This is a genomic window from Candidatus Poriferisocius sp. (assembly GCF_965202595.1).
GTDB lineage: Bacteria > Actinomycetota > Acidimicrobiia > Acidimicrobiales > Bin134 > Poriferisocius.
The window spans coordinates 2,879,972-2,936,783 of sequence record NZ_OZ241836.1; the positions used below are offsets into that span (position 1 = coordinate 2,879,972).

Here is a 56,812-nt window from a genome sequence, read left to right on the forward strand (position 1 = left end):
CCCGAAGAATGCGAACCGCCTGAGGGTGTTGAGTTACCCTACGGGTACGAACTACCCCAATACTTCGAACCGCCTGAGGGTTTTGAGGTGCCCGAGGAGTGCAAGTTGTCTGACGGGTACGATCTCGAGGGTGAACCGTCCAAGGGCTCCGAGGTGCCCGAGGAGTGCAATTTCTTCGAGACCTCCAATCCACTGGTCAAACAATTCCACGCGAACACAGAGTTCGAATCGCTGTACCAAAAGAAGCTGGCTGAGCTCAAGGCGGAACTCTTCGACAGCCAGGCTGCGGATAAGGTTCTGGCGGCGCGGGTCGCGGTGCTGGTTGAGCAGGCAACCGACCTGGTGGATGCCGACACCATCCGGCGAGAAGCTGACGTGATTGCCCAGTTGATGACCTCAAGTGACCAGTAGCTCTGAACTCAGCGTCCTCGTTGTCGACGACGAGGAGAACATTCGCTTCATCGTTAAGTCGGCGCTGGAGATGGCCGGGTTCGAAGTGGCGATCGCCGAAACCGGGGCGGAGGCCATCGAACTTGTGAACAGCTTTCAACCGCAGGTCATCGTCCTGGATGTCATGCTTCCCGACGTTGACGGCTTCACGCTTTTGCGGCGCATCCGGGACCGGGGGTCAAAAGCACCCGTGGTGTTCCTTACCGCACGCGACGGCACCGAGGACCGCGTTCGCGGCCTGACGACCGGAGGGGCGGACTACGTGGTGAAACCTTTTGCTGTTGCTGAACTCGTAGCGAGGGTCAATCTCCGCCTCGCTAGTAGCACCTCAAGCAACGGCGGGCGGGAACTGCGGTGCGCTGATCTCACCATGGACGACGACGCACGGCGAGTTACCCGGGCGGGCGAGATTGTCCATCTATCCCCTACTGAGTACAAGCTGCTCCATTACCTACTGGTGAACAGCGGCCGCGTGCTGTCCCGATACCAGATCCTGGACCATGTTTGGTCCTACCAATTCGATGGCAACTCCTCTGTCGTGGACACCTACATAAGCTATCTCCGGCGCAAGATTGACCATGTCGAGCCGCGCCTCATCCAGACGATCCGCGGCATCGGGTTCTCGCTGCGAGTTGAGGAGTGAGGCAGTTCAGGTGTGACCACCACCAGTAAGGACCCAGGCGGCACCGAGTTCTATCACCGGATAGAAGAGTGAGCCTCAGGAGTCGGCTGTTCGCGGCTATGGGGGTCTTGTTGGTGCTCATCGCTATCGGTGGTGTCATTGTCGTGCGAAGCCAGCGATCCTTCCTCATCGAACAGGTGGACAAGCAGCTTGCTGGGGCATTGCCATACACCGACCCGGGCTTTATTCCGGTTTTTGATGGTCCAGTCGAGGTGGTTTCGGCTCCACCTGATGATCCGATATCGACTCTGTTCGTCGGACTGGTTGTAGATGGAAAGTTGTCGCCGATCCTGCAAGGTCAACTCATCAACGACATTCCAAAAGTACCAACGGAGGTAGCCGAATTGGTCAGGTTGGAGAGCCGGGCTTTCACCGTCGATGGTATCGAGGGCCATGCTCGATTCCGGATCAGAGCCGCGTGGGCTGGTGAGACGGATGCCTTTCTGGTTGCGGCCCTTCCCCTAGACGAGGTCGAGAGTGCGATCCACCGGCTTCAGTTGGTGCTTCTCGTTGTAGGTGGTCTCGTTCTGGTGGTTGTAGCGGCCGCCGTTTGGTGGGTCGAGCGTCTGGGTGTCAACCCGATACGGAGCGTCACCCGGGTAGCCGAAGCCATTTCTGCCGGCGATCGCAGCCAACGAGTCGAGCAGACAGACGGTCGAACCGAGGCCGGAAAACTCGCCCACGCCTTCAACGTGATGCTCGACGACCGCGACAAGATCGAATCCCGCCGGCGCCAGTTCGTTGCCGATGCCTCCCATGAACTGCGAACACCTCTTACCTCGATTCAGGGTTATTTGGATCTCTACACCCATGGGCACTTCACCGACCCTGCACAAGTCGAAGACATGATGCGCCGGATGAGCCGCGAGGCAAACCGCATGAAGGGCCTTGTGGAAGATCTACTCCTGCTAGCCAACCTCGATCAGCAACGACCGCTGCGACAAGATCGTATTGACCTGAATCGTCTAATTATCGATGCTGCCCATGATGCCCGTGCCGTTCAACCGCAAAGATCGATCCTTCTCGAGACCCCGGACCCGACGGTAGAGGCAACGGGTGACGAGTTCCGGCTACAGCAGGTGGTTGCTGCTCTGGTGCACAATGCTTTGACCCATACAGACATCACCACCGAGGTCCGCCTCGAGGCCCGGGCAACTCCGACCGGTCCTGAAGTCATCGTTGCCGACGATGGTCCGGGCCTTGACTCGGCTCGAGCTGCCCATGTCTTTGACCGGTTCTTTCGTGATGACCAGTCTCGTTCGCGGGCGACTGGTGGTTCAGGTCTCGGCCTGGCGATTGCCCGCTCCATCGTCGAAGCTCATCAAGGCACAATCGAACTCCAAACTGCTCCAGGAAGCGGTTGTACCTTCACAATTCGCCTTCCTGCCAAGCGAGAAGATGGCACCAGTTGAGGGCCGGTTGAGTAAGAAGGAGGGATCACCCGTGAACAGAGATTGTCCCTGCGTTACCGGGACTGGATGGAAAAGGCGTTGTGGCTTCGCCCTCATCGGCGTGGTCATCGCGATGGTTGCCGCAGCGTGCTCGTCAAGTCCTGATGAGCAGGCGGTTGGGTCGCGACGAGTTGTGGACCCGACGGTCGAGAGGCCCGCTCCCTCTGGCACACCGCTGGTGCTTAAGAGCGTGATGATTGTGGACGGTACCGGGACCGAGAGTTATGGGCCGGCTGATCTGGTCATCGAAGATGGCATCATCACCCGGATCGTGACCGATGACGAGGACATCACGGCACCAGAGGATGCCCTGGTTATAGATCTCACTGGCCGCTATCTCATCCCAGGGTTGATCGATGGACATACACACTTGACACGGGGTCCAGATCACGAACCCGGTTGGTTCGAGCTCCAGGAGATGTTTCTCTTGGGCATCACATCGGTCCGAGACATGGCCGGCAACGGTAAGGCACTCAAGGTGCTCCAGGACAGGGCAGCATCAGCAGAAGAACCGGTACCAACCGTTTACTGGTCGGCACTTGTGGCGGGGCCGAGGTGGATGCGCAGCGATGGGCGAGCCCAAGAAACGGCCGGTGAAGACACCCCCGGTGAGGTTGGGTGGCTTCAACCGGTGGATGCCGGCACTGATATCGAGGCACTGGTTGCCCGAGCCAAGGAATCGGGTGCCCACGGCATCAAGCTCTATGACGACATTGATGGAGAACTTGCCGGCAAAGTGATCGCAGAGGCGCAAAAGCAAGGGATTCTCACCTGGGCGCACCCGGCGACGTTTCCTGGCGCACCCAAGGATTACGTCAACGCCGGTGTGCAGTCGGTGTCCCATGCCGGCATGTTGTTCTGGCACGATGTCGATCCGATACCTGCTTACGACCCCGGCGATCATTCGCCACTTCCGCCGATCAGGCCTGGCGCTGACCCCTACAGCCCCACTCTCGACCAACTCTTCGAGAGCATGGCCCAAGCGGGTGTGATTATCGATGCCACCCTGGCTCTCCATACCAACCCCGATGCCAGCAATGATGCAGAGCGCCTTGATGTCACGCATGTCGGTGCTCTTGTCAGCCGCGCCCACGACCGGGGTGTGCGTATCAGCGTGGGAACCGATTGCGCCGCAACGATTGCTCAGGAGGCCGAGCTTCTCGTCAAGCACGCAGGGCTAACCCCGATTGAGGCGATCCAGTCCGCAACGCAGCACAATGCCATGATTCTGGGGATCGATAGCTTTGTCGGGACCATCGCCGTAGGCATGGCCGCTGATCTCGTTGTCCTGACCGGTGACCCGACGGCCGACATCACCGAACTCGAATCCGTGCAAGCCGTCATCAGGGCCGGCCGGCTCCATGAAGTATCCGGCCCGGACCAACCCGCGAGAGCCTATAGGGGCAACTACGGGTGTTCCTGAGCGCAAGCTCAGCCACTACGCCGACACACCCGCATGCAACCTCCGTAACTGTTACAAGGCGCTCAACCTCAGAGGCTTTACGATGAGCTTCCAAGTGGTACACCCGCATGCAACCTCCGTAACTGTTACAAGGGGAATTGTTCGAAAACCACCTTGGTTGCTCCTCTGGGGCCGGCTTCGGCGGCGTGGGTGATGGCTTCCCGGTAGCGATTCAGGGGGTAGCGGGCTGACACCAATTGTTCGAGTCCGGCCGAGGCCACCAGGTCGAAGGCCAACTCGAAGCTGGTGGCAGTGCGACCGTCGGGCAGCGTTTCGGTGCCGTAGGTGTAGGCACCAACCAACTCGGTTTCGCGATGCCACAACCCGGTCAGGTCAACTCGGGAGGCTTCGGGCATGCCCAGCAGGACCACCCTTCCCCGGGGGCGGGTAATGGCCAGGGCATCGGCCACCGAAGAGGGGCTACCCACCGCGTCTATGGTTATGTCCACCCCGGCGGAGAGATGGTTACCCAGCATCCGGCAGCCGCAGAACCTTCTTACCGCCCGGCGCACCTCGCCGGGGTCGACCACCATGTCGGCCCCCAACTCGGTGGCCAGGTGCCGCTGGTGCGGGTACTTGGCGGTGACGATGATGGTTCCGGCCGAGGTCATCGCCCGCAGCGCCGCCACCGAGCACAGCCCCATCGTGCCCGCTCCCAGCACCACTACCGAGGCCCCCGGCTCCACCCGGGCCTTCAGAGCGGCGTGGATTCCACCGGCGGCCGGTTCCAACATGACCGCAGCTTCGTCGCTGAAGTCCTGCGGTACAGCATGAAGCTGGCTCTGGTGAGCAACCAGCTCCTCTCCCCATCCGCCGCCCGTGCTGGAGCAGAAACCGATCTGGATACCGTCCTCGATGGCTCCCCCCAGCAGGTAGCCATAATCATCGCCATCGCCGGGGGCAGCCCCGGCAAACGGCAGAGGTTCCCCCCGAGCTGCCGCTCCCAGAACCGGTTCCAGGGCCATGCGGTTACCGTCCTCGTCGATGCCTACCACCTCGTGGCCCGGAACGAACGGGAACGAGACCAGTGGCTCGAAATACCGGGAGGATCGACCCTCCACGGTGGCTAGATCCGACCCGCAGATCCCGGTCAATCGGGGTCGGATTATGCACCAGCCCGGACCTGGGACTTCGGGCGGATCGATATCGCGCAGTTGCAGGGGGCCCACCCCACCGCCGATACCCGGAACCACTCGGGAGGCCACCGCCGCGGCTGCATACCGGGCGAGTTTGCGCTCGAACACCAATGCCTGCATTACGAACCAGCAACCTAACCCTTATCAGAGGTAATTAACCGGATTGCGGGGGGAACCGCGATAGCGGATCTCGAAGTGGAGGTGGGGGCCGGTGGACCAGCCGGTGTTGCCGACGAAGCCGATTACCTCACCGATACCGACGCTCTGGCCCTCGGACACGTTGTAGTTGGAGAGATGAGCGTAAAGCGTGCTCCATCCGGTGCCGTGGTCGATTATTACCGTGTTGCCGTACCCGGTTCGTGATTTCACCTGAATCACGGTGCCGGAGGCGGCGGCCTGGACGGGATCACCGGTGTTGCCGCCGTAGTCCACTCCGGCATGGAATCTGGTCGTGCCGAAAATAGGGTGGACCCGGTTGCCGTACCCCGATCCGATCTTGCCCGGTACCGGCTGGAAGAACTGGGGGGGAGGGGGAATGTTTATGTCGTCGAACTGGCCAGTGCGTTCCTGCCCGGCCGATTGGGTCACACCTTGGCGGCGCTGGCGCTCCAGCTCGGCCAGCCGGGCCAGCTCGGCCTGGCGCTGGCGCTCCAGCTCGGCCAGCCGCCTCCTCTCTTTCTCCCGCTCTATTTCGCTCTCGATGTTCGAGATGTCCTGGTTCAATCCGGCGATCTGATTCTCAACCTCGGCGCTGGCCCGGGCCTCGGCCTCGATTTGTTCCTCCAGCTCCTTGCGTTTCCGGTCCCACTCGGTTTGCAGCTTCTCCTGTGCTTTCTTGAGCTCATCCAGGTCGGCCAGGGTCTGCTCGATTTCGGCTTGGGCCTGCTCGATTTCGGCTTGGGCCTGCTCGGCCTGCTGCACGGCAATTTGTTGATCGCCCTGGGCCCGCCGCATCTGGTCGATGAGCACCTGGGCATCGCCCCCGAGCTCCTCGATGTAGTACTGGCGGCGAGCGTTTCGGTTCGGGTCACCGTCCTCCAGGAGGAAGTTCTGCTCGTAGGCCAAATCCAGATAGATGTTGACCACTTGGTCTTTCAGGTGCTCCCGGATGGCGGCGATCTCTTCATCCAGCTCGATCACCCGCTGGCGGGTGGTGTTCACCCGCTCCTGAGCTGCGGTTCGGGAGAGTTCCACCGTGCTCAGGCGAGTTTGGGCCGCGGCGATCCAGTCGTTGACCTGGATCAGCGCGGTGTGTATCTCCTCGATCTGGGTGTTGGTAACGTTCAGCGCCTCGATGGCGAACAGGGCTTGCCGCTTCAGGGTTTGCTGCTCGTGCTGCCTGGCTTCGATCTCCCGTTTTTTGTCCTCGATCTGCTCTCGGCGCTCGTCGATGAACAAATCCTGAGCCGTGCTAGGGCTGTTCAACGCCAGTGGCAGCATGACGGCCGCGAGGCAGAGGATCCGCAAAAACTTGTGCATGAGGGGTAATAGATAGTGGCAGCGGTCATGCATCAGTTACAAATGTAACCAAATCGCAATATTGACCAACGCCCTATCGTAGTGAGTATTGTGGCTCATGTTGTTGATGTGGTCAATGAATTGATGGGTGAACGGTCATCGGCTGTGTCTGATACCGTCACCGGCTGTATTGGATGCTGGTGGTTTCCCAGGGTTCGGCTGTATTGGATGCTGGTGGTTTCCCAGGGTTCGGCTGTATTGGATGCTGGTGGTTTCCCAGGGTTCTCCCGTGCTGGGTACCCTGAGGCGGTGGTCGAGTTGTTGAACCGCCGGGAACGGGTCGTTCTGGCCGAGGATCTAGCCGGGGTTGCCGAGGGAACTCCCGGTGAGGTGATCCTTCATACCGGCATGCGCTGGGTACGCTACTGGGTGCGGTTCGACACCGGGGCGGAGCGAGGCTCCATCCACCGCGACAAGCTGGTGCGCGAGGACCAGTGGGAGAACTTCCTGGCCAACCGGGCCGAGGCTGCCGAGCAAACCGCCAGTCCCGAGGTTGCTGCGGGTACCGAACCCGAGGAGCTGCCGATCCAGGGCACCGACAATGGTGCGGGTGGTGATCCAGATCCAGTTGTGAACGGAGTTGCGGTACCGCCCCATCTGCTGGCCCGTAGTGCCTCGGCTCGTCAACGGCTGGGGGGTTGATCGGAAACCAGCCGGTTTCTGCTCGCCCTCTCCTCTATTCCAGGGCGGCGATGCCGGAGGTGGCCGCGGGTAGCAATGCCGGGGCCATGGGAAGAATCTGGTCGAGGTAGAAGCGGCTGGAGGTTTGCTTGGCGGTCCAGAACCCTGATCGGTGGGGTTCGGTTGGGCCGAGTCGATGGGCTGCTTCCCATGTCCGGGCCATGATCCAACCACCGATGGTGATCCCCATCATCTGAAGAAACGGGGTGGCCCCGGCCAGAGCGTCGTCGCCGGGGTGGTCGCCCAACCAGCGGGCGGCCTCGGCAACGGCGTCGGCGGCCCGGTCGAGATTCCTGTCGAGGCCGCCCATCTCGGCCAGCAACTCGGCCAGCACCACACCACCCCCCAGAGAGATCTTGCGGCCGACCAGGTCGATGGCCTGAATGCCGTTGGTGCCCTCGTAGATGGGGGCGATGCGGCTGTCGCGCCAGTGTTGGGCCGCACCGGTTTCCTCGATGAACCCCATGCCGCCGTGCACCTGGATGCCCAGCGATGCCACCTCGACCCCCTGGTCGGAGCACCAGGCTTTCGCCACCGGGGTGAGCAACTCGGACCGCTGCTGGGATTGCCGGCGGCATACCGGATCGGGGTGGTGGGCGGCCCGGTCGGCTGCGGCCGCGTTGAGATGGAGCAAGCCTCGCATGGCTTCGATGCGGGCTCGCATGTCCAGCAACATCCGGCGCACGTCGGGGTGCTGGTTGATGGGGGCCTGCATGCCGGATCCGGTGCCGGGGCGGCGACCCTGGCGCCGTTCGGCGGCAAAGGCGGATGCTTGCTGGTAGGCCCGCTCGGCAATGGCCAGGCCCTCGAGACCCACCAGAAGGCGAGCCTTGTTCATCATGGTGAACATGTGGTGCATACCCTGGTGTTCCTCGCCGACCAGTTCGCCGACCGCGCCGTCCAGTTCCATTACGCAAGTGGGGCTGGCATGGATGCCGACCTTGCGCTCGAGCCCGATGCACCGGATGGCGTTGCGCTCACCCAAAGCACCGTCCTTCGTTACCCGGTACTTGGGCACGATGAACAGGGAAATGCCCCGGGTGCCGTCCGGTGCGCCGGGAGTGCGGGCCAGCACGCAATGGACGATGTTCTCGGCCATGTCGTGCTCGCCCCAGGTGATGAAGATCTTCTGACCCCACAGGTGGTAGCTGCCGTCGGCCTGGGGTTCGGCCCGAGCGGTCAAAGCACCGACATCGGAGCCGGCCTGGGGTTCGGTCAGCAACATGGTGCCGGTCCACGTCCCGCTGATCAGCGGGGGCAGCCAGCGACGTTGCTGCTCGGGACGGCCATGAGCGCCTATCGCGCCGATGGCACTCTGGCTAAGCATCGGGCACAAAGACAGCGCCATGTTGGCTGAGGCGACCATCTCCTGAATGGCGATGTCAACGGTCAGGGGGAACCCGGCGCCACCGTATTCGGGGGGGGCCGACACCGCGATCCAGCCCCCGGCGATGAACTGCTGGTAGGCGGGACGGAAACCCTCGGGAACAACGACGTTACCGTTGCCGTCGAGCACGCTTCCGGTTCGGTCACCTGCTTGGTTGGTGGGGGCGATGACCTCGGAGGCGAGGCGGCCGGCCTCGGTCAGCAGATCCTCGGTCTGGTCCAGACCCGTATCGGACCAGTGGGGTATCTGGGCCAGATCGCCCAGTCCGGCGATGTGGTGTAGTGCGAAGAAGATGTCTTCCAACGGAGGGGTGTAATCACTCATGGCAGCCTCCCGGTGCGATGGATGGTCTTATACGGGTTTATCGGGGTGACTGCCGGGGTTCAGCGTGGTGGTCACCCCCGGTGGGGGCGATGCTGTCCGGGCCAACGCCGCCAGCACCTGATCGGCGGCCGTGGCGGGAGAGGTTTCCCCAAGGTCCACCTGCTCAAGGGTGGCCTCCCCCCACTCGCTTTTGAGGATCTGATCAACCCGGTCCCGCAGGCCGAGTTGGATCCGGCCGGCCAGTTCGTCCCGGTGGCGGCGGTGGCGGCACCGGTTCAGCTCGCCGGTTTCGTGGAGATGGGTGGTGTGGCGTTGGATCTCCGTCCAAAGGTTGTCAATGCCCTCCCCCTCGGTGGCCGTGGTCAACATGATGGGGGCCCGCCAGGCGTGCTCCCGGTGACCGAGGTCCAGCATCAGCTCCAGATCCCGGCGGGCGCCGCGGGCATCGGGCCGGTCGGCCTTGTTCACCACGAACACATCGGCCACCTCCAGGAGTCCGGCTTTGTTGGCCTGGACGGCATCGCCCCAACCGGGGGTGACCACCACCACGGTGGTATCGGCCGCGGCGGCAATGGCCACCTCAACCTGGCCGACCCCCACGGTCTCCACCAGGATCGGGTCATGGCCGGCGGCATCGAGCACTCGGATGGCATCGGGGACGGCCACCGCCAGCCCGCCGGCGTGGCCCCGGGTGGCCATCGATCGGATGAAGGTAGCGCTGCCGGCATGGTTGTCCATGCGGATGCGGTCGCCCAGGATGGCCCCACCGGTCAATGGTGAGCTGGGGTCGATGGCCAGGATGGCTGGGCGAGCCGCCCCGCAAATCGCCGCCAATCTTCCGGTTAGGGTGGATTTACCTGTCCCCGGAGCACCGGTGATTCCCACTATCCGGGCCTGCCCGGCGCGGCGACCGGCCCGCTCGGATACCGCGGCCCCGGTGTCACCCTGCCTCTCCACCATGGTGAGCAGCTTGCCCAGGGCTCGCCGGTCGCCATCGGTGGCTGCCTCGAACAGCTCGATGAGCAAGTCGTCGTTCACCGGGTGATGGGTTCATTGGTGACAGCCGCTCTCACGGTGGCCACCACTTCTTCTGCGGCTGCGCCAGGGCCCAGTACTGCGGCCACCCCGGCATCAATGAGGGTGGTGATATCGCCGCTGGGCACGATCCCGCCGATCACCACCGGGATGTCCAGGCCGGCCTCGGCAACCGCATTCACCATCCGGGGTGCCAGCGTGAGGTGGCCGGCGTTGTGCATGGACAGGCCGATGGCATCGGCATCCTCCTGCTCGCATGCGGCCACGATGCTATCGGTGGTTTGTCGCAGGCCCAGGTAGATCACCTCCATGCCGGCATCCCGTAGCGTGCGAGCCACCACCTTCAGCCCCCGGTCGTGACCATCGAACCCGAGCTTGGCCAATACGACCCGGATTGGGGTTTCCCGGTTCGGGGTGGGGGTGTCCTCGGTGGGGGTTTTCGGGGTGGGGGTTTGCGGTTGGTTGGTCGGGGGCTCGCTCATTGGCCTACACCACTGCGGTTTCGACGTAGGTGCCGAACACCGACTCCAGCGCGGCGACTATCTCACCCTCGGTGGCATAGGTCCGCACCGTGTCAATGATCGGGGGCATGAGGTTGACATCGGGCTGGCGAGCGGCCTCGATCAGGGCATCCAGGGAGGCTCTGACCGCATTGTTGTCGCGATCGCCTCGAACCCGATCCAACCGCTTGAGCTGCATCTCCTCGGTGTCATTGCCGATGGTCAGCAGGCGGGCTTGTTCATCGGCACCCTCGGTGAACTCGTTGACCCCCACGATGATGCGTCGCCCGGCATTGATCTCCCGCTCGAACCGGTATGCCGCGTCGGCGATCTCCCCCACGAAGTAACCGTCCTCTATGCCGGCGTAGACCCCCTCCAGCATGGAGCCGTTGCCGAGCCGGTGGATGTGGTCGAAGATCTCGTTGGCCCGGCGCTCGATCTCATCGGTCATCCACTCCACGAAGTGGGACCCGCCCAGGGGATCCACCACCGAGGCGGTCCCGGTCTCGTGAGCCAGGATCTGCTGGGTGCGAAGGGCGATGCGGGCGGCCTTCTCGGTGGGCAGGGCCAGGGCTTCGTCGTAGGAATCGGTGTGCAGGCTCTGGGTGCCGCCCAGAACGGCGGAAAGAGCTTGGACAGCCACCCGGGCAATGTTGTTCTCCGGTTGTTGGGCGGTCAGGGAGACACCGGCGGTCTGGGTATGGAACCGGCACATGAGTGATTTGGGATTGATGGCACCGTATCGCTCCTTCATCCAGGTGGCCCAGATGCGGCGGGCGGCCCGGAACTTGCCGATCTCCTCGAAGAAGTCGCTGTGGGCGTTGAAGAAGAACGAAAGGCGGGGAGCGAAGGCATCCACATCCAGGCCGGCGGCGATGGCGGCCTCCACGTAGGCGAACCCGTTGCCCAGGGTGAAGGCCAGCTCCTGGGCGGCAGTGGAACCAGCCTCGCGTATGTGGTAGCCGGAGATGGAAACCGGGTGCCAGCGGGGCATTTCCGCGGTGGTGAACCGGATGAGATCGGTAATCAGTCGCACCGATGGGCGAGGCGGAAAGATGTACTCCTTCTGGGCCTGGTACTCCTTCAGGATGTCGTTCTGGATGGTGCCACCGAGTTCGGCCCGGCTCACGCCGTTCTGCTCGGCCACTGCGATGTACATGGCCATGGCGATGACGGCCGGCCCGTTGATGGTCATCGAAGTGGTGACCTTGCCGAGATCTATGCCTGCGAACAGATCCTCCATGTCGGCCAGGGTGTCCACCGCCACCCCGGCTCGACCGACCTCACCCTCCGACCACTCGTGATCGGAGTCCCGGCCCATGAGGGTGGGCATGTCGAACGCGGTGGACAGCCCCGTCCCACCGGCGTTCAGCAGGGCATGGAACCGGGCGTTGGTGTCGGTGGCAGTGCCGAACCCGGCGAACATGCGCATGGTCCACAATTTGCCCTGGTAACCCGAGGGGTAGAGCCCCCTGGTATAAGGGTACTCGCCCGGCTGCAAACCATCGCCGAAGGCGGAATCGAGAGGGATTCCCGACATTGTCTCGACCATGGGCCAACTATATCAAGGAAGTCCGATAGTTGGAACTACAACTAAAGGGGTTGATGGTGCAAACGCCAGCAGTGCTCGGCCCGGATTTATCCGGGATATGGAGGTTGTGTCGGGGGTGCGGATTTATCCGGGATATGGAGGTTGTGTCGGGGGTGCGGTTAGCCTTTCGCTGATGAGCGGAGATGATGCTGCGATCAGGAACTTGGTAACCAGACTGGCTCAGTTGGCTGACGGGGGCGATCTGGATGAGTACGTGGACCTGTTCACGGCTGATGCCCGGTGGGAGATGCCGGGGGCAAATCTGGAGGGGCGGGAGAGCTTGCGCGCTGGTGCGGTTGAGCGTCGGGCGGCCGGGAATGTCGGCCCAGGGAGCAACACCCGCCACGTGATCACCACCCAGGTGGTGACGGTGGACGGTGATCGGGCCTTTTCCGATGCCTACTGGCAGTTCTGGGTGAATACGGCCTCCGAACCCTCGGTGGCACTCATGGGCATCTACCGGGATCGGTTGGTGCGTACCGACCGGGGCTGGAAGCTGGCTCAGCGCACCATCTCCTACGGTTAGCAGTTTTTGGACAGCGCTGGTGGGAATGGCTGGTGGTTCCCTCCGGGGTGGTTGCTGAGGGCCGGCCCGGTTGTTGGCCGGGGAAAAGACGGTGGAACAGGCGGAGGCCATTGCACGAGCTGGTGGTGCGCCCCGGCTGTTGGCCGGGGAAAAGGTTTAGCCTGTAGCCATGCTGGTTATTGATGGTGACGGCCACACGATGGAGCCCACCGACCTGTGGGTGGAGCGGATGGATGCTTCCAAATGGGGGGATTGGGTTCCCCAGGCCAGGGGGGAGTTGCTGTTCGGTGAGTTCTGGGTGGGAGGCGAGCTGCGCAGTGGTGGCAAGGAGGCGCTGGATCGGATTTGCGCCAACGCGGGGGTGACCGCCGAGGAGTATCGGGAAGGCTTGTCGATGCTCATGCTCAAGGGCGGTGCCGACCCCGATGCCCGGATCGTGGACATGGATCGGGTGGGAATCGACGCCGCGGTTCTGTACCCCACCAGAACCATGTTCTTCGGACCGGTGGATCCGATTCCGGCACTGGGCAATGCCGAGTTCGTGCGGGACTGCCAGCGGGCTTACAACCAGTGGGTCGCCGATTATTGCGCAACCCACCCCGACCGGCTGTTCGCAGTGGGAGCGGTGCCGCTTCAGGACATCGATCTGGCCGTGGCCGAGGTCGAGTGGATCGCCGGTATGGGGTTGGTGGGGGTGATGATCCGACCATCGGCCTACATCGACGAGCTGCCGCTCAGTCACGAGGTTTACGACCGGTTCTGGGCTGCGTGCCAGGATCATGATCTGGCGGTGGGATTTCACCCCGGCGTGCATGTGGATACCCCCGATGTAATCCGCAAGCTGGGGTTGTGCCGGTTCGACAAGAACTTGCAGATCACCAATGCCGATGTCGATCCGGTGTACGGCGGATCGGGCCTCGGTCAGGCCATCGGTAACACTGCCAACATGATGGTGACCATGGGTCGGATTCTCATGGGTGGGGTGGCGGAGCGGTTCCCTCGCCTGAGGTTCCTGTTCATGGAATCGGGCGGGGGCTGGTGCGCCACCCAGTTGGAGAGGATGGACGAGCAGGTGGAGTCTTTCGCTCTTGAGGGCCGGTGGCTGTCGATGCTGCCCAGCGAGTACTTTTCGCGCCAGTGCTACATCAGCTTCGAGCCGGGAGAGTGGAACCTGGCTGCCTCGGCCACCAAGCTCGGGGTTGATCGGGTGCTGTGGGCATCGGACTACCCCCATCCCGAGTACCACGACGGGGTGGTGGTGGAGTTACGGGAGTCGATAGCCCCGTTGAGCAAGGCCGAGCAGCAGATGATTGCCGGGACCAACGCCGTTGCGGCCTACCGGTTGACCCGGTGAAGGCGGCTATGAGCGGGTTGCTGGGTGGGGTTGGTGCTGAATGGGCGGTGAGCGGGTTGCTGGGTGGGGTTGGTGCTGAATGGGCGGTGAGCGGGTTGCTGGGTGGGGTTGGTGCTGAATGGGGATGGCTATGAGCGGGTCGCTGGCTGGTCGGGTGGCTGTGGTTACCGGTGCCGGCCGGGGTATCGGCCGGGCCATTGCTCTGGGGATGGCCAGTGCGGGGGCGACCGTGGTGGTGTCCTCCCGTACCCGGGAACAACTCGATCAGGTGGTGGCGGCAATAGCGGGGGCGGGGGGCGAGGCCATGGCGGTGGTGGCTGATGCCGCCGACGAGGACCAGGCCCGCCGGCCGGTGCGGGCGGCCGTGTCCGAGTGGGGTCGGGTAGATGTGCTGGTCAACAACGTGGGCGGTTCGACCGGGGGCAACCACGACCCGTTTTCCGGGGATGCCGAGGCGTTCATGGGTACCTTGAGGCTGAACCTGGTTTCGGCGTTCTGGACCAGCCAGGAGGCACTGCCCCCGATGCGGGACCAGGGCCATGGCCGGATCATCAACATTGGTTCGGGAGCGTCCAAGCGGGCCGCGGCCAGCGTGGCCTATACCGCGGCCAAGCACGGTCTCGTCGGCCTGACCAAGCAACTGGCGGTGGCGGCTGCTCCCCATGGCATCACCGTGAACTGCCTGTGCCCGGGCTGGACCAATACATCGCTGGTGGACTTCGAGCGATTGGCCGCAGCCAGGGGGATAAGCGCCGCCCAGGCTCGCGCCGAGGCCGAGGCCGATTGCGCCCAACGCCGGATACTGGAACCCGGTGAGTTGGCTCCGATGGCCGTGATGCTGGCATCGGAGGCCGGTAGGGGCATCACAGGCCAGGTAATCAGTGTGGACGGTGGCTACCGCCTGTGACTATGGAATGAGTATGGAGATAGCAACATTCCAGCAGCTCATGGACGACCTCTACGGAATCCAGGATCGGGAGCGGGGTATACCCGCCACGGTGGCATGGTTGTGCGAGGAGATGGGCGAGCTGGCTCAGGCGGTGCGCAAGGGTGATGACGCCGGGAGATTGCACGAACTCGGGGATGTGCTGGCCTGGCTGGCATCTTTGGCCAACCAGTTGGGGTTGAGCCTGGAGGAAGCAGCGCAGCGGTATCGCGACAACCCGCCCCGCTAGGGCGGCCTGTTGGGGCGGCCTGTTGGGGCGGCCACCAGAAGCAGTTGGACATTGACCGCTTCGCCCCGGAAGCAGCGATATTGTCGCTAGGAAGCGAGCAGCGTTTCGGCGATCTGGACCGCGTTGAGGGCGGCACCCTTGCGGAGGTTGTCGCCGGCCACGAACAGGGCCAAGCCATGGGGCACGGTGGGATCCACCCGAATCCGTCCTACTCGGGTGTGATCGTTGCCCGCAGCGGCCAGCGGGGTGGGGACCTCATCGATCACAACGCCGGGAGCAACCGACAGCAATTCCCGGGCCCGCTGGGGGCTGATGGCGCGGTCGAATTGGGCATTGATGGCCAGGCAGTGGCCGGTGAACACCGGTATCCGCACGCAGGTTGCGCTCACTGCCAGCTCGGGCAGCTCCAGGATCTTGCGGCTCTCCTCCACCAGCTTGCGCTCTTCGGAGGTCTCCCCAGAATTGTCGTCCATCCAGGAGCCGCACTCGGGGATCGCGTTGAAGGCGATGGGTGCCGCGAAAACGGATGCCGCGGGCATCGGGACGGCCCGACCGTCGTGGGTCAGGCCGGAGGCGATATCGGCCACCTTGCGGATTTGCCCGTCCAGCTCTTCGACACCGGCCAGACCGCCCCCGGAGACCGCCTGATACGACGAGATCACCAGGCGGTGCAACCCGGCCTCAACGGCCAGAGGCTTTAGGACCGGCATGGCCACCATGGTGGTGCAGTTGGGGTTGGCCACAATCCCCCTGGGAATGTGGCTGAGAGCGTGGGCGTTCACCTCGGGTACCACCAGGGGCACATTGGGGTCCATCCGCCATGCCGAGGAGTTGTCGATCACCGTGGCCCCGGCCTCGGCCACCCGTGGTGCCAACTGCCGGGAGGTGGCACCCCCGGCAGAGAACAGAGCTATGTCCACTCCGCGATAATCGGCAGTGGCGGCATCCTCCACCACCAGGTTGTGATTTCGCCATGACATGGTGCGACCCGCGGAGCGAGTCGAGGCCAGCACCCGCAGCTCGTCAACCGGGAAATCACGCTCATCCAGCAGCCGACGCATTACCCCACCCACCTGACCGGTGGCACCCACAACCGCAACTCTCACGCCACTCATACTACTTTTGACCACTCGGGAACTCGCAGTGGTTATTGGGCTAGGTCGAATGCCCGGTGCAGTTGTGTCGGGAACTCGCAGTGGTTATTGGGCTAGGTCGAATGCCTGGTGCAGTGCTTGTGTAGCGGTATCGGCGTGGTCTTGGCGGATCACGCAGCTTATTCGTATGGGGGAGGTGGAGATCATCTCGATGTTTATCCCGTGCTTGGACAGGGTTTCGAACATGGTGGCAGCCACTCCGGGATGGGACTTCATGCCCGCACCCACCAGACTGATCCGGGCGATGGCGCGGTCGGCGGTCACCCCGGTGGCACCGATATCTTCGGCCACTGTCCGGGTGATGCGCTCGGCCATATCAATATCCCCCTCGGGAACGGTGAACGAGATGTCGGTGATGCCCCGCTCGGAAGCGTTCTGCACGATCATGTCCACGTTCACACCGGCATCGGCCAGCTCCCGGAACAAGATGGCGGCCACCCCGGGGCGGTCGGCCACCCCGGCAATGGTGATCTTGGCCTCCGAGGTGTCGGGGGTCACAGATCGGATGATGGGTTGTTCCATGGAGGGCTCCTCCTTAGCCACCCAGGTTCCCTGCTCCCAGGTGAACGCGGATCGGATGTGCAGTTTGACCCCGTAATTCTGGGCCACCTCGACTGAGCGCATTGCCGGCTTGGGACAGCCCACAGCGGTCATCTCCAGCAACTCGTCGAAGGAGATGGTGAGCAGCTTGCGGGCATCGGTGCACACCCGAGGGTCGGTGGTGAACACCCCGGACACATCGGTGTACAGCTCGCAGGCATCGGCGTTCAGCGTGTGGGCCAGCGCCACCGCGGTGGTGTCGGAGCCGCCCCTACCCAGGAACGTGACATCATCGTCGGTGCTCACCCCCTGTGCCCCGGCCACCACTGGCACCCGGCCGGCATCCAGCGCGGCCCGAACCCGGTGAGGGACGATCTCCAGGATTTTGGCGTTGCTATGGTTGGTGTCGGTGATGAAACCGGCCTGGCTGCCGGTGAGGGAGTCGGCCGGCACTCCCAGATCATGGAGGGCCATGCACACCAGCGCGCAGGCCTTGCGCTCGCCGGCGGTGATGAGCATGTCCATTTCCCGGCCCGGCTGGGTCTGGGACACCGCGGTGGCCAGCGCCAGCAGCTCGTCGGTCTCCTTGCCCATGGCGCTGATCACCAGCACCACCTGATCGCCACGATCCCGGCATCGGCGCACGTGATCGGCCACCTCGCGGATGCGATCGGCGTTGCCCACCGATGTACCCCCGAACTTTTGTACCACTAGGGCCACGGGGGAAAAGCTACCGGCTCCTGGCGCCCGAAGCCGCGATTAAAGCCGGACCGGCGCTGGGGCCACGGGGAAAAGCTACCGGCTCCTGGTGCCCCCTTTGGTGCTTGTTTTTCAAGTTTGCGAGGCTGGTGGGCAATCCGGTGATTGTCGCTCTAGATTTCAAGCGATGGCTACCGACAAGAGGCAGCGTCAGCGAGAGCGTCGCGAACTGGCTAGGCAGCAGACCAGGGTCACCGAGACCCGAAGCCGGTTCCGCTCCGGAGCGTTGCGGTTGTTCCTGGTTGTGCTGGTGATCGCGGTGGCGACTCTCATTCTCTGGTTGATGTTCAAGGATGATGGGGGTGATGGCGATGGTGGCGATGAGGTCGTGGAAACCACTGATGGCGATGGCGATGAGGTCGTGGAAACCACTGATGGCGATGGCGATGGTGGCGATGAGGTCGTAATGTCCGGTGAAACCACCGACCCCACTTCAGAAACGAGCATTGATTTGAGCGCTTGCCCACCCGCCGACGGATCGGGACCGCAGGTCCTGGAGTTCGACAGTCCCCAGCCCATGTGCCTGGATGCATCCAAGCAGTACACCGCGGTGTTCGACACCACTGCGGGGGAGATGCGCGTTGATCTCGACATGGAGAAAACGCCGATCACGGCCAACAACTTTGCGGTACTGGCCCGGTATCACTACTACGACAACACGCTGCTGTTTCGTACCGACCCCGATATTGGCATTATCCAAGGGGGGTCGCCCCACACCAATGACTGGTCCGATCCAGGTCCCGGATACACCATTCCCGATGAGGGTTCTTCGGACTTCAAGTATGAGCCGGGCCAGATCGTGATGGCCCGCACCAGTGCCCCCAACAGCGCCAGTGCCCAGTTCTTCTTCGCTGTGAACGACAAGACTGCTGCGCTCAACAGCTCGGGCACCTACGTGGTGTTCGGTAAGATGGACGGGGAAAGTTTGAAAGTGGCCGAACAGATTCTGGCCAGTCACAAGGAAAGTTCCAACCCGAACCTCCCGGGTGGACCCAACCCTCAAGTAGTCGTCAAGTCGGTGATTGTCGAAGAGTCCGGTTGATCCGGCGGCCGGCGGGACTTCGTTTGCCGTGTCGTCAAGTCGGTGATTGTCGAAGAGTCCGGTTGATCCGGCGGCCGGCGGGACTTCGTTTGCCGTGTCGTCAAGTCGGTGATTGTCGAAGAGTCCGGTTGATCCGGCGGCCGGCGGGACTTCGTTTGCCGTGTCGTCAAGTCGGTGATTGTCGAAGAGTCCGGTTGATCCGGCGGCCGGCGGGACTTCGTTTGCCGTGTCGTCAAGTCGGTGATTGTCGAAGAGTCCGGTTGATCCGGCGGCCGGCGGGACTTCGTTTGCCGTGTCGTCAAGTCGGTGATTGTCGAAGAGTCGGGCTGATCCTTCCCCGGGGGGATTTTGGGTGGGGCAGAGTAGGGGAATGAGACTGGAGCCCGAGCCCAACCGGTGGGCGTTCCCGCCTGCGGACACGGCTGACGAGAACGGTTTGGTCGGTATAGGCGCTGATCTGGCCCCCGGCACCCTGCTGGCGGCCTACCGGACCGGCTTGTTCCCGATGACGCTGGGGGATACCAACAAGCTGGGGTGGTGGTCGCCCGACCCCCGGGGGGTGCTGCCCCTCGATGAGCTGCGGGTGACTCGCTCGCTACGGCGCTCGGTGCAGCGCTACCGGGTTACCGTCGACGTGGCGTTTGCCGATGTGATCGACGCTTGCCGGACAATCGACCGTCCCCACGGCTGGATCACACCGGATATAAGGGAGGCCTACGTCCGGTTGCACCGCCTGGGGTGGGCTCACAGCGTGGAGGCATGGACCCAGGATGGGGAGCTGGTGGGCGGGTTGTACGGGGTATCGATCGGGGGTCTGTTCGCCGGGGAATCCATGTTCCACATCGACCGGGATGCATCCAAGGTGGCCCTGGTCTCCCTGGTGGCCCGGTTGGCTCACGGCAACGTACCCAGATTGCTCGATGTGCAGTGGGCCACCGGGCATCTTCAGACCCTGGGAGTGGTGGAAATTTCTCGCAACGAGTACCTGAGCCGGTTGGAGCGGGCGCTGGAGCAGCCCTTTCCGCCCTGGCGTTGCTAACTCCGTCTCTGGAGTCGGACCGGGTCGCCCTGGCGGATGGGGCCGGGGTGGGCGACGCGGGCGTTAACGCCCCGCAGATTCAGCGCTCGGCCGGTGGGGGAGTTCACGAACCGGAGGGCATCATGGCCGAATCGGGCGGCAAATTTGCCACAGCCGGTGTGAGGCTCGGCGGTGATTTGGATGATGGCCTCACCCACCGCGAGACGGGTACCGGGAGGCAAGGTCTCGGTGCTGAGGTCGAGATCGATGTATAGCTGATCGCCGGCCAGAGCCCAGCGGTCGGTCGGTCCGGCCACCGCAGCCGCGGCCCGGGCACTCATTATGTTCAACTGCATGTCGGGATGAGGGCCACCATCGGGGGTTCTGGAGCTGCCCCGATCTCTCCAGTTGTCACCCTCCAGACCCTCCTGCAAGCTGAGGTGGCCGGTATCCAGGATCTCGCGCTCGTTCACATCGGGCCGGCGCACGATCAACTCCAGCGTGCCGTGGTCGCTGGGGGCCCGGCGGATGTGGTCCAGGGCAAGCTCCAACTCGTCGGGGGTGCGATGGCGAGCGGGATCGGCGGTCATCGTTGCCGGAGCGAACGCTGGTAGCGGGTCGAGGTCCACCAGCGCCCGCTGAAACGCCAGTGGGGAGCGGGGGAAGCAGGAAGCTCGCCGCCGGTGGGATGGGGTAAGAGGGCCTCATAGGCCGCCAGAATGGCAGCCACCTCGCCTTCTGTGGGTTGGGGGATGATGTTCATGGCCGGGCTTTTGTGGATGTTCACGGCCGGGCCTAGAGGGGGATTATTCCGTGTTTGCGGGGCAGCAATTCCTCTCGCTTGGAGCGGAGCATCTCGAATCCGGCTATCACCAGTCGCCGGGTGTCGGCTGGATCGATCACGTCGTCGATGTAGCCCCGCTCGGCGGCGATGTAGGGGTTGGCGTAGCGCTCGGTGTATTCATCCACCAGTTCGGCCCGGCGGGCCGCGGGATCAGCGGCCGACTGGAGCTCCCGCCGGTGGATGATTTCCACTGCTCCCTGCGGTCCCATGACCGCCAGTTCAGCTCCCGGCCATGCGAACGACAGATCGGATCCCACCGACTTGGAGTCCATAACCACGTAGGCTCCGCCATAGGCCTTCCGGGTAATGACCTGGATGCGGGGCACGGTGGCCTCACAGTAGGCGTACAGCAGCTTCGCCCCATGGCGGATGATGCCACCGTGCTCCTGGTCGACGCCGGGCAAAAAGCCGGGTACGTCCACCAGGGTCAAAAGCGGGATGTTGAAGGCATCGCAGGTTCGCACGAAGCGAGCCGCTTTGGACGATGATTCGATGTCCAGCACTCCGGCCAGCACCATGGGTTGGTTGCCCACCACCCCGACCGGGTAGCCGTTCAGCCGGGCGAAGCCGCATACGATGGACTGGGCCCAGTGGGCGTGGTATTCCATGAACTCCCCGTCGTCCACCACCTCCTGTACCACCTTGCGCATGTCGTACGGCAGGTTGGGGCTGTCGGGCAGGATGGTGCGCAGCTCGGTGGTGAGCCGCTCGGGATCGTCGGCAGTGTCAGTGCGGGGAGGTTCCTCCAGGTTGTTGGCCGGCAGGTGGCTGATGAGGAAGCGGACCTCATCCAGCACCTCCTCCTCCGTCTGTCCCACGAAGGTGGCCACCCCCGATTTGGTGGAATGGGAGCGGGCCCCACCCAGCTCCTCCAGGGTGACCTCCTCCCCGGTGACCGTCTTCACCACGTCGGGTCCGGTGATGAACATGTGTGACTTCTCAGCCACCATGAACACGAAGTCGGTCATGGCTGGGCTGTACACCGCTCCGCCGGCGCATGGCCCCAGGATGACGCTGATCTGGGGGATCACCCCCGAGGATCTGACGTTGCGGTGGAAGATGCCACCGTAGGAGTCGAGCGAAACCACACCCTCCTGGATGCGAGCCCCGGCACCGTCGTTGAGACCGATCATCGGTGCTCCCACCGACAGGGCCAGGTCCATCACCTTGTGGATCTTCTCGGCGAACACCTCCCCCAGGGCTCCGCCGAACACGGTGAAGTCCTGGGAGAAGAGGAACACCTTGCGCCCATCGATGGTGCCCCAGCCGGTGATCACGCCATCGGTGTAGGGCCGTTCCTCGATGTTGCTGTCCAGGGCCCGATGGCGGGCCAGCATGTCCAACTCGTGGAAGGAGCCGTTGTCCAGCAGGTACTCGATGCGCTCGCGGGCCAGCATCTTGCCCTTCCCGTGCTGGCGATCCACGGCTCGCTGGGGACCGGCGTGGAGGGCCTCGTGCTTGCGGCGCTCCAAGTCCTCGAGGCGATCCTTCATCGAGTGCTCAGACATGGCCCTGCCAGGCTACATAAGGTTGGGTTGGTTCTTTGTGTTGGGCTCATCGGGGTTCTGCCGGTGGGGTTGGGTTGGTTCTTTGTGTTGGGCTCATTGGGGCCGGTCGTCATCTCTGTGGCGCCTCAGGTTCTCGGTTCGTTCGACAAGATGAGCGCCCCCCAATTTGGCCATCAGCTCCGGGAACTTCGGGGTGGGGCCGGTCCAGGCCATCTCGTCGAGGTGCTCGAAGGTGGGCGCGGTGTAGTCGATGGTGGCGATGCGGCGGAACAGCAGGGCCAGTTCCCGGTTCGCAGCCAGAGTGGCGGCCAGCTTGGATGAGCCTCTCACGCTGATCTCCCACTGGCCCACCGCGTCGGGAATGTTCTCCAGACGGTGGTAGTGCGACAAAACCGTCGCGGTGGATCGGGCTCCCCAGCCCGCCAGGCCGGGGAAACCATCGGTGGTGTCGCCCACCAGGGCCAGGTAGTCGGGAATCGACTCGGGGGTTACCCCGAACTTGGTCACTACTCCGTGGTGGTCGATGAGCTTCTGCCGGCGACGGTCGTACTGCACGATGCGCCCGTCGCCGGTTACGCATTGGGCCAAGTCCTTGTCGGGCGTGCAGATCAGAACCTGTTCCACGCTCGGGTCGAGGGCAGCCTTGCGGGCCGCGGCTCCCAGGGCGTCGTCGGCCTCGTGATCGACCATGGGCCACACGCAGAATCCGGCCGCCGCCAGGGCCTCCTCCACCATTGGAAACTGGGCCATCAGCTCGGGCGGCACCCCGTCGGCGGTTTTGTAGCCGGGCCACAGGTCGTTGCGGAACGATTCGATTACCCGGTCTGTGGCTACCCCTAAGTGGGTGGCCCCGTCCTGTACCAGTTGGAGCATGCTGTGGACCACCCCCAGGGTCGCCCCGTGCTCCCGGTCGCGGTTGCCGGGTGAGAAGTGGTAGCGGAATAGCTCGTAGGTGCCGTCGACCAGGTGGATCCGCACACCCTGACCGTATCCTGTTGGGCAGCCATGACTTGCTGGAAAAGGGGGAGCGCCCTACCTTTTGACCCGGGCCCGGCAGGGTTACCGTTTGATCGGAACCGATCATTTCTTATTACGAATCATCTTTGACTTGACTTTGTTTCGTCATGTTTGTAATGTAAATGAAATAAACAAGCACCGCCTTATGCGTGCCGGTTCCATTGCCCCCCGCCCGGTTCGCTAAGGCGGTGTCTTGTGTTTCGGGACCGGTTCGTCCTAGCCGGCATTGATGCGTCGGCGCCCCTCCAGAGCCCGGCTGAGGGTGAGCTCGTCGGCGTATTCCAGGTCTCCGCCTACGGGAAGACCACTGGCGATGCGGGTGACGGCAACCCCCAGTGGTTCGATGAGGCGGGCCAGGTACATGGCGGTGGCTTCCCCCTCGATGTTGGGATTGGTGCAGCAAATGACCTCGGTGACGTTCTCGTTGTCTATCCGGGCCAGCAGCTCCTTGACCCGGAGCTGATCGGGGCCGATGCCCTCAATGGGATTGATGGCCCCGCCGAGCACATGGTAACGGCCTCGGAACTCACGGGTTTTCTCCAGGGCCACGATGTCGCGAGGTTCCTCCACCACGCACAAGCAGGCTGGATCGCGCCGGGGGTCGGCGCACAGCTCGCATTCGGGGTGCTCGGTGATGTTGAAGCATCGCCGGCAGAACTGGATCCGGGCCTTGGCCTCCTTGATGGCGTCAGCCAGTCTCAGGGCATCCGCTTCGGACCCCTTCAGCAGGTGAAAAGCGATGCGCTGAGCTGATTTGGGACCGATTCCGGGGAGTCGTCCCAACTCGTCGATCAGCACCTGGACCGGAGCGGAGTAAACGTTGCTCATTGTTTGCTCCCGCGGTTTGCCATCGTTCGGCGGTTCACCATTATTCGGCGGTTTCGGGGGTGTTGGACATATGGCCCTCGGAGTTCGGGATCGGGTTTTTTACGGTCAACCCTGGTGGTTGGTGGTGGACGGTGGATCGAAGGTGACAAGTTCGGATCCGGGGAACGCGGCCATGAGGTTGGAGATGGCCTCCTGCATGAAGGTTTCCTCGTCCATGAGCTCGTTGGGGTCGACGATTTGGTTCTCGTCATTGAGGGTCGGGATGGAACTGCTGGTGGACACCCCAAAGTTGGGGGGTGGTGCGGTGCTGTTGTCGTCAATGGTCAGGCGCATCGGAACGGGCCGCCCGAAGTGCGCACTGAGAGCTTTGTCCACCGACTCGCGGACCTCCTCGCATCGATCCAGGTGGATCTGATGGGGGAGGGCAAAAACCACATAGCCGTCGTCGTTGGTCAAAAAGCGGCCGGCCTGGAACCGGCTCCGGGCTTTTTGCGGGAGGTCGGCCAGGATGGTGTCCCCCCAGGCGAGCGTCATCTCCTCACGGCTGGGTACCGCAGCCCCGGAACCGGCCGCCTGAGTATGGGTATCAGTGGTTGTCTCGGGTTCAGTGGAGATATCGGGTTCGGTGGGAGTATGGGTATCAGTGGTTGTCTCGGCATCAGTGGAGATATCGGTATCAGTCATCGTCTCGGGTTCAGTGGAGCTATCGGATTCCGATCCGTCGACCACAGCAGTTTGAGGGGCAAACGTGCTGGCGGCTCGAATAGCTCCCAGCGTGGGTCGCCGGGCGCGATCCTGGGCAGGATCGACTCCCCCGGAACCCTGGCCTGGGTCGGGGACGGAAGTATCAGATGCTCCCTCGATCGGGGCTCCAGGCTCTGCTGGGCTGGTTGGGATGCTGCCGGTCGGCGAGGGCTGGGACTTCCCGGATGGGGACTTGGGCTTAGCCTGCCGGGCTTGGATGTCAGCCATCTTGGCCCGGGCTCTCTCATGGCCGCTGGTGGGGGCGTGGGCTTGGCCCGAACTGGGTGGGGCCGCGGGGCCGGAGGTCGCCCCGGTTTCGCTGATGGGCACTTGGGGGCCGTGATGCTCCAGGCGCTCGACGCGCTCGAGCAGTGCGGCTACATCGGTGTCAAGGTCACGGCGGGTGAGCCGGGCCAGGGCCACTTCCAGATCCACCCTGGGATCGGGGGCCTGACGCATGTCCACCAGAGCAGTCCCCAGCACCTCGAGGGATCGGGTGAGCCGAGCCGGTGAAAGCTTGCCGGCCGTGGTGTGGGCATCGGCCTGCTGAGCATCGGTCAGATAGTTCAAGTCTGCACCCATGGCGCTGAGGAACGCATTGCGAAGCCGGTCGAGCAGGGCTTCGCCGATGATCCTGGGTTCCCGCCCCGACCGCAGGGTTTCATGCAACGCTGTGAAGGCCGGGCCGTAGTCCTGGCTTCCGAGGGCCTCGATGATGGTGTCCACCGCCTCCAGCCGATCGGTTACTCCGCCGGCGTTGACGATCTGCTCGAGGGCCGACAAGGTGTCCCGAGCCGATCCCGCGCCCCGATGGACGGCGTGATTGATGGCATCGCCGTCCACCTCCAGCCCGGCCTGTTCGATGATCCAGCGGGCGTGGTCGGCCAGCACGTCGCCGTCGATGAGGCTGAACTCCAGGTGCTGGGTTCGGCTGCGGATGGTGGGCACGACCTTGTGGGGCTCGGTGGTGCACAGCACGAACACCACATGGTCGGGAGGCTCCTCGAGCGTCTTCAGCAGGGCATTCTCCGCGCCGGAGGTGAGCATGTGAACCTCGTCCAGCACGTAAACCTTGGCCTTACCGGGTGAGCCCATCGCCACCCGGGAGATGAGATCGCGAATGTCGTCCACCTTGTTGTTGGAAGCGGCATCAAGTTCGATGAGGTCGTAAGAGGTGTTGCCGGCGATGTCGATGCACGATTGGCACCGGCCGCAGGGTTCGCCGTCGGAGCTCGAGTCGGTGCAGTTGAGGGCTTTGGCCAGGATGCGGGCGGTGCTGGTCTTGCCGGTTCCCCGAGGACCGCTGAACAAGTAGGCATGGCCGACCCGACCCTGGCGAACTGCGTTCTGGAGGGCCCGGACAACGGACTCCTGGCCTCGCAGTTCGGCAAAGCAGGAGGGTCGGTAACGTCGGTACAGAGCCTGATGGGCCATTGTGCTGACTTTACTCAGACCGAACGACACTCGGTCTCAGTCAGGCCGTGATACCCGGTCGGGAATATGAGGCCAGGCGGTCTGCGACCCAGCCAGGCCGTGATACCCGGTCTCGAAAGTGATGGCCAGGCGGTCTGCGGCACACCCCAGGATCCGCTGAGAGCTGCTGCCTTCCGGCCCTGACTCGGTTCACGGGCTGGCATTGCACAGGACCCGACCATCACATTCCAAACCGGGCGCACGGCCCGCTGGAGCCAGGATAGCGGGAATCGGTGATGGATCGCCCGTCGGAGTGCGATAGTTTTGCCATCTCCCGGAGGGGTGCGAGAGCGGCCGAATCGGCACGCTTGGAAAGCGTGTGTGGCGCAAGTCACCGTGGGTTCGAATCCCACCCCCTCCGCTCGTTGAGTTGGGATGTTGCATGGTGAGGATAGTTATTGAACACGAGATCAGACCCATCCCCAGTGGTTGGATTGATAATGCACCATGTCTTCACCGTGAAGTTGTTTCGTGGCATTGCCTACCCGCACCCAAAACTCACTGTGTTCATTCCCGCCTTGAAATGGCTTAGAAAACACAGGTTTACCGGAAGATGTAACGTGTACAATGCATACACTTTCATTAGAAACTTGCTCAAATTCAACGCGAACAATACCTGCTGTTGAGATAGAAAGATTTGTGTCAAGAAGTTGATGTAGAAAGAGTTCATAGCTGTCCAAATTGGGTCGGTTGCTAAAAGTGTTCAAGTCGTTATCAAGGTCAAGTACATTGCCATTATCATCCACACCTATCAGGAGCTTACCACCTTCGGCATTGAGGAAGCCACACACAGTTTTGGTAATGACATGTTCTATTTTTTTATCAGGTTGCTGGGTGTACATATTCCACCTAGCTGTGGATTTATACTCCAGGCTTTCTGACTCACCTCTGGAAAGCAGATCAGCAAACGTAGAGGATAGTTCAGGCCCTGTAGCATTGTCCCAAAGACGGTCAAAACCATCATGCACCACTCTGGCAATCAAGTTTCGTCGTCTTTCAGTAAATGTCGCATAGTCAAGCTGCTCCCATCCAACTGGAAGAGCATGCCAGTATCGCTGGCGCTCAAGCTGCTCAGGGTTGATATGGCGGGTCATATCCCCCCAGTAGCTGAGCGGATTGTTATTGCTTATAGTGGCATTTTCTGGCCAGTCAATGTATGCCATATTGGCTATAGTGTTGACTAATTTGGTGTCAGTAATTCCCATGGTTGCCAAGTAGTTCTTAGGAAACAAATGATGTCGCTCAATGTTACGTGGAGCGGAAGCTCCTGAATCAAAGCGATCACGAATTCGTACTTCGCTGAACAACAATTCCGCATCAAGAAGATTTAATGATGCCAAGTAAGCAAAAAGTAGAGGTGAACGTGAGGAGGAAGCATCAAGCCGATTTGGAAACGAAATTTCCCAGTAGTCTCCGGTAAAGTTAGAGCGAACAATACGGTCAAGTTCAGCACAGAAGGCTTCCCCATCACCAATGGGTAGGCCCCCAACACGTCCTAAATCTGCTTCCAACTGGGTTTCACTGGATGACGTGTACCGTCCAGTTGTTTGGGACATAAAGAACCAGCGGCCAATCACATTGCGAAGAGTCTTTAGGTCCAAGCCAAAGTTTGGTGGGTTCGGGTACTAGCTTGAGCGCGTCGCCGGTGGTTAGATCCTCAATTGCCTCCGAGGCTCCTTCGATGTGACGCACACCGCGGGCGAAGAAGAGCGCGACGAGATCGCCGGCTTCGTTCCGTGCGGGCGCAGCGAAGACCTCGATGCGGTCAGTGGCCCGACGGCCTTCGCTTCTTTCCAGGACCTCAAAGGGGGTCAGCCTCTGCGCTGAGGTCGAGCTGCTGGATGAAAGCGTCGTAGTCGGGCCGTTCGCGTGGCATCTGTCGATTGGCAAAAACCGGGAAGAGCCGATGTCCTGTGTATTTCTGGTAGAGGTCCGGGAGTCCGGGGAGGGGTTCGAAGAGTTCCTGTTGCTCAGCCGTTTTCAGGTAGACGAACTCAAATGACTGCTCACCCTGGGTGAGACGCTGGGTCAGAAGCCCGATCGGGATGATTGAGCCCTGTGGGTGGCGCCAAGACACGTAGAGGCGGCGTTCGGACTGTGCGGGCATGTTCACATGGTACCCGAGCCATGCGACAGCAGGCGTTCATGATTCCGCCGCATCAGCCGCTCGGCGAACTCACGAGCAGGTTGGGACATCCGACTCTCGGGCACCATCTCAATGGTTGCGACAAGCGGCTCGATGTCTTGGCATCGTTCTAGCCAGCCGGCCTGTTGTTCTATTGAAAGTGTCTGAAGTGCATCAATAGCAACTCTTATAGGTGGAGGATTGTTCTCAAACCTGGAGCGACACCGATCGGCGTAGGCCTCCGGGGTTCGATTCTGATCTTTGGTGGTCAGACGTTGCCGCTCTCAGCGAGAAGTTCGTTACCATGGATGAGGGTTTCTTCACTTGCGCAGATGGATCGACTGATGATGCCCTGCCTCGTTTGGGCACCAGGTCCTCCAGTGGCCAACTCAACCTGTGCTGCTGGTAGATCAAGAAGGCGGGCAACCTCTGCGACGATTCGTTCTGCCCAGTCATCTCCCTTCTGGTAGGTAGAACCGTCGTTACGGCGGTTGAAGGTAACGTCCTTCATCAACCAGAAGGTTTCAGTGTTAGGGTCAAGCAGCCAGCGCTTTGGCTTGGTTCCCAGCGTCTCCTCGTGGGCACGTTGCCAGCCGCTGACATCGACTTCGTCAAACCGGTTACCATGTTTAATCATGCCCATATGATGTTTCTTTGCGTTTGACATCAAGCTTTCATGATTGCGCTTGCCTAACAGCGGAGGGAGGGGGATTCGAACCCCCGGGACCCCTGAAGGCCCTACGGCTTTCAAGGCCGTTGCAATCGTCCGCTCTGCCATCCCTCCGAGGGGTATACTAGCGTCTCATCCAGCCAGTGTTAGGGTGGTTCGGTGTATCGGGCGGCCTAGCTGTGGATAGTTGGAAACTCCTGGTGCGCCAACGCCGACGTCACCAACCCCGAAATCATTGTGAGCAGGTGAAACGCTCAGCATCGGGTGATTTCCGGAACTGACAACCAGCCCATACAGGCGGCCAAACAGCGGCATGATCGTAGGGATCGGTAGCCACTGAGTATGCTTATCCAGTTTTCAGGAACTGCATTTGTTTGTCAGAGCCCATTCCAGCGGCTCCTCCCCGCGCAAGTATAGGAGATAGGGTAGTTCCTCCGGCGGCAGAACTTTTATGTCCTGCTCAATGTCCTCGGTGTTCATGTTCACGATAATTGGCTCGCAACGGACGAGCTTATTTTTGGAAAAACCTTTCCGAACTGCTGCCCTGCCTTCCTCGGTATCATTTGGGGAAACTTGTTGAATAGCTTCAGCTATCGAAATGCTCGGTGTGTCCTCAACTAGGGTCAGCAATTTATTGTAAGTCGATGGCTCTTCCTCATACTAACCTGCCGCTATTCCATAAATTATCAGGCTAAAGTAAGCCACTATCGCGATCGATATAAACCAGAATATGATCTTTATATCTCTAGTCATTGTAGGGGCTTATGTCTGAAAGTGGCGTAAACCTATTATTCAGCATTATGTGAGGCGTGGGAGCCAAGTCTGGGAAGTTGGACGGCTCAACAGTGGAAGGCTGGCTGGATGTCCCGTAGTTGCCTCCGTAGCTGCTGCCGTAAAGGTTGTAGATGTCAAGGATGCCATCCTGGTAGCCGTCCGCATAGCCGTTATGGTGTCCCAACCGCATCTGGTCGTAGTAGTCAATGCTCGCTGCTTGCAAGCAAAGAGTGAAGCCTAGAATCGAAGTGTCATAAGCAGGCGCGCCTCGCTCACATTTCTGGTAGCCGTCTTCGATGAGCGCTTCCTCCTCGACAGACAACCGGGCGAGCATCGGTGAATGGCCGTATCCCTTTCCGCCTACACCTGCCAGATAGCTCATGTAGTTGGCAGCGTTGTTCTGGTTATAACCGTTTTGGCGTTGTGCGTCACCATATCCAGCGTCATAGCCGAACGAGTATCCGTGAAGGTAGGCGAACTTGTTGGAGGGTGCCGCCAATGTCGTGTAGCTGCGACCGTAACTGCTGTATTTGCGTTGGTACTCGTCCAAATGTTGGTCATTGAAACCAGCCGTGAATCCATCGTAAAAACCGGATTCTATTTTTTGGTAATGATCGGTTGCCGCCCCTTGCAAGCACATCGCGTAACCGAGCCGGTATGCGTCACGCCATTTGAAGCTGCGTAGGTTGTCATCGTCGTTCGGAACTTCGTACCGCATGCTGGTGGCAGGAACATTGTTCAGGCAATCCTGGTATCCGCTGTCCACTTCGGCTTGGTGGTCAAAGAACGGGATAGGGATGTTCATAATCGGAATAAGCTCTCTTGCCATGTTCCAGTTGTCGCCTAGGAAATTGATGAATTCTGCGCCGCTATCATCATCAAAAGAAACTGTATGGTAACCCTCATGGTAGCCGTGCGAATAACCAAAATTGTATGCACCGTTGGGATGTAAATTTTGTTTACTGCTGTCCGGTTCTGAAACAAGTGAAGTATCAGCAGGTTGTTGAGTATCATCTGCGGTTGAAGTGGTTTGAGGTTCAGATTTATTGGTTGAACAGCCCACAGCGATGAGGCTACCAAGCAAAATCGCTGACAAAAGTTTAGCGAATTTAGATACCAACTTTTCTCTGACTATCACGACGGCCTGCTCGCTCAATTTCATTCCTTGTTAATGTCGGTTTCTGCTTGTATCGGCAACAAATTGTCTTCCGTCATCCGCTCTCGTATTTTTTCTAATTTATCCAATTCAGCCTTATCCTCTGACGTGGAATCCCCAACCTTCTTTACTACTTTGGGGCTTATATCTGAAAGTGGTGCACTGGTCCAGCTCTCTAGAGCGTAACGGGAGGCCCTCCCGACCCATTCGACTCAGCAAGAGCAGTCCTCGACTGTTTAGTTGTTTCCCTTGGTCAGACCCGGTTTGCGCCACTTTTAGATATAAGCCCCTCATTGTATTTGCCTTTTTGGTTGGTCTTATTCAGATTCATAGCCCCTCGATTCTTGTTGACACGGCTTCGGTGGTTGGTAGACCTGCCCACTCGTTGAGCTTAGCAGCACTTTGGCTACGCTCTGAGCCAGCAGAGGAAAGTCCAGACCTATACCAAGAGTGTACATGTTACCCGACAAGGCCCTGAGTCGTGGTAGGTTAGGCAGAGGAAAGTCCAAACCTATGCCAAGAGTGTACCACTCCGGCAGGTCGGCGCGGCCAGGAGATTTGCCTTTCATGGGGTGCAGCAAATTCTGCCCTGCCACCGCTCCAGGATCAAGCAATCGTGGGTTGGCTCGTTGAGGGCGTATAAAGAAATGAGTGATCCTGAGGGTGAGCCGCTAGGGTGGGAGGGCCTGGAGAGGTGGCCGAGTCCGGTTGAAGGCGCTTCCCTGCTAAGGAAGTAACTGCCGCGAGGTGGTTCGTGGGTTCGAATCCCACCCTCTCCGCTCCACGGCTCCGCAATGGGCGGACGGCCCGGTCGGGGTAGTGTTCGGCGCTATGGGGATGTTGGAAGGCAAAACGGCCATAGTCACCGGCGGAGGCCAGGGAGTGGGGCGAGGCATTGCCCTGGCTCTGGCCGCGGAGGGGGCATGGGTCACGGTGGCGGCCCGCACCGAGGCCAAGGTGCAGGCGGTGGCTGCGGAGATAACCGATCGAGGGGGGTCGGCGCTGGCCCAGGTGTGCGACGTGAACGATCTGGCTCAGATTCGAGCGTGCGTAGACGGCACCGTGGAGCATTTCGGCACCATCGACATTTTGGTGAACAACGCCCAGCAGGTGCCTCACGGGCGATTGCTGGAGGTGGGCGACGAAGCCTCCCTGGCGGCGTGGACATCGGGCCCGCTGGCCGCCATCCGATTCATGCGGCTGTGCCACCGGTACCTTCGGGGTGGCGGGGTGATAATTAACCAGGGGTCGGGTTCCAGCCTGAAAACCGACCCCAGTGGCATGGGGGTGTACGCCGGGGTGAAGTCGGCCATGCAGTCCATCACCCGGGCCGCGGCCATGGAGTGGGGGGCCGATGGTATCCGGGCCATCACGCTCATGCCGGTGGCGATGTCACCGGCCATGGAACAGTGGAGCGAAACCAATCCCGAGGGTTTTGCCGCGCTCCAAGAACGGTTTGCCCTGAAGCGAGTGGGTGATGCCGAGGTGGACATCGGGCGGGTTGTGGCGTTTCTGTGCAGCGACACCGCAAGCTACATGACCGGCACCACGGTCAACATTGATGGAGGAGATGCCTACCTGCGCTAGCCCGGCGCAGCGATATGATTGATGCCTACCTGCGCTAGCTCGGCATAGGAGCAGCGACATGGCCCTCGAGCCCGAGTACTCGCTTGAGCCGCCTGTAAGTGGCGCTAGCCCGGCGCAGCGACATGGCCCTCGAGCCCGTAGGGGCGGTAGGGGCCGAAGATGCTCTGTTCGAGCACGCCGATGCCTTGCCGGTCGCCCATGCGAACCTTCATCAGGTGCTGCACATGCTGGTTCTCGAAGGCCAGATCATCCACTTCGGCCAGGTTCCAGCGTTCGGACTCCATTGCCAGTTCGCCCTTCCAGGCCCCGTGGGGCCATGTGGGGTGGCTGTAGCCAATGCCCTTCATCCGGTAGGTGAACTGCTTTTCGAAGGCGATCTCGTGGCGAGCGTCGTTCTCCAGTGAGGTCATGGCCAGCGTGGCTGCCTTTATCATGCGGCTTCCGGGTTCGAACTCGAGCCGGTGTTCGAGCCGGTGCATGGATTCCACCCCGGGGTCTTCCACGCCGGGTATGTCATTGGCAAAGTCGTAGGCGGGCAGGAACGCCCCCACGTGGAACCGGGGCCGGCCCAGGGTGTCCTCGAAGAGTTGGTAGTGGCTGCACATGTCGTCCCAGTGCAACGGGGCCCAGAGAAAGAACAATCCCATCGCCCGTGGAGCCTGAGGGGCACCTCGGGTGTCGCCACCCGCTACCGGCCGGACTCCCCACGAGCGATCCTTGGTGCCGTAGGTCTCGGTGCGGTCGATCTCCATGCGCAGGCCGTCATAGGCGATCCAGCCGTGCCAGCGGCCGAATTGGGTGAACCTGGTGGTGTCCATTATCCGCCGGTGGCCATCCGACCAGTGGTGGCGGGGCTCCTCGATGGCCGCGGTGCGGGCCTCAAAGGTCAGGTCGGCGGAAAAACCGGTCTCGTTGGGCTCCAGCACCACCCGACAGACCTTCATCGGTTCGATGATCTCCAGGTTGAACGGGCCGACACCGAGATCGGTGGGCTCGGAATTGGCTCGGGCCGAGGCATGGAAGGCGTGCTGGACACCGTTGTGGACAATGCTGATACCGCAGTCCTGGATGCCCAGGTGGGGATAGCGGGCGGTACCCACCCCCAGGTACATGTCGCCCGCTTTGGAGTAGCCGTTGAACCAGTACCGCTCGTAGAAGTCCTTCTCCCCCGTGGCCGGGGTGGAGATGGGGTCGGGGGTCTGGTGAATGGGAAAATCGTCAAACCTGGTGAGCACGCGACAATGGTGCCAGACCGGGCTCACCCCGTGAGTGTCAGAGGGGCTGTTATCATTGGGTACAACTTTGGCCGGGCAGCAGAGTTCCGGCCAGCGAAATCATTGGAGGCGAGGTACCGGTATGAGTAAGAGCAACGGCGAGCAGCACGTTTTTCGCACCTTTCAACTCCGCAATCTGGAGGACATTCCCGGTTATGAGCGGTTGAGTGAGCACCAGCGCATGGTGACCCGGGTGGTGGGCTCGGTACTCCCGTTCAAGACTAACAATTACGTGTGTGAGCAGTTGATCGATTGGGACAACGTTCCCGATGATCCGATGTTTCAACTCACCTTTCCCCAGGAGGGAATGCTGGATCCCGAGCATTTCACCCGTATCGCCGATCTGATCTCAGCCGAGGCCTCCCCGGCCGAGATCAAGTCATCGGCCCGGGAGATCCAGCTCAGCCTCAACCCCCATCCCGCCGGCCAGGTCGAGATGAATGCCGGGTATCTGGAGGAGGAGGTGGTGCAGGGCGTGCAGCACAAGTACCGGGAGACGGTGCTGTTCTTCCCCACCCAGGGCCAGACCTGCCATGCCTACTGCACCTACTGCTTCCGGTGGCCGCAGTTTGTGCAACTCGACGATCTCAAGTTCGCCAGCAAGGAGATCGACCGGCTGGTGGCTTATCTGAAGCTGAATCCAACGGTTTCCGACGTTTTGTTCACCGGGGGCGACCCGATGATCATGCGCACCGAGCTGATCCGCCGTTATGTCGAGCCACTGATGGCCGACGATCTGGAGATCGACACCATCCGGTTCGGTACCAAGGCCCCGGCCTACTGGCCTTACAAGTTCACCGATGGGGAGGAGGCCGACGATCTACTGCGTTTGTTCGAGCAGATCGTGGCCTCCGGCCGCCATCTGGCCATCATGGCCCATTACTCGCACCCGGTGGAGCTGGCCACCGATGCGGCCCGCGAGGCACTGCGGCGCATCATCGAAACCGGGGCGGTGGTGCGTTGCCAAGCCCCGTTGATCCGCCACGTCAACGACAGCGCCCGGGTGTGGGCCGACATGATTACCACCGAGGTCAAGCTGGGAGCGGTTCCCTACTACATGTTCGTGGAGCGTGACACCGGGGCCAAGCGGTACTTCGAGGTGCCGCTGGTGGAGGCTTACCAGATCTACACCGACACCTACAAGCAGGTGTCGGGGCTGGCCCGCACATGGCGGGGGCCGTCGATGTCGGCCACGCCGGGCAAGGTTCTGGTGGACGGTGTCGCCGAGATCGGTGGGCAGCAGGTGATCGCGCTCAAGTTCATTCAGGCTCGCAACCCCGACTGGGTGAACCGCTTGTTCTTCGCGGCTTATGACCCCGAAGCATCGTGGTTGGACGAGCTGCACCCCGCGTTCGGTGAGGAGAAGTTCTTCTGGACCGACGAGTTGGCGGCCATGAAAACCGATCACAGCCAGCGGGTGCAACTCATCACCACGAGAGCGGCCTAGCCCACCTCGCCGGCGATCGGGAATACGAAATCGGGAATACGAGAACACCGTCCAAGGATCACACCTGGGCGGGGGTATACGGGGCGATCGGGAATACGAGAACCCCTTCAGGCTCTTTCTGGCTGGTTCATTCCCATTCGATGGTGCCGGGGGGCTTGGAGGTGATGTCGTAGGCCACCCGGTTGATGCCGTCCACCTCGTTGATGATCCGGCTCGACATCTTTTCCAGCAGATCGTGGGGCAGCCGGGCCCAGTCCGCGGTCATGGCGTCCTCGCTGGTCACTGCGCGGATGACCACCACCTGCCCGTAGGTGCGCTCATCGCCCATAACCCCCACGGTGCGGATGTCGGGCAGCACGGTGAAAGCTTGCCAAATGTCCCGGTCCAGCCCGGCGGCGGTGATCTCGGCCCGGACGATGGTGTCGGCCTCGGCCAGCAGGGCGACCTTGCCGGGGGTGACCTCGCCTATCACCCTTACCGCGAGGCCGGGGCCGGGGAAGGGCTGGCGCCACAGGATCTCATCGGGCAGGCCAAGCTCTTGACCCACGGAGCGCACCTCATCCTTGAACAGATTGCGCAGCGGCTCGACCAGCTCGAAATCCATCTTGTCGGGGATGCCTCCCACGTTGTGGTGGCTCTTGATCTTGGCCGCGGAGTCGGAACCCGACTCGATCACATCGGGATACAGCGTTCCCTGCACCAAGAACGGAGCTCCTTCGAGGTGGGCGGAGGTCTCCTCGAAAATGCGGATGAACAGCTCCCCGATGATCTTGCGCTTCTCCTCGGGGTCGGTCACTTTCTCCAGAGCTCCGAAGAACCGGTCGGCGGCCTCAACTGCGATGAGCTCGATGCCCTGCGAGCGGCGGAAGGCATCGATCACTTGCCGACCCTCGTTTTGGCGCATAAGACCGGTGTCGATGAACACGCAGGTGAGCTGGTGGCCCACCGCTCGATGAACCAGGGCGGCGGCCACCGCGGAGTCCACCCCGCCGGAGAGCCCGCAAACCGCCTGGTTGGTGCCGATTTGGGTTCGTATGGAGGTCACCGCCTCGTCGATGAACGACTCCGTGGTCCATGAGGGAGCCAACCCCGCACCCCGGTACAAGAACCGCTCCAGCACGGCCTGCCCCTCCGGGGTGTGGACCACCTCGGGATGGAACTGGACCCCGAAGATGTGGTGCTGGGGGTGCTCCAGGGCGGCCACCGGGGCCTGCGGGGTGGACGCAGTGACACTGAAGCCGTCGGGTGGGGCAGTGATGGAATCGAAATGGCTCATCCAAACCTCACGCTGGGTGCCGGAATCGCAGTCGAACAGCGTGCTTGGAGCGCTGATGTTCATGATGGTGCGGCCGTACTCGCCGATGCCGGTGCGGGCCACCTCCCCCCCGAGCTGAGCGGCGATGAGCTGGGCCCCGTAGCAGATGCCCAGAATGGGAATGCCGAGGCGGTAGATTCCGGGATCGATGCGGGGGGCCCCATCGACATGGACCGACTGGGGGCCGCCGGAGAAGATGATTGCGCCGGGCCGGCGGTAAGCAACCTCGTCCACGCCGATGGTGTGGGGAACGATCTCGCTGTAGATGTGGGCCTCGCGCACCCGGCGAGCGATGAGTTGGGCGTACTGAGCACCGAAGTCCACCACCAGCACCGGGTGGCCCCGTCCGTCGCTGCCGTCGCTGACACCCTCGCTGCTGTCGCTGCTGTCGCTGATACCGTCGCTGCTGCCGGCGGGGTTACCGGGGTGGCTCAACGCCCCATCCCGATACCCTGGGATTGCTGGAGGGACTTGCCCTCGGTTTGGAGGGAGGGGGCCACCATGACCTCGGCTTTTTGGAAAGCTTTCAGCGTTTCATAACCGCAGGTGGCCATGGAGGTGCGCAGGCCTCCGAACAGGTTCAGGCGGCCGTCGTTCTCCCGGGCCGGTCCGATCAGGATCTCCTCCAGGGTTCCCCGGCGGGTGGTCTTCACTCGGGCCCCTCGGGGCAGGGTCGGATGGAAGGTAGCCATACCCCAATGGTGCCCCCGGCCGGGGGCTTCGTGGGCCGCAGCCAGCGGGGAGCCGATCATCACCGCGTCGGCTCCGCACACGATGGCCTTGGCGATGTCGCCACCGGTGGCCATTCCACCGTCGGCGATGATGTGCACGTACACCCCGGTCTCGTCCAGGTGGCGCATCCGGGCGGCCCGGGTGTCGGCAATGGCCGTGGCCTGGGGGACACCGATGCCCAGCACCCCTCGGGTGGTACAGGCCTGGCCCGGCCCGACACCCACCAGGATGCCGGCCGCTCCGGTACGCATGAGGTGCAGGGCGGCATCGTAGCTGGCACAGCCCCCCACGATCACCGGTATCTCCAGGCGGCGGACGAACTGCTTGAGGTTCAACGGTTCGCTGGTCCTGGATTTGTGCTCGGCGGTGACCACCGTGCCCTGGATGACCATGAGGTCGAGTTCAGCGGCCAGCATGTGGGGGGCCAGTTGCTCGGTGCGCTGGGGAGTGACCGATGCGCAGGAGATCACCCCGGCATCTTTGATCTGGCGGATGCGTTCACCGACCAACTCGGGTTTGATCGGCTCGGCGTACAACTCCTGCATGCGCAGGGTGGCCTTCTCCGGAGGCTGGCCGGCGATCTCGTCCAGGATTGGCTCGGGATCTTCGTAACGGGTCCAGAGTCCCTCCAGGTTGAGCACTCCCACCCCTCCGAGTCGCCCGATGGTGATGGCGGTTTCGGGGCTGACCACGCCGTCCATGGCCGAGGCCATGAGGGGTAGTTCGAAGCGATAGGCATCGATCTCCCAGGTGATGTTCACATCCTCGGGGTCACGAGTGCGACGGGTCGGCACGATGGCAATGTCGTCGAACCCGTAGGCCTGCCGCCCGGTCTTGCCCAAACCTATCTCCACTTCGGCCATCGCGATGCCTCCTTTCTGTTGAATTGTCTGTTGGAAGCCAGAGATTTTAGAGCTGGCGATTTTGTTACTGGGGGATTATTGGGCTCCGCGCCAAGCAATGGATAACGGCACTGCCTGTTCATCGGAGTTGGTTGCTGGGGCATTATCACATTCACCGGCGGGGCCGGCGTGGTCAGGCCGCGGATTGGATCAGAGACCATAGCTCCTCGACGTGGTGGCGCTCGGTTCGGGTGCCACCAATGGCCACCCGCAGGGTTGGTTGGCCATTGAGGGTGGTGGCGGTTAGGTAGGCCCGGCCCGATTGGTTGACCGTGTCCAGAACTCGGCGGGTGGCCGTGTCGCCGCCGGCGTGGCGGAAGCTCACCAGGCTGACCACGGTGGGGGCGACCAACTCGAACCGGTCGTCGGCCTTCACCCAGTCGGTCAGCTCAGCCGCCCAGGCCAGGTGCCGGCGGATGTGGGCCCGTAGACCTTCCACCCCGTAGTGCCGGATCACGAACCACAGTTTGAGGGCCCGGAACCTCCGTCCCAGTGGCACTTGCCAATCGCGATAGTCCACCACCGTTCCAGCCTCGCTGGCCGGGTTGTGCAGGTACTCGGGGGTGATGGACAGGGCATTGTTGAGGCTGGCCCGATCGGCCACGAAGAATGCCGAGCAGTCGAGGTTGGTGAGCATCCACTTGTGGGGGTTGAACACGTAGCTGTCGGCCGATTCCAGCCCGGCGTTCAGGAATCGCATCTCGGGACACAGTGAGGCGGTACCGGCGAAAGCGGCATCCACGTGCAACCAGGCGTCGAAGTTGGCTGCCACCCAGCCCAGCTCGCCAACAGGATCGATCGCGGTGGTGGATGTTGTGCCCACGGTGGCGATCACCATGAATGGGGTCAGGCCGTGCTTGCGGTCCTGGACGATTTCGTAGGCCAGGTGATCGGCCCGCATGGCGTATTCGGGGGTGGTGGCGATGATCCGGATCCGGTCGTCGGGAATGCCCGCAACCCTGAGTCCCTTGATGACCGATGAGTGGGCCTGTTCGGAGGTGTAGGCCACCAGCGTGGGCAGGGCTTCGATGCCACCGGCCCGGTGCCGGGCCGCGAGCACGGCGCACAGGGTGCTGCTGGAAGCGCTGTCCTGGATAACGCCATTGCCCCGGAACCTTTCGGGCAGGTCCAGCTCGACGGCCAGCCAGTCGAGAACGTGCTGTTCCAGTTCGGTGACTGCGGGGCTGGTGTCCCACATCATTCCCTGAGTGCCGAGGCCGGAAGACACCAGGTCGGCCAGTGTGGCCGGCCCGCTGGCATTGGCCGGGAAGTAGGCGAAAAACCCCGGGGCCTGCCAGTGAGTGAGACCCGGTACGATCACCCGGTCGAGGTCGGCCAGCACCGCGGAGAACTCCTCCCCATGCTTGGGGGCACTCACCGCCAGCTTGGCCCGAACATCGCCCGGCTCCACCGGGGTCTTGACCGGGAGGTCGTCGAGCCGGGCCATGTAATCGGCCAACCAGTCAACCGCCTTATATCCCTGTCGCCGGAACTCGTCGGGATCCATATGGTTCGGGCGTTGACCCACGGATTCATCGTAGCGACCATCTTTCCGTGAGCGGGGGAGGGGGGAAAATGGATCGGGGGCCACCTCGCTGGATAGCGATGGTGGCCCCCGACCGGTCCCGAACGGTTACATCATGCCGCCCATGCCACCCATCCCGCCCATGCCACCCATGGGGTCGCCACCGGGGGCGGGGGGAGCCGGGGGCTCGGGCTTGTCGGCCACCAGGGCCTCGGTGGTCAGCAGCATTCCGGCAATGGAGGCCGCGTTCTGAAGGCCGGCCCGGGTTACCTTGGCCGGATCGATCACCCCGGCGGCCACCAGATCCTCGGCCACACCGGTGGCGGCGTTGAACCCGACGGTACCGGAGGTGGCTTCGATGTCGCGCACAACCACCGAGCCCTCGTAGCCGGCGTTGGAGGCAATCAGGGAGCACGGTACCGGCAGCGCTTCGGACACGATCCTGGCCCCGGTGGCCTCGTCCCCGCTCAGAGCTCCGGCAGCCTCGATCACCGCGGGGCGGGCCCGAAGCAGAGCGGTTCCTCCCCCGGCAACCACGCCCTCCTCTATGGCGGCCCGTGTAGCCGACAGGGCATCCTCGATCCGGTGCTTCTTCTCCTTGAGCTCCACCTCGGTAGCGGCACCCACCTGCACCACGGCCACGCCCCCGGCCAGCTTGGCCAGGCGCTCTTGAAGCTTCTCCCGATCCCAGTCGGAGTCGGTGTTCTCGATCTCTTGGCGGATCTGAGCCACGCGGCCATCCACGTCGGCCTTCGATCCCGCACCCTCCACGATGGTGGTGTCGTCCTTGGTCACGATCACCTTTCGGGCCGTTCCCAGCAGATCGAGGGTGACACCCTCCAGGTTGAGCCCGACCTCCTCGGCCACCACCTGGCCGCCGGTGAGAATGGCCATGTCCTGGAGCATGGCCTTGCGGCGCTCGCCGAACCCGGGGGCCTTGACCCCCACCGAATTGAACGTGCCCCTGATCTTGTTCACCACCAGGGTGGCCAGGGCTTCCCCCTCCACGTCCTCGGCGATCACCAGAAGCGGCTTGCCGGTTTGCATGACCTTCTCCAGCAGGGGCAGAAGATCCTGCACCGAGCTGATCTTGCCCTGGTTGAACAGGATGTAGGGCTCGTCGAGGACAGCCTCCTGCCGCTCGGGGTCGGTGACGAAATAGGGGGACAAAAAGCCCTTGTCGAACTGCATGCCCTCGACGAAATCGAGTTCCATGCCGAAGGTGTTGGACTCCTCCACCGTGACCACGCCGTCCTTGCCCACCTTGTCGATGGCTTCGGCTATGACGTTTCCAATGGCCTGATCGGCGGCCGAGATGGATGCCACCTGGGCGATCTCCTCCTTCTTGGAGATGGCCTGGGCCTGGTCGGCAAGCGAGGTGACCGCGGCAGCCACAGCTTTCTCGATGCCCCGTTTGAGCCCCATCGGGTTGGCACCGGCGGCTACGTTGCGCAGCCCCTGGCGGATCATCGCCTGCGCCAGCACGGTGGCGGTTGTGGTGCCGTCACCGGCGATGTCGTTGGTCTTGGTGGCCACCTCCTTGATGAGCTGGGCCCCCATGTTCTCGAACTTGTCGTCCAGTTCCACCTCACGGGCGATGGAAACGCCATCGTTGGTGATGGTGGGAGCGCCGAACCTCTTGTCGAGAACCACGTTTCGGCCCTTCGGACCCAGGGTGACCTTGACCGCGTCGGCGAGCTTGTTGACACCCGCCTCGAGGCCTCGGCGGGCCTCCTCCCGGAATTTCAGTATTTTCGGCATGGTGACTACTTGACGATGGCAAGAACGTCGCGAGCCGACAGGATGAGAAGATCCTCGCCCTCCACGGTGATTTCGGTACCACCGAACTTGCTGTAGACCACGGTGTCGCCGACCGAGACACCGATCGGGATGAGATCGCCGGTGTTCTCCGACCGCTTGCCCGGGCCCACGGCAAGAACCTCGCCTTGCTGTGGCTTCTCCTTGGCGGTGTCGGGAATGACCAAACCGCTGGCGGTCATCTCTTCGGACTCACCGGGACGAACAACGATCCGGTCATCAAGGGGCTGTAGAGCCATCTTAGCCTCCAAATAGCTTATTTCGAGTTTTAGCACTCTCAATGGACGAGTGCTAAGTGTAGGGTCTGCATCCCGCCCGGGCCAAATCAGGCTGGGGGTTGAATGAAAGCGTCGGCTGCGTGGACACCAGCGGGGGTTTGGCCGGGGCCAAATCAGGCTGGGGGTTGAATGAAAGGCAGTGGGAGGTTCGGGTCAGCCCCCGAATCCAGTGGGGACGGACCGTCGAGCCGGAGCCGATGCCATCCGGTGGCGGCCACCATGGCTGCATTGTCGGTACACATGGAACGGCTGGGCAGGAACCCGCTTATCCCGGCGGCCACACAGGCATCCAGCAGGCGCTCCCGCAAGGAGGAGTTGGCCGCCACCCCACCGGCGAGGCACAGGCCCCTGGCTCCCAACTCCTCAGCCGCCTTGCGGGCCTTGTGCACGAGCACATCCACCACTGCTTCCTGGAAGGAGGCCGCGATGTCGGCCACATCGTGGTCACGATGGTTCCGGACATGGTTGACCACTGCGGTCTTGAGGCCGCTGAAGGAGAAGTCGTAGCCGTCGTCGCGCATCGGGCGGGGGAAGGCCACCGCCTCCGGGTTGCCGGTCATGGCCAGGCGGTCGATGACCGGCCCGCCGGGATAACCCAGGCCCATGAATCGGGCCACCTTGTCGAACGCCTCTCCGGCGGCATCGTCCAGGGTTTGGCCTATGAGCCGGTAGCGGCCGAAAGCCTCCATCAACACCAGTAGGGTGTGGCCCCCGGAAACCAGAAGCACCACCACCGGCAACTCCAGGTCGGGTTCCTCCAGGAACGAGGAGTACAGATGGGCCTCCAGATGGTTTACCGCCACGAACGGCACATCCCAGACCAGGGCCAGGGATTTGGCCGCACTGACACCCACCAGCAAGGACCCGATGAGGCCGGGGCCGGCGGTGGCGGCCACTGCCTGAATGTCGTGGTTGTTCAAGCCGGCCTCGACAACCGCTTGGGCAACCACCGGAGTGAGCAATTCCACGTGAGCTCGGCTGGCGATCTCGGGAACCACCCCGCCGTAGCGGGCATGCAGATCCACCTGGCTGCTTATCACCGAAGACAGGATCGCCGAAGGTCCCGAGACCACGGAGGCGGCGGTCTCGTCGCAGGAGGTCTCGATGCCCAGGACGATGGTGGGGGGTTCCGGGGTGGTCATGCGCAATCCAGTTCCACCGCGATTTTGATGAGGCGGTTGGCGTAGTCGGGTTGATGGATCTCGTCGGCCCGCATCAGGATCGCGTCGGGTGACAGGCCCGTACCGGTGTAGTAGTCCCGGCGAATGCCCACCGGAGCAAGCCCGAAGCGCCGGTACAGGGCTTGGGCCGCGGAATTGTCGGAGGCCACCTCTAGGGTCAGGCTGGTTCTGCGCCGGCGGGCGGCCAGCATCAAGGCCAGCAGGAGCTGAGCACCGATGCCCCGGCCTCGATGATCGGGGTCCACTGCCACCGTGGTTATATGGGCCTTGCCCTCCTCGAAGGCAACCCCGCCGTAGCCGGCGATTGTCATGGTGAGGATGTGGGCCGGTCGGGGTTTTGGTGTCATGGTGAGGGTGTGGGCCGGTCGGGGTTTTGGTGTCTTGGTCTGGTTGTGGGCCGGTTGGGGTTTTGGTGTCTTGGTCTGGTTGTGGGCCGGTTGGGGTTTTGGTGTCTTGGTCTGGTTGTGGGCCGGTTGGGGTTTTGGTGTTCGGCCATGTCTCGTCGTGGCCCGGTTGTTGACGATTCGGGCTATCAGGTAGAGCCGTTCGTCGTTGAGTGACAACTCTGACTCGTAGACATCCCGGGCCCAGGGAATTGGGTAGCACCGGGCGTCGATGCACATGACCCGGTCGAGATGCATCGCTCTCATGGGTTCGACAGCAATGTTTATTGGGCCTCGGGTTCGGGGAGGATGCTCCCGGGCCGTAGGAGCGGTGGGGGCAACGTTGGAAGTCATCTTGAATGCCGGGTCTTCCAGTTCACATCGGCATCGGGAACTCGCAGGTAGATGGGGCGGAGTTCCCACGGTTTGACGAACTCCTCCCGCAGTGCCCGGGCGTGGGCCAGTTGAACCAGCGAGGCCGCCGAGGGATGGGCGAGATCCAGTTCTGCGATGTAGATCTTCTGGAGTTGGGCGAAAACCTCGCGGTAGCGATGGGCACCGTCGCCCACCAGCAACACCTCTTCGCTGGTTGCCAGCAACTCGGAGGCCAGATCATCGGGGGTACCCACCTCGGCAGGGGACACCCGCTGCACCCCGCCGGGTACCTGGCGGTAGAAGGCGTAGAAAAGTTCTTGGCGGCGGGCATCGATGGCGGCCACGATCAAACGATTGGTGTGGCGCACGGCAAAGGCCAGCAGGTCGAGGCTGGATACACCGATCATCGGGACCCCCAGGGCGTAGGCCATGGCCATGGCGCTGGAGATGCCCACCCGCAGTCCGGTGTACAGGCCGGGGCCGAGATCGACGGCCACACAGCCCACATCCTGTAGCTCTATGCGAGCCTGGTGGGCCACGAACCGGATCTGGGGGACGATGGTCTCGGCGTGGCGGCGGCCCCGGGCGGTGTGGGCCGAAGCCAGCACCCCCTCGTGGCCTCCCAAAGCGCAACCCACCTGATGGGTGGCCGATTCTATGCCGAGGATCAACATGGTGGGGTTTCCATCCACGGCTGGGCGGCGGTGGTCAACGCTTCGGACCGGGCTTTCCAGTGGGACCCCACCGGGTTCAACACCACCACCCGCTCATCGGGGTAGTCACCCGAGTCGTCAACGAAGGTCAACGCCACTTCGAGATAGTGGTTGGGCAGGGCTTGACGGATCACGTTGCCCCATTCGATGAGGATCACCCCGTTGCTGTCGAGCAGCTCGGGCAGGCCCAGATCCAGCACCTCGGTGAGCTGGTCGAGTCGAAAGACGTCCAGGTGATGCAGCAGCAGCCGCCCGTGGTACTCCCGAGCCAGTGTGAACGTGGGGCTGGTGATCGGCTCGCTGATCCCCAGGGCCCCGGCGTACCCCTGGGTGAAGGTGGTCTTGCCTGCTCCCAGGTCACCCACCAGCAGCAGCAGGTCGCCGGGTTGGGCCAGTTCGGCCAAGTTGGCGGCCAGATGCCGAGTGTCCTCGGGTGAGCGGGTGCGGGTTCTTATCATCCGGAGATCGCCATGCGGGCCCTGACCAGATGCCGAGTGTCCTCGGGTGAGCGGGTGCGGGTTCTTATCATCCGGAGATCGCCATGCGGGCCCTGACCAGGTCGGAGCGCATCTGGGCTTCCGGCAAACCTCCGCCCCGCAGAACGGCCGCCGGGTGAAAGGTGGGGATTATCACCGTGCCGGTGCTGCTCAAGGGGTAATTCTGCTCCCGCTGGTCGGATTGGGTGCTGTCAAATGGGTAACTCCGGCCCCGCAGCTTGGTGATGCCGGTTGTGGTGTCGAGGAGAAGTTTGGAGGAAAAGTTGCCCAGGGTGACGATGACCCTCGGGGTGATTAGCTGGATCTGGCGCTCCAACCACGATCGGCAAGTGTCCACCTCCTCGGGCTTCGGATCCCGGTTATCGGGGGGGCGGCACTTCACTACGTTGGCGATGTAGCACAGATCACGGGTCAACCCCATCTCCTCGGCCATCAACCGATCAAGCAGCTTGCCCGAGCGGCCCACGAAGGGAAGGCCCTGCTTGTCCTCCTCAGCGCCGGGCCCCTCGCCGACGAACATGAGGTCGGCATCGGGATTGCCCATACCGAACACCACTTGTGTTCGTTTTTGAGCCAGCTCGCACTTGGTGCAGTTGGCAGCCTCGGCGGCAACGTCAGCCAGGATCAACGACACAAAATCAACAATACGCCTCTTGCCTTCTGATGGTCCTGTTTGATTTGTGGTTCGGGTTCTGTGGGTTGGTGGTGGTGTTTGATTTGTGGTTCGGGTTCTGTGGGTTGGTGGTGCGGTACCGTCGTTGGTGATGTTGGGTGCTGGCAGCGGGGTGATGGTGGGGCACTGGACCGACGAGTCGGCCCGGACGGGTTGCACCGTGGTGGTGCTGCCCGAGGGGACCACGGCCTCGGGTGAGATCCGCGGGGGGGCTCCGGCAACCCGGGACTTCGCCCTGCTGGCCCCGGAGCGGACGGTGAAGTGCGTGGATGCGGTTGTGCTGTCGGGAGGATCCGCGTTCGGGCTTGCCGCAGTTGACGGGGTGATGCGGTGGTGTGAGGAGCGGGGCCGGGGGTTCGAGACCCGGGGGGGCCGGGTTCCCATAGTGGTGGGGATGTCGCTGTACGACCTGATGGAGGGCGACGGTTCGGTGCGGCCCGGACCCGACGCCGGTTACGCCGCGGCCCAGGCGGCCCACGAGGGGTTTCCGGCCCTGGGACGGGTGGGGGCAGCCACGGGTGCGACCATGAACAAGTGGCAGGGGATGGACCACCGCGAGCCCGGCGGTTTGGGTGGCGCTCGTATCCAAGTGGGCGATGTGGTGGTGGGCGCATTGGTGGCGGTGAACGCATCGGGGGGCATCAACGACGGCACCGTGGTGGATTCCCTGGTGCAGGGAACCTATGTACATCGACCAACCGACCCGTTCGCCGACCCCTCGGATTCTCCCGGTTCTGGGGCTTCGATCAATACAACCATCGGGGGTAACCCCTCCGGTTCTGGGGCTTCGATCAATACAACCATCGGAGCGGTTATCACCAACGCCCGGCTCGACAAGCTGGGTTGTTTCCGGGTGGCTCGAAGCGGTCATGGCGGGATGGCTCGGGCGCTGTGGCCGGCCCACACCGATGGCGACGGGGACGCGCTGGTGGTGGGGGCAACCGGCCGGGTGGAAGCTGACATCGCACTGGTGCGCCTGATGGCCGCCGCCGCCGTGGAGGCAGCCATCCGCTCGGTGCGCAATGATGGTGGCCATCCTCACGATTACAAAGGGCAAGGGGGTTGAGATGAAGGATTTGGTCGGCAAGGTGGCAGTCATCACCGGAGCGGCCAGCGGCATGGGTCGAGCCATGGTGCGCAAGGCGGTCTCCGAGCAGATGCATGTGCTGGCCGGTGACATCGACGAGGCCGGATTGGCCGAGACGGTGGGGGGTTTGGAGAACGCCCAGCTCATGCTCACCGATGTGACCAGCCCCGACGCCAACGAGGCCCTGGCCATCGCGGCGCTGGAGCGATTTGGTGCCATCAACCTGCTGCATCTCAACGCCGGGGTGCTGACCGGCGGGTTCACCTGGGAGAACACCGTGGATGACTGGCGCTGGGTTTTGGACGTGAATCTGTGGGGCGTGATTCACGGTGTCCGCAGCTTTGTTCCGCGGATGCTGGAAGCGGGCGAGCCGGGCCATGTGGTGATCACCGCCTCTGTGGGTGGTCTCACTTCCGGAGGGTTGCTCGGCCCCTACACCACCTCCAAGTACGGCGCAGTGGCCATTGCCGAGTCGCTGCATCGGGAGTTGGAGATGATCGGGGCACCCATTGGGGTTTCGTGCTTGTGCCCCGGCCCGGTGGCCACCGGCATCTTCCGTTCCGAGCGCAACCGTCCCGACACCTACGAGGACACCTGCGGGCCCTCCTCGGCCGATGCCGAGGCCGCGGCCTTTCACGAGAACCTGATCACCGCCATCGACGAGGGTACCAACCCTGAGGTGATTCCCGAACTGGTGTTCGACGCGGTGCGCAACGACAAGTTCTGGATCTTCCCCCACCCCGAGTTCAAGGAGCGGATCGCCGCTCGCACCGACTCGATCATCAACGAGACCAATCCCGACTACACAGTGGGCATGCCGACCCGGTAGCTACTGGCCTAACCAGCCTAACCATTGGTTGATGGGCATTGGCCGGGCCGGGGGTGATCGGTCTCAGAAGTAACGCAGGGGGATGCGGTGACCGAGGCGGCAGACGATCTCGTAGGCCACGGTGCCCAGGAGTTGAGCGATCTCGCCGGCGGTTATCTCCTCGTTGTCCTGGCGGCCAAGCAGTATCACTTCGTCGCCGGGTGACACGGGGTGCTCGAGACCGCAGTCAACCATGAGTTGATCCATGGTCACCGCCCCGGCGATGAGCCGGCGGTGGCCGCCGATCAATACCTCGCCTCCCCGCAGGCCCAGTTGCCGCGGCCAGCCATCGGCGTAGCCAATGGGAATGGTGGCCAGTTGGGTGTCGGATGGGGCGGTGTAATGGTGGCCGTATGACACCGGAGTGCCGGCGGCGATGGTCTTCACCATGGCCACCTCGGAGCGGATGGTCATGGCCGGTTGAAGGGGCAGCCGGTCGGCCAGGGCCGGCGACGGGGGGATGCCGTAAATGGTGATACCGCAGCGAACCATGTCGAAGTGGCCGTTCGGGTGGGTGATGGCCACTGCTGAGTTGGCGATGTGGCGGCAGAAGCCGTAATGGTCGGCGGCCCTGAGCCGGGACAGCAGGTGGTTGAACTGCTTGATCTGATAAGAGGTGAACGGGTTGGTGGGTTCATCGGCCACTGCGCAATGGGTCCACACCCCGGCCAGTTCAAGGGTGTCGCGCTCGGTGATGGCATCGGCCAGCATCATCAACTCGTCCGGGCGGGCACCGATTCGAGCCATGCCGGTGTCAACTTTCAGATGGACGGGAAGGCGCAGGCCGGCGGCCGCGGCTGCCGCGGCCGCGGCAGCCAAACCCTCACCCTGGTACACGGTGGGAATGAGCCGGTGCTCGACCACCTCGGTGAACTCGCTGGGCCGGGGTTCGGACAGCAAAAGAACGGGGGCTTCGATACCGGCTTCCCGGATACGGCGACCTTCGTCCACCAGGGCCACGGCCAGCAGGTGGGCCCCTGCTTCCACCGCGGTCCTGGCTACCGGGATGATGCCGTGACCGTAGGCATCGGCCTTGACCACCGCACACAGCTTGGCGGGGCGAACGTGTTCGACCAGCAACCGCACGTTGTGGGCGATTGCCGCGAGGTTGATGTCAGCCCAGGTTGGTCTCATGTGGTTTCCTGAGCTTGCCCCCGAATCATGAGAGGCCGGCTAACGGTAGTTGTAGGCGTGTTCTTATTTTTGGATGCGGCTTCCCATGCTTTTGGTAGGGCTAGGAGCAGGTCGGAGGCCACCATTGTTCCGGCGGGGCGGGTGTTGGCTGCTTGGCTGTGGAGCCAGGCGGCGGTGGCGGCGGCGGTCATGGGGCTCACCCCGGTGCTGAGCAGGCCGCAGATCATGCCGGCCAGAACGTCGCCGGTTCCGGCGGTGGCCAGCCGCTGGTCTCCGTTGTTTATGGCCAGTGTTGCGCCGTCGGGGTTGGCGACCACGGTGGTGGGGCCCTTCAGCAGCACGATCGCACCGGTAGCGGTGGCCAGCGAGCGACCGGCGGCGAAGCGATCAACCCCCGGATCGGTCCCGGTGAGGGCGCAGAACTCACCATCGTGGGGGGTAATCACAGTGGGGGCGGCGCGGCGGGCAAGTATCCCCGCGGCCTCGGGGCCCAGGGCCGACAGGCCATCACCATCCACCACCAGAGGCAGAGGCATGCCGGGAGCCATATCCCGAACTGCTTGCACCGTGTCCGGCCGGCGGCCGAGCCCGGGGCCGATCAGCGCGGCCCGAAACCGGGCCAGATCATCGGCCGGGATCGCTGCAGCCCAGTTTCCGGCCGGCAGCGGGTGGCCGACAACCTCGGTGGGAGCGGTTGGATCGTGATCCAGGCCGGGTGTGCTCAGCCTGACGTAGCCCGAACCGGCTCTCATTGCCGCGGCGGCGGCCAGGTGGGCTGCGCCGGTCATCCCCGGGGATCCGGCGATTACCCAGCAGGCGGTTTGCCATTTGTGGGCGGTGGGCGGCCGGATCGGCAGCCAGCGGTTCACGTCGGCGGCGGTGACCAGATGGGAGCGGGCGGCTGAGGTGTCCAGGCCGATGGGGGCCACCGTCACCTTCCCGCAGTACCGAGCGCCGGGATGCAGGAGGAGTCCGGGTTTTAGCGCACCGAATGTGACCGTTCGGTCGGCGGTCCAGGGCTCGCCGTGGATCTCCCCGGTCAACCCGTTCACCCCGGAGGCAATGTCGGCAGCCAGCACGGGGGCGAGTCGATCGGAGTTGTCGGGTCGCACCGGCAGGCGAGGGGGGTGGTAGGGCCTCTGCAAGCCGGTGCCGTAGGCCGCGTCTATTACCAGGTGGGCGGCAGGCAGCGCGCCGGGCCGGTCGGTGGGGTCAACCACCGCCACCCGGACACCCCGGTTCTGTAGCCGCCGGGCTGCCGCCACCCCGTCGGCACCGTTGTTGCCCTTGCCGGCCACCACGGTCACCCGCCGGCCGTAGCCTCCGCCCAGCATGTTTAGGGCGGTTCGGGCCAGCGCCGCCCCGGCTCGCTGGATCAACTCCTCAACCGGCTCGGGGGCGGTGTCGTCGATGGCAGCCATCTCGGTGGGGGTGACTATGGGGATCATGCCTTTTAGGAAGGTTCTGGTCGCCAGCGGTTGGCCAACTCGGGGGTTGGTTTGGTTGGTGGGTCTTCTGTGGGTTCTGGTTCTGGTCGCCAGCGGTTGGCCAACTCGGGCACCGGTTCCAGCAGAAGATCTTCGGTGCTGATGTCACCCAGCCGGTCTAGGCAAAAGTCGGGCTCGGTCTCGGTTACCTCGTCGTGCAGGGCGGCAAACCGATTCCGGTAACCCTCCAGCACCTGCCGGGCAACCTCGGGTGTGAGCTTGGTTTGGAACCGCACGTGCAGCAGGGTTATTCCGGTGGTCCGGCGGTCCTTGACCTCGGGGATGAGCACTATCGTTCGACAGTCGGCGCGGCCTCGCACCGCTCGAACCTGCCGTTCGGTTGCCACCAGGTGCTTGCTGCCCCGTAGGGTGGGATCCCGGTCGGTACGGGAGGCCCGGCCCACTGTGATGCCGCCCCGGTCGAGCACATGTATGGTGCTGCCGCCCGCCTCCGGGTCACCGTCTATGCCGTAGCGGATGAAGCCGGTTATCTCGGCAACGGCGGGATCCAGAGAGGTCAGTGTGCGCAGTGTGCGGTAGCTGAGCCGGTGGCGGGGAGCGCCGGCGTTCAGGGTCGCCTGGACCAGGGGTGGTTCCAGTAGCGATTCCTCGGCCCGGGAAATGCCCACGGTCACGGTCTTGGCCTGGTGGCGGATGGCATCCACCGGTCGGGTCAACTCGCCAATGGCCACGGTGAGGATGGTGGTGAGATCCTCCAGTATCACCGCGGGGGTGCCCACCCGGCCCTGCTCCAACTGGTAGGCATCCAGGGGGGTCATGCCCAGCGCGTACCGGTACATGGAGGCCACCTCGGCCGCGGTGCCGGCTTCCAGGCATCCGTTGTAACGGCCCCGGCGCAGATCATCGAAGAACTGCTGGGCGGCGGGGGTGAACCGGGAGCGCAACCCGACCAGTATCTGCTGGCTGTCAACCTTGGTGACACCGGAATTGGCGGCGGCCACCCGGGCCTCGATGAGCCTGCGGGTCTCGCGCAATGGCTGGGCCAGCTCGTCGATGGCCAGCGCCGCCTCGTAACCGAACAGATGGCCCACCATGGTGGCCAGCACGAAGGCCAGTTCGGGGGCCGCGACGGGCGGGATGGCAATTACCTCGGACGCGGCGTCAAAACGGTTCCCGGTGTCGCTGGTTATAACGATGGGGACAGCCTTGTGGGCTCGGAAGATAGCCACTTCCTTGCTCACATCGTCGGCAGTTGAGTCGAGCAGTCCGGCGGCGCACACCAGAATCAGCGGTTCGGAGGACAGGTCGATGTGTTTCTTGTCCTCGGTGGTGTCGCTGGCGATGGATCGGTAGCACAGTTCTGAAAGTTTGATGCGAATTTCCTCGGAGGCCACCCGATTGAGCCCGTTGCCCACCACGGCCCAGTGGGTTCGCCCCAGGGCGTGCCGGCGCACTACGGCCGCGATGCGGTCCTGAAGGCTCAGCACCCCGGTCATGGCCGCGGGGAGGTCACGCAGCCCGCTCAGGAGTAGCCGGCGGCGGTCGTGGTGGCAGGCATCGAGCTCACGGTGGCCGCGTATGGTGTCGGCCAGGGCGATGGCCAGCAGGATGCCGGCGGCCACCTGGGCGTAGAATGCCTTGGTGGAAGCCACGCTCATCTCCACGTCCCGGCCATCGGAGGTGTAGAGCACCCCGTCGGCCTTCTCCCCCAGATCACTGTTGCGCCGGTTGACGATGGCGATCACCGCCGCACCCCGCCGCCGCACCAGATCCACCGTGCGGTTGGTGTCGGTGGTGGTTCCCGATTGGCTGATGGCAATGACCAAGGTGTTGCTCATGTCGGGTTGCATCCCGAACCCGGAGAGTTCGGTGGCCGGTACGGAGCTGATGGGGCGACCGGGCAGTTCCTGGCGCAAGAAGTGGGCCAAGCTGTGAGCGGCTATCGCCGCGGTGCCCTGACCGATGACGATGATGTCGGTGATCCTGCCGGTGGTGAGCTTTTGCACCAGATGATCGGGCAGCGTCTCGGAGCCGAGCTTCACGGTTGGATCCCGGTCATCCTCCGGGCTGGTAATCCGGCCTCGGAGGGTCTTGCGAAACGACTCGGGCGATTCGGATATCTCCTTCAACAAGAAGTGGGGGAAGCCTCGACGATCCACGTCACGAGTGGTTATTTCGACATCGACGATTTCGGCGCTGGTGATGGGCAGCGATGTCCCGTCGTAGGAGATCCGCTGGACGGAGGTCAGATCACCGGCGTGGTCGCAGTCCAGTATCACCACCTGACCCCGGCTGGCGGTCGGGTTGGCTGGGTCGGACGGGGTCTCGCCGTCCATGCGCAGGTAGCGCCCGGCCTGTTCCACCAGACCGTAGGGTTCGCTGGCCACCACGTAGGCATCCTCGGTGCCTCCGATGTACAGAGCTTGGCCACTGCCCCGCAGGGCCAGCAGGAGTTGGTCGGGGTTGGCCGCTGTTTGCCCGGCAATGGCCACCGAACCGCTCAGATCCACAACCGTGCGGCGAAAAGCCTCCACGGCGGGGTTGGAAATAGTTTGAGTGGTGCTGTTCGGGCCATTCGGCTCGGCGGCCCGGGAGGGGTCCGATCCGGCCATCTGGGCCGACCAGAGAGCGGGGACGATTTTGGCATCGGTGGTGATGCCGGGGTTGATAACCAGGCCGTGGCCGGCGATGAGATCGGAGTAATTGTCCACGTCACCGTTGAGGGCACCGATGGTGTAGGGCCGATCCGGGTGTCCGATCACCTCGGAGTTGAGAGGGTGAGCGTTGGCCTCGTTGATAATGCCCACGCTGGCCCAGCGAGTGTGCCCGATGACGGTCGCGCTCGCCCCATCGTTTTTCAGGGCCGTGGCCAGCAGGTCGTCGCCCAGGATGGCGGCTCGCAGGGCGGCGGTGTTGTCGCCCAACTCGCCGATCTCGGCCGCGGCCTTGTACACGAAGCTCAGGTTGTTGTCGGCCCACCGTACCGAGCCGGTGCGGAACAGGGGATCGCCGGCCCGTTCGGCCATGGCGGCGGCCACCACCGGTTCTGCCGGGTCGAGTTCGTGACCGCTGACCAGAATATGAAGACCTGCTGAGTCCCGTCCCCGAACCTCCAGGCGATCCAGCGCCGACAGGGCGATCTGCACCGAGTTGAACGCCGCCAGCGCGGCCTCGCCGGCACCTGGTCCGGCCAGCGAGTGGACCGCTTCGGCGGTACCCAGCCGATCATTGCTGATGGCCCAAACCGCGTCCTTCATCTGCACCAGGATGGAGTTCATCACCTCGGTGGCCAGGTTGCCGACCGACCGGTCGAAGTCGGCCTCCAGAGCGGTGATCAGCCCGTCTATCTCGTTCAGCATGGCCCGAATGGTGGGTTTCTCGCTCAGCAACACCCCGAGCCCGGCGGTGCCCCGCAGGAGGCGGTTGGCTCGAGTCAGGTTGCCGGCCGCCATGCCCATCCGCGTCGCCCGGTCGCCGGCCACGATCTCCATCCGCGTTGCCCGGTCGCCGGCCACGATCTCCATCCGCGTCGCCCGGTCGCCGGCCAGGATCTCCATCCGCGTCGCCCGGTCGCCGGCGCCGTTCAGGTCGCGCAGGCACGTGACCACCGGACTCAAAAGACCGAGAATCTCGGCGGAGGTCGGGGGAACACGCCGGGATCGGCGCTGGACCACCGCGACTATGCCACACATCTCGGCCAAGGTTAGTGGTTGGTTGAATCAATCCGTGCTGTTGGTGCTGGTGGGTGGCGGCCAGTGGCTTAATAGCTGGCGGGGTGGTTGGTTGAATCAATCCGTGTTGTTGGTTCAGGCCTTGAGGGTGGTCATTACATTGGCGGCGACGGCGTGCGCGGTTTCGAGAGTTCCGGCCTCGACCATGATCCGCAGTACGGGCTCGGTGCCGGAGGGCCGGACCAGTATGCGGCCCTGGGAGCCGAGGGTCTGCTCCGCGGCGGCTACCGCAACCGACAGTCGATTCTCGTCAATCGGGTCGGGGCCGATGTCCACGTTGTGGATCACCTGGGGCATCTTGGTCATGGCCTCGGCGGCCAGGTCCCGCAGGGGCAGGTCTCTACGAGCCACAACCTCCAGGAGTTGCATGGCGGTTACCAGGCCGTCGCCGGTGCTGGCGAGGGCGGGAAAGATCACGTGACCCGACTGTTCCCCGCCCAGCGCCCAGTCGCCTTTTCGGAGGGCGGCCCACACATGCCGGTCGCCCACCGCGGTGGTCACCACTTCGATGCCGTGGCGGTTCATCGCCTGGTGGAAACCCAGGTTGGTCATAACCGTAACCACCACGGTGCGGCCCGGAAGCCGTCCCTGCTGGTGGCGATCGATTGCGCAGATGGCGATGATCTGGTCCCCGTCGATCAGCTCCCCGGTGTGGTCCACGGCCAATACCCGGTCGGCATCGCCATCGAAGGTGAACCCCAGATCGGCCTTCAGTTCACGCACGGCCTGAGCCACCGTTTCCGGGTGGGTCGAGCCGCACCGTAAATTGATGTTTCGACCGTCGGGCTCGGCGTTGATCATCGTGACGGCCACGCCGCGGGCCTGAAGCGGACCGGGCAGGGCCGTGGTTGCCGAGCCGTGGGCCGCGTCCACCACGACATGGAGCCCCAGGCCGTCGAAATCGGCGGTGGCGGTGATGGCATCTTGGTAGTCGTGCAGCAAAGTGGATGCATCGGTCGCCGGTGGGGGGTTGGCCGGATCGGGGGTCGAATGGCGGCCGGCATCGGCCAGTGCCGATTCCAGGGCAGCCTGAAGCTCCTCGTTCAGTTTCTCGCCCCCGGGGCCGAACAACTTGACCCCGTTGTCGGGCCACGGGTTGTGCGAGGCCGAGACCATGGCCCCCAGGGTGTGGTACCGGGCTCCGGCCCAAGCCACTGCCGGGGTGGGAACCACCCCCATGTCCAGGGTTGGAACCCCCGCGGCCCCGAACCCGGTTATCAGGGCATTGGCGAAGTCAGGGCTGGAGGCTCTGGTGTCGCGCCCGATGATTACCGGGCCGGTGGGTCTCAGAACCTCGGCAGCCGCTTGGGCCAACCGGATGATGTCACTGGGGCCAAGTTCCTCATAGGCCCGACCCCGAACCCCGTCGGTTCCGAACCGCAACACCGGGTCGAGCCCCAAGGAGGTTTAGCGCTTGGAGTACTGAGGTGCCTTGCGGGCCTTTTTAAGGCCGTACTTCTTGGATTCCTTCTTGCGGTCGTCACGGGTCAGGAATCCGGCTTGCTTGAGGGTTTCCCGGCACTCGGGATCCAGCGCCACCAACCCCCGGGCGATGCCGAGCCGCAGAGCCCCAGCCTGGCCGTTGGCCCCGCCGCCATGCATGTTCACGTCGATGTCGTACACCTCGGCGGTATCGGTTAGCTGGAGAGGGGCCATGAACGCCATCCGGTGGCTCCGGGAGGGGAAGTAGTCGTCAGCCTGGCGCCCGTTCACGGTCACCCGGCCGGTGCCTTGGCGGAATCGGACCCGAGCGACGGCCCGCTTGCGCCGTCCGGTGGCTTGGATCAAGGGGGCGGTCATCAGGAGTCTCCGGTGTGGAATCGGGCCCCGGCTATCTCCAGGGGCTGGGGCTGTTGAGCTTGGTGGGGGTGGAGAGGCCCGGCGTAGACCTTGAGCTTGCGAAGCATCTGGCGGCCCAGGCGGTTCTTGGGGAGCATCCCCCTCACTGTCCGCCGCACGGCATCGGCGGGTTGGGTCTCCAGTAGGTGTCCAAAGCTGGTTTGCTTGAGTCCACCGGGGTAACCGGAGTGGCGGTACACCTGCTTGCCGGTGGCTTTGTTGCCGGTCAGCACCACCTTCTCGGCGTTCACGATTATCACGTGGTCGCCGGTGTCGAGGTGGGGTGTGAAGTCGGGCTTGTGCTTGCCGCGCAGGACTCGAGCCACCTCGGTGGCCATGCGGCCGAGGACGAGGCCATCGGCATCCACAACGTGCCAGGCGCGTTCAATATCTCTGATTTTGGGGGAGTAGGTGGGCATCGGCTTTCCTTCGGGTGCAATCCCGGGTCAAAGCATGATACGACCCAAACCGCCGCAGTGACAACTGCCCCGCCAGGTGGGAACACAAACCGATTATTCATAGGAAACCGACCACAGGCTGAGTCCGTGGGGCGGGGCCAGGTTGGGTGTACCGGAGCGGTCCCGGGCGGTGAGGATGGTGGTCATGGCTCCGGGGGAGCGGCGGCCGGCACCGATGTCCACCAGGGTACCGGTGATGGAGCGGACCATTTGATGGCAAAAGGAGGAGGCCTCTATCTCGAACTGCACAAGCTCCGGGCCGGTGGCCTCCCATCCGGCCCGGTGGACGGTGCGAACCCGAGATTTCTCCTTGCCGCCGGGGGAGTGCTGCCGCCGGCAGAAGGAGGAGAAGTCGTGTTGACCCACGATCGTGGCCGCGGCGCTGTTCATGGCTCCGAGGTCCAGGGGGCGGGAATAGTGCCAGGCCGTGGTGGACAGGAACGGGTCGGGCACTTCCCGGTTCAAAACGGTGTAGCGGTAGGTGCGGCTGGTGGCATCGAAACGAGCGTCAAAACCCGGCGGGGCGGCTTCGATGGTTCGAATCACGATGGCGGGAGCCAGCATCCGGTTCACCGCGGAGCGGGTTGCCGGCAGATCGGTGCCGTCGGGAGCGTCGAAGCTCA

Annotated in this window: 52 protein-coding genes, 3 tRNA genes and 1 other RNA gene (2 of these 56 cut by a window edge); 18 read left to right on the forward strand and 38 right to left on the reverse strand. The window is 63.2% G+C overall.

The genetic code is table 11. The features are described from left to right. From ACOGXC_RS13045 to ACOGXC_RS13060, 4 genes are all read left to right on the forward strand, one after another. Positions 1-411, forward strand: partial view of a CotH kinase family protein gene (locus ACOGXC_RS13045; RefSeq protein WP_419918602.1) — the final stretch only. Its footprint begins 1,086 nt before the window's first position; the window shows 411 of its 1,497 coding nt (coding positions 1,087-1,497); its start codon lies beyond the left edge, outside the window; its stop codon occupies positions 409-411. Next, positions 401-1,093, forward strand: coding sequence for a response regulator transcription factor (locus tag ACOGXC_RS13050; protein WP_419918603.1), 693 nt, complete (start codon positions 401-403; stop codon positions 1,091-1,093). The genes ACOGXC_RS13045 and ACOGXC_RS13050 overlap by 11 nt, the downstream gene beginning before the upstream one ends. Positions 1,094-1,191: 98 nt before the next feature. Beyond that, a complete protein-coding gene (locus tag ACOGXC_RS13055) occupies positions 1,192-2,544 on the forward strand; it encodes a sensor histidine kinase (protein ID WP_419918604.1) in 1,353 nt (450 codons plus the stop codon). 217 nt (positions 2,545-2,761) lie between these two features. Further along, positions 2,762-4,006 carry an amidohydrolase family protein gene (locus ACOGXC_RS13060; protein WP_419918605.1) on the forward strand — a complete coding sequence of 415 codons (1,245 nt, stop codon included), beginning with the start codon at positions 2,762-2,764 and terminating at the stop codon, positions 4,004-4,006. A 125-nt stretch (positions 4,007-4,131) separates the two neighbouring features. Here ACOGXC_RS13060 and ACOGXC_RS13065 read toward each other — a convergent pair whose 3' ends face one another. Both ACOGXC_RS13065 and ACOGXC_RS13070 read right to left on the reverse strand, forming a co-directional pair. Continuing rightward, a complete protein-coding gene (locus tag ACOGXC_RS13065) occupies positions 4,132-5,301 on the reverse strand; it encodes a zinc-dependent alcohol dehydrogenase (protein WP_419918606.1) in 1,170 nt (389 codons plus the stop codon). A 24-nt stretch (positions 5,302-5,325) separates the two neighbouring features. Then, positions 5,326-6,660, reverse strand: coding sequence for a peptidoglycan DD-metalloendopeptidase family protein (locus ACOGXC_RS13070; RefSeq protein ID WP_419918607.1), 1,335 nt, complete (start codon positions 6,658-6,660; stop codon positions 5,326-5,328). A gap of 288 nt (positions 6,661-6,948) precedes the next feature. Between ACOGXC_RS13070 and ACOGXC_RS13075 the strand changes: the two genes are divergently transcribed. Beyond that, on the forward strand, positions 6,949-7,341 hold the full coding sequence (locus ACOGXC_RS13075; RefSeq protein ID WP_419918608.1) for a hypothetical protein: 393 nt from the start codon (positions 6,949-6,951) through the stop codon (positions 7,339-7,341). Positions 7,342-7,375: 34 nt separating this feature from the next. Here the strand turns inward: ACOGXC_RS13075 and ACOGXC_RS13080 are convergent, their stop codons facing one another. Genes ACOGXC_RS13080 through ACOGXC_RS13095 form a run of 4 tightly spaced genes read right to left on the reverse strand, consistent with a single transcriptional unit; the run spans position 7,376 to position 12,178 of the window. Continuing rightward, entirely contained in the window at positions 7,376-9,091 is a 1,716-nt protein-coding gene (locus ACOGXC_RS13080) for an acyl-CoA dehydrogenase (protein WP_419918609.1), read from the reverse strand. Positions 9,092-9,118: 27 nt separating this feature from the next. Then, positions 9,119-10,129, reverse strand: coding sequence for a methylmalonyl Co-A mutase-associated GTPase MeaB (gene meaB, locus ACOGXC_RS13085; protein WP_419918610.1), 1,011 nt, complete (start codon positions 10,127-10,129; stop codon positions 9,119-9,121). Next, the gene (locus tag ACOGXC_RS13090; RefSeq protein ID WP_419918611.1) at positions 10,126-10,608 is read right to left on the reverse strand and encodes a cobalamin B12-binding domain-containing protein; all 483 of its coding nucleotides are present in this window, start codon (positions 10,606-10,608) and stop codon (positions 10,126-10,128) included. The genes meaB and ACOGXC_RS13090 overlap by 4 nt, the downstream gene beginning before the upstream one ends. Before the next feature lie 4 nt (positions 10,609-10,612). Beyond that, positions 10,613-12,178: an acyl-CoA mutase large subunit family protein gene (locus ACOGXC_RS13095; RefSeq protein ID WP_419918612.1), complete on the reverse strand. Its 1,566-nt coding sequence runs from the start codon at positions 12,176-12,178 to the stop codon at positions 10,613-10,615. A gap of 172 nt (positions 12,179-12,350) precedes the next feature. Between ACOGXC_RS13095 and ACOGXC_RS13100 the strand changes: the two genes are divergently transcribed. From ACOGXC_RS13100 to ACOGXC_RS13120, 5 genes are all read left to right on the forward strand, one after another. After that, positions 12,351-12,743 carry a nuclear transport factor 2 family protein gene (locus ACOGXC_RS13100; RefSeq protein ID WP_419918613.1) on the forward strand — a complete coding sequence of 131 codons (393 nt, stop codon included), beginning with the start codon at positions 12,351-12,353 and terminating at the stop codon, positions 12,741-12,743. Positions 12,744-12,912: 169 nt separating this feature from the next. Further along, complete coding sequence (locus ACOGXC_RS13105) at positions 12,913-14,097, forward strand: amidohydrolase family protein (RefSeq protein ID WP_419918614.1); 1,185 nt, start codon at positions 12,913-12,915, stop codon at positions 14,095-14,097. 8 nt (positions 14,098-14,105) lie between these two features. Further along, positions 14,106-14,231 carry a hypothetical protein gene (locus ACOGXC_RS13110; RefSeq protein ID WP_419918615.1) on the forward strand — a complete coding sequence of 42 codons (126 nt, stop codon included), beginning with the start codon at positions 14,106-14,108 and terminating at the stop codon, positions 14,229-14,231. Beyond that, positions 14,228-15,004 (forward strand): SDR family NAD(P)-dependent oxidoreductase, encoded by a 777-nt coding sequence (locus tag ACOGXC_RS13115; RefSeq protein ID WP_419918616.1) that lies wholly within the window; start codon positions 14,228-14,230, stop codon positions 15,002-15,004. The genes ACOGXC_RS13110 and ACOGXC_RS13115 overlap by 4 nt, the downstream gene beginning before the upstream one ends. A 13-nt stretch (positions 15,005-15,017) precedes the next feature. After that, positions 15,018-15,272: a MazG nucleotide pyrophosphohydrolase domain-containing protein gene (locus tag ACOGXC_RS13120; protein ID WP_419918617.1), complete on the forward strand. Its 255-nt coding sequence runs from the start codon at positions 15,018-15,020 to the stop codon at positions 15,270-15,272. An 86-nt stretch (positions 15,273-15,358) separates the two neighbouring features. Here the strand turns inward: ACOGXC_RS13120 and ACOGXC_RS13125 are convergent, their stop codons facing one another. Both ACOGXC_RS13125 and ACOGXC_RS13130 read right to left on the reverse strand, forming a co-directional pair. Then, complete coding sequence (locus ACOGXC_RS13125) at positions 15,359-16,378, reverse strand: aspartate-semialdehyde dehydrogenase (RefSeq protein ID WP_419918618.1); 1,020 nt, start codon at positions 16,376-16,378, stop codon at positions 15,359-15,361. 93 nt (positions 16,379-16,471) lie between these two features. Next, a complete protein-coding gene (locus ACOGXC_RS13130; RefSeq protein ID WP_419918619.1) occupies positions 16,472-17,686 on the reverse strand; it encodes an aspartate kinase in 1,215 nt (404 codons plus the stop codon). Between the two features lie 166 nt (positions 17,687-17,852). Between ACOGXC_RS13130 and ACOGXC_RS13135 the strand changes: the two genes are divergently transcribed. Then, complete coding sequence (locus ACOGXC_RS13135) at positions 17,853-18,767, forward strand: peptidylprolyl isomerase (RefSeq protein WP_419918620.1); 915 nt, start codon at positions 17,853-17,855, stop codon at positions 18,765-18,767. Positions 18,768-19,137: 370 nt separating this feature from the next. After that, entirely contained in the window at positions 19,138-19,806 is a 669-nt protein-coding gene (gene aat / locus ACOGXC_RS13140; protein ID WP_419918621.1) for a leucyl/phenylalanyl-tRNA--protein transferase, read from the forward strand. On the opposite strand, the gene ACOGXC_RS13145 is transcribed toward aat, so the two are convergent. From ACOGXC_RS13145 to ffs, 7 genes are all read right to left on the reverse strand, one after another. Beyond that, positions 19,803-20,414, reverse strand: a complete 612-nt coding sequence (locus ACOGXC_RS13145) for an MOSC domain-containing protein (protein ID WP_419918622.1) — start codon at positions 20,412-20,414, stop codon at positions 19,803-19,805. The two genes, aat and ACOGXC_RS13145, sit on opposite strands and share 4 nt — an antisense overlap. Then, positions 20,372-20,572 (reverse strand): hypothetical protein, encoded by a 201-nt coding sequence (locus ACOGXC_RS13150; protein ID WP_419918623.1) that lies wholly within the window; start codon positions 20,570-20,572, stop codon positions 20,372-20,374. Before ACOGXC_RS13150 ends, ACOGXC_RS13145 begins: the two co-directional genes overlap by 43 nt. An 8-nt stretch (positions 20,573-20,580) precedes the next feature. Further along, positions 20,581-22,137: an acyl-CoA carboxylase subunit beta gene (locus ACOGXC_RS13155; protein ID WP_419918624.1), complete on the reverse strand. Its 1,557-nt coding sequence runs from the start codon at positions 22,135-22,137 to the stop codon at positions 20,581-20,583. 93 nt (positions 22,138-22,230) lie between these two features. Then, the gene (locus ACOGXC_RS13160) at positions 22,231-23,115 is read right to left on the reverse strand and encodes a 5'-3' exonuclease (protein ID WP_419918625.1); all 885 of its coding nucleotides are present in this window, start codon (positions 23,113-23,115) and stop codon (positions 22,231-22,233) included. 255 nt (positions 23,116-23,370) lie between these two features. Beyond that, positions 23,371-23,982, reverse strand: a complete 612-nt coding sequence (recR, locus tag ACOGXC_RS13165) for a recombination mediator RecR (RefSeq protein ID WP_419918626.1) — start codon at positions 23,980-23,982, stop codon at positions 23,371-23,373. Between the two features lie 105 nt (positions 23,983-24,087). Then, positions 24,088-26,160, reverse strand: a complete 2,073-nt coding sequence (gene dnaX, locus ACOGXC_RS13170; protein WP_419918627.1) for a DNA polymerase III subunit gamma/tau — start codon at positions 26,158-26,160, stop codon at positions 24,088-24,090. A gap of 120 nt (positions 26,161-26,280) precedes the next feature. Beyond that, positions 26,281-26,379: signal recognition particle sRNA small type (ffs, locus tag ACOGXC_RS13175), an RNA gene on the reverse strand. Between the two features lie 96 nt (positions 26,380-26,475). Between ffs and ACOGXC_RS13180 the strand changes: the two genes are divergently transcribed. Next, positions 26,476-26,560, forward strand: a tRNA-Ser gene (locus ACOGXC_RS13180). Positions 26,561-26,609: 49 nt separating this feature from the next. Here ACOGXC_RS13180 and ACOGXC_RS13185 read toward each other — a convergent pair. The 5 genes from ACOGXC_RS13185 to ACOGXC_RS13205 form a co-directional block, all read right to left on the reverse strand. Then, positions 26,610-27,776, reverse strand: a complete 1,167-nt coding sequence (locus tag ACOGXC_RS13185; protein WP_419918628.1) for an RNA-binding domain-containing protein — start codon at positions 27,774-27,776, stop codon at positions 26,610-26,612. Positions 27,777-28,000: 224 nt separating this feature from the next. Continuing rightward, positions 28,001-28,306, reverse strand: a complete 306-nt coding sequence (locus tag ACOGXC_RS13190; protein WP_419918629.1) for a hypothetical protein — start codon at positions 28,304-28,306, stop codon at positions 28,001-28,003. A gap of 286 nt (positions 28,307-28,592) precedes the next feature. Continuing rightward, positions 28,593-28,991 carry a hypothetical protein gene (locus tag ACOGXC_RS13195; RefSeq protein ID WP_419918630.1) on the reverse strand — a complete coding sequence of 133 codons (399 nt, stop codon included), beginning with the start codon at positions 28,989-28,991 and terminating at the stop codon, positions 28,593-28,595. Positions 28,992-29,021: 30 nt separating this feature from the next. Continuing rightward, positions 29,022-29,108, reverse strand: a tRNA-Ser gene (locus tag ACOGXC_RS13200). A 631-nt stretch (positions 29,109-29,739) separates the two neighbouring features. Further along, positions 29,740-30,924 (reverse strand): hypothetical protein, encoded by a 1,185-nt coding sequence (locus ACOGXC_RS13205; RefSeq protein ID WP_419918631.1) that lies wholly within the window; start codon positions 30,922-30,924, stop codon positions 29,740-29,742. A 688-nt stretch (positions 30,925-31,612) separates the two neighbouring features. Between ACOGXC_RS13205 and ACOGXC_RS13210 the strand changes: the two genes are divergently transcribed. Further along, positions 31,613-31,703: transfer RNA gene (locus ACOGXC_RS13210), tRNA-Ser, on the forward strand. A 52-nt stretch (positions 31,704-31,755) separates the two neighbouring features. Continuing rightward, positions 31,756-32,511 (forward strand): SDR family NAD(P)-dependent oxidoreductase, encoded by a 756-nt coding sequence (locus ACOGXC_RS13215; RefSeq protein WP_419918632.1) that lies wholly within the window; start codon positions 31,756-31,758, stop codon positions 32,509-32,511. A gap of 104 nt (positions 32,512-32,615) precedes the next feature. On the opposite strand, the gene ACOGXC_RS13220 is transcribed toward ACOGXC_RS13215, so the two are convergent. Next, positions 32,616-33,746, reverse strand: coding sequence for a hypothetical protein (locus ACOGXC_RS13220; protein WP_419918633.1), 1,131 nt, complete (start codon positions 33,744-33,746; stop codon positions 32,616-32,618). A gap of 121 nt (positions 33,747-33,867) precedes the next feature. Between ACOGXC_RS13220 and ACOGXC_RS13225 the strand changes: the two genes are divergently transcribed. Next, a complete protein-coding gene (locus ACOGXC_RS13225; protein ID WP_419918634.1) occupies positions 33,868-35,232 on the forward strand; it encodes a KamA family radical SAM protein in 1,365 nt (454 codons plus the stop codon). Positions 35,233-35,359: 127 nt separating this feature from the next. Here the strand turns inward: ACOGXC_RS13225 and guaA are convergent, their stop codons facing one another. From guaA to ACOGXC_RS13275, 10 genes are all read right to left on the reverse strand, one after another. Then, positions 35,360-36,943, reverse strand: a complete 1,584-nt coding sequence (guaA, locus tag ACOGXC_RS13230) for a glutamine-hydrolyzing GMP synthase (RefSeq protein WP_419920088.1) — start codon at positions 36,941-36,943, stop codon at positions 35,360-35,362. Positions 36,944-36,978: 35 nt separating this feature from the next. Beyond that, positions 36,979-38,142, reverse strand: coding sequence for a GuaB3 family IMP dehydrogenase-related protein (locus ACOGXC_RS13235; protein ID WP_419918635.1), 1,164 nt, complete (start codon positions 38,140-38,142; stop codon positions 36,979-36,981). A 172-nt stretch (positions 38,143-38,314) separates the two neighbouring features. Further along, positions 38,315-39,709 carry a pyridoxal-dependent decarboxylase gene (locus ACOGXC_RS13240; RefSeq protein ID WP_419918636.1) on the reverse strand — a complete coding sequence of 465 codons (1,395 nt, stop codon included), beginning with the start codon at positions 39,707-39,709 and terminating at the stop codon, positions 38,315-38,317. A 105-nt stretch (positions 39,710-39,814) separates the two neighbouring features. After that, on the reverse strand, positions 39,815-41,467 hold the full coding sequence (gene groL / locus ACOGXC_RS13245) for a chaperonin GroEL (RefSeq protein WP_419918637.1): 1,653 nt from the start codon (positions 41,465-41,467) through the stop codon (positions 39,815-39,817). A gap of 5 nt (positions 41,468-41,472) precedes the next feature. After that, positions 41,473-41,763 carry a co-chaperone GroES gene (groES, locus tag ACOGXC_RS13250; protein WP_419918638.1) on the reverse strand — a complete coding sequence of 97 codons (291 nt, stop codon included), beginning with the start codon at positions 41,761-41,763 and terminating at the stop codon, positions 41,473-41,475. A gap of 152 nt (positions 41,764-41,915) precedes the next feature. Next, a complete protein-coding gene (gene tsaD, locus ACOGXC_RS13255) occupies positions 41,916-42,944 on the reverse strand; it encodes a tRNA (adenosine(37)-N6)-threonylcarbamoyltransferase complex transferase subunit TsaD (RefSeq protein ID WP_419918639.1) in 1,029 nt (342 codons plus the stop codon). Beyond that, complete coding sequence (locus ACOGXC_RS13260) at positions 42,941-43,633, reverse strand: GNAT family N-acetyltransferase (protein WP_419918640.1); 693 nt, start codon at positions 43,631-43,633, stop codon at positions 42,941-42,943. The genes tsaD and ACOGXC_RS13260 overlap by 4 nt, the downstream gene beginning before the upstream one ends. 83 nt (positions 43,634-43,716) lie before the next feature. After that, on the reverse strand, positions 43,717-44,415 hold the full coding sequence (tsaB, locus tag ACOGXC_RS13265; RefSeq protein ID WP_419918641.1) for a tRNA (adenosine(37)-N6)-threonylcarbamoyltransferase complex dimerization subunit type 1 TsaB: 699 nt from the start codon (positions 44,413-44,415) through the stop codon (positions 43,717-43,719). Further along, positions 44,409-44,912 carry a tRNA (adenosine(37)-N6)-threonylcarbamoyltransferase complex ATPase subunit type 1 TsaE gene (gene tsaE, locus ACOGXC_RS13270; RefSeq protein WP_419918642.1) on the reverse strand — a complete coding sequence of 168 codons (504 nt, stop codon included), beginning with the start codon at positions 44,910-44,912 and terminating at the stop codon, positions 44,409-44,411. Before tsaE ends, tsaB begins: the two co-directional genes overlap by 7 nt. Before the next feature lie 67 nt (positions 44,913-44,979). After that, entirely contained in the window at positions 44,980-45,585 is a 606-nt protein-coding gene (locus tag ACOGXC_RS13275; protein ID WP_419918643.1) for a uracil-DNA glycosylase, read from the reverse strand. An 85-nt stretch (positions 45,586-45,670) separates the two neighbouring features. Here ACOGXC_RS13275 and ACOGXC_RS13280 point away from each other — a divergent pair, with 85 nt between their 5' ends. Both ACOGXC_RS13280 and ACOGXC_RS13285 read left to right on the forward strand, forming a co-directional pair. Then, positions 45,671-46,690, forward strand: a complete 1,020-nt coding sequence (locus ACOGXC_RS13280; protein ID WP_419918644.1) for a P1 family peptidase — start codon at positions 45,671-45,673, stop codon at positions 46,688-46,690. 1 nt (position 46,691) lies between these two features. Continuing rightward, the gene (locus ACOGXC_RS13285; protein WP_419918645.1) at positions 46,692-47,540 is read left to right on the forward strand and encodes an SDR family NAD(P)-dependent oxidoreductase; all 849 of its coding nucleotides are present in this window, start codon (positions 46,692-46,694) and stop codon (positions 47,538-47,540) included. A 63-nt stretch (positions 47,541-47,603) separates the two neighbouring features. On the opposite strand, the gene alr is transcribed toward ACOGXC_RS13285, so the two are convergent. From alr to truA, 7 genes are all read right to left on the reverse strand, one after another. Then, the gene (gene alr, locus ACOGXC_RS13290) at positions 47,604-48,713 is read right to left on the reverse strand and encodes an alanine racemase (protein ID WP_419918646.1); all 1,110 of its coding nucleotides are present in this window, start codon (positions 48,711-48,713) and stop codon (positions 47,604-47,606) included. Next, a complete protein-coding gene (locus tag ACOGXC_RS13295; RefSeq protein ID WP_419918647.1) occupies positions 48,710-50,161 on the reverse strand; it encodes an NAD(P)H-hydrate dehydratase in 1,452 nt (483 codons plus the stop codon). The genes alr and ACOGXC_RS13295 overlap by 4 nt, the downstream gene beginning before the upstream one ends. A gap of 5 nt (positions 50,162-50,166) precedes the next feature. Next, entirely contained in the window at positions 50,167-53,853 is a 3,687-nt protein-coding gene (locus ACOGXC_RS13300; protein ID WP_419918648.1) for an SIS domain-containing protein, read from the reverse strand. Positions 53,854-53,967: 114 nt separating this feature from the next. Then, positions 53,968-55,278, reverse strand: a complete 1,311-nt coding sequence (gene glmM / locus ACOGXC_RS13305) for a phosphoglucosamine mutase (protein WP_419918649.1) — start codon at positions 55,276-55,278, stop codon at positions 53,968-53,970. A gap of 21 nt (positions 55,279-55,299) precedes the next feature. Beyond that, complete coding sequence (gene rpsI, locus ACOGXC_RS13310) at positions 55,300-55,692, reverse strand: 30S ribosomal protein S9 (RefSeq protein WP_419918650.1); 393 nt, start codon at positions 55,690-55,692, stop codon at positions 55,300-55,302. Then, positions 55,692-56,150: a 50S ribosomal protein L13 gene (rplM, locus tag ACOGXC_RS13315; RefSeq protein ID WP_419918651.1), complete on the reverse strand. Its 459-nt coding sequence runs from the start codon at positions 56,148-56,150 to the stop codon at positions 55,692-55,694. Before rplM ends, rpsI begins: the two co-directional genes overlap by 1 nt. 93 nt (positions 56,151-56,243) lie before the next feature. Then, on the reverse strand, positions 56,244-56,812 hold the 3' portion of the coding sequence (gene truA / locus ACOGXC_RS13320; protein WP_419918652.1) for a tRNA pseudouridine(38-40) synthase TruA. 181 nt of this gene lie beyond the right edge of the window; only the last 569 of its 750 coding nucleotides appear in the window; its start codon lies beyond the right edge, outside the window — the gene reads right to left on this strand; it ends in the stop codon at positions 56,244-56,246.

Excerpts from the sequence above, each read along its gene's own strand:
- ACOGXC_RS13055 (WP_419918604.1), top strand. The coding sequence starts at position 1,192 with ATGGGGGTCTTGTTGGTGCTCATCGCTATCGGTGGTGTCATTGTCGTG.
- ACOGXC_RS13065 (WP_419918606.1), bottom strand. The coding sequence starts at position 5,301 with ATGCAGGCATTGGTGTTCGAGCGCAAACTCGCCCGGTATGCAGCCGCG.
- ACOGXC_RS13070 (WP_419918607.1), bottom strand. The coding sequence starts at position 6,660 with ATGCACAAGTTTTTGCGGATCCTCTGCCTCGCGGCCGTCATGCTGCCA.
- ACOGXC_RS13080 (WP_419918609.1), bottom strand. The coding sequence starts at position 9,091 with ATGAGTGATTACACCCCTCCGTTGGAAGACATCTTCTTCGCACTACAC.
- ACOGXC_RS13090 (WP_419918611.1), bottom strand. The coding sequence starts at position 10,608 with ATGAGCGAGCCCCCGACCAACCAACCGCAAACCCCCACCCCGAAAACC.
- ACOGXC_RS13095 (WP_419918612.1), bottom strand. The coding sequence starts at position 12,178 with ATGGTCGAGACAATGTCGGGAATCCCTCTCGATTCCGCCTTCGGCGAT.
- ACOGXC_RS13100 (WP_419918613.1), top strand. The coding sequence starts at position 12,351 with ATGAGCGGAGATGATGCTGCGATCAGGAACTTGGTAACCAGACTGGCT.
- ACOGXC_RS13105 (WP_419918614.1), top strand. The coding sequence starts at position 12,913 with ATGCTGGTTATTGATGGTGACGGCCACACGATGGAGCCCACCGACCTG.
- ACOGXC_RS13110 (WP_419918615.1), top strand. The coding sequence starts at position 14,106 with ATGAGCGGGTTGCTGGGTGGGGTTGGTGCTGAATGGGCGGTGAGCGGG.
- ACOGXC_RS13115 (WP_419918616.1), top strand. The coding sequence starts at position 14,228 with ATGAGCGGGTCGCTGGCTGGTCGGGTGGCTGTGGTTACCGGTGCCGGC.
- ACOGXC_RS13120 (WP_419918617.1), top strand. The coding sequence starts at position 15,018 with ATGGAGATAGCAACATTCCAGCAGCTCATGGACGACCTCTACGGAATC.
- ACOGXC_RS13135 (WP_419918620.1), top strand. The coding sequence starts at position 17,853 with ATGGCTACCGACAAGAGGCAGCGTCAGCGAGAGCGTCGCGAACTGGCT.
- aat (WP_419918621.1), top strand. The coding sequence starts at position 19,138 with ATGAGACTGGAGCCCGAGCCCAACCGGTGGGCGTTCCCGCCTGCGGAC.
- ACOGXC_RS13155 (WP_419918624.1), bottom strand. The coding sequence starts at position 22,137 with ATGTCTGAGCACTCGATGAAGGATCGCCTCGAGGACTTGGAGCGCCGC.
- recR (WP_419918626.1), bottom strand. The coding sequence starts at position 23,982 with ATGAGCAACGTTTACTCCGCTCCGGTCCAGGTGCTGATCGACGAGTTG.
- dnaX (WP_419918627.1), bottom strand. The coding sequence starts at position 26,160 with ATGGCCCATCAGGCTCTGTACCGACGTTACCGACCCTCCTGCTTTGCC.
- ACOGXC_RS13190 (WP_419918629.1), bottom strand. The coding sequence starts at position 28,306 with ATGCCCGCACAGTCCGAACGCCGCCTCTACGTGTCTTGGCGCCACCCA.
- ACOGXC_RS13195 (WP_419918630.1), bottom strand. The coding sequence starts at position 28,991 with ATGTCAAACGCAAAGAAACATCATATGGGCATGATTAAACATGGTAAC.
- ACOGXC_RS13215 (WP_419918632.1), top strand. The coding sequence starts at position 31,756 with ATGGGGATGTTGGAAGGCAAAACGGCCATAGTCACCGGCGGAGGCCAG.
- ACOGXC_RS13225 (WP_419918634.1), top strand. The coding sequence starts at position 33,868 with ATGAGTAAGAGCAACGGCGAGCAGCACGTTTTTCGCACCTTTCAACTC.
- ACOGXC_RS13235 (WP_419918635.1), bottom strand. The coding sequence starts at position 38,142 with ATGGCCGAAGTGGAGATAGGTTTGGGCAAGACCGGGCGGCAGGCCTAC.
- groL (WP_419918637.1), bottom strand. The coding sequence starts at position 41,467 with ATGCCGAAAATACTGAAATTCCGGGAGGAGGCCCGCCGAGGCCTCGAG.
- groES (WP_419918638.1), bottom strand. The coding sequence starts at position 41,763 with ATGGCTCTACAGCCCCTTGATGACCGGATCGTTGTTCGTCCCGGTGAG.
- tsaD (WP_419918639.1), bottom strand. The coding sequence starts at position 42,944 with ATGACCACCCCGGAACCCCCCACCATCGTCCTGGGCATCGAGACCTCC.
- ACOGXC_RS13260 (WP_419918640.1), bottom strand. The coding sequence starts at position 43,633 with ATGAGAGCGATGCATCTCGACCGGGTCATGTGCATCGACGCCCGGTGC.
- tsaB (WP_419918641.1), bottom strand. The coding sequence starts at position 44,415 with ATGTTGATCCTCGGCATAGAATCGGCCACCCATCAGGTGGGTTGCGCT.
- tsaE (WP_419918642.1), bottom strand. The coding sequence starts at position 44,912 with ATGATAAGAACCCGCACCCGCTCACCCGAGGACACTCGGCATCTGGCC.
- ACOGXC_RS13285 (WP_419918645.1), top strand. The coding sequence starts at position 46,692 with ATGAAGGATTTGGTCGGCAAGGTGGCAGTCATCACCGGAGCGGCCAGC.
- alr (WP_419918646.1), bottom strand. The coding sequence starts at position 48,713 with ATGAGACCAACCTGGGCTGACATCAACCTCGCGGCAATCGCCCACAAC.
- ACOGXC_RS13295 (WP_419918647.1), bottom strand. The coding sequence starts at position 50,161 with ATGATCCCCATAGTCACCCCCACCGAGATGGCTGCCATCGACGACACC.
- ACOGXC_RS13300 (WP_419918648.1), bottom strand. The coding sequence starts at position 53,853 with ATGTGTGGCATAGTCGCGGTGGTCCAGCGCCGATCCCGGCGTGTTCCC.
- rpsI (WP_419918650.1), bottom strand. The coding sequence starts at position 55,692 with ATGACCGCCCCCTTGATCCAAGCCACCGGACGGCGCAAGCGGGCCGTC.
- rplM (WP_419918651.1), bottom strand. The coding sequence starts at position 56,150 with ATGCCCACCTACTCCCCCAAAATCAGAGATATTGAACGCGCCTGGCAC.